Annotated in this window: 50 protein-coding genes and 2 pseudogenes (1 of these 52 running past the window's edge); 25 read left to right on the plus strand and 27 right to left on the minus strand. The window is 74.6% G+C overall.

Annotated elements, in window-relative coordinates:
- Positions 1-44 precede the first annotated feature (44 nt).
- A complete protein-coding gene (locus ACFWEG_RS06060; protein WP_387209699.1) occupies positions 45-449 on the minus strand; it encodes a hypothetical protein in 405 nt (134 codons plus the stop codon).
- 285 nt (positions 450-734) lie between these two features.
- Between ACFWEG_RS06060 and ACFWEG_RS06065 the strand changes: the two are divergent.
- A pseudogene (locus tag ACFWEG_RS06065) lies at positions 735-989 on the plus strand (type B 50S ribosomal protein L31); the annotation flags it as partial.
- 317 nt (positions 990-1,306) lie between these two features.
- Positions 1,307-1,666, plus strand: coding sequence for a PRC-barrel domain-containing protein (locus ACFWEG_RS06070; RefSeq protein WP_387209701.1), 360 nt, complete (start codon positions 1,307-1,309; stop codon positions 1,664-1,666).
- An 84-nt stretch (positions 1,667-1,750) separates the two neighbouring features.
- On the opposite strand, the gene ACFWEG_RS06075 is transcribed toward ACFWEG_RS06070, so the two are convergent.
- Complete coding sequence (locus ACFWEG_RS06075; protein ID WP_387209703.1) at positions 1,751-2,347, minus strand: NADPH-dependent FMN reductase; 597 nt, start codon at positions 2,345-2,347, stop codon at positions 1,751-1,753.
- 113 nt (positions 2,348-2,460) lie between these two features.
- On the opposite strand from ACFWEG_RS06075, the gene ACFWEG_RS06080 reads away from it, so the two are divergent.
- A complete protein-coding gene (locus tag ACFWEG_RS06080) occupies positions 2,461-3,297 on the plus strand; it encodes a helix-turn-helix domain-containing protein (RefSeq protein WP_387209705.1) in 837 nt (278 codons plus the stop codon).
- A gap of 18 nt (positions 3,298-3,315) precedes the next feature.
- Here the strand turns inward: ACFWEG_RS06080 and ACFWEG_RS06085 are convergent, their stop codons facing one another.
- The gene (locus ACFWEG_RS06085) at positions 3,316-5,214 is read right to left on the minus strand and encodes a glycoside hydrolase family 15 protein (RefSeq protein ID WP_387209707.1); all 1,899 of its coding nucleotides are present in this window, start codon (positions 5,212-5,214) and stop codon (positions 3,316-3,318) included.
- A 158-nt stretch (positions 5,215-5,372) separates the two neighbouring features.
- Positions 5,373-5,774 carry an ATP-binding protein gene (locus tag ACFWEG_RS06090; RefSeq protein ID WP_387209709.1) on the minus strand — a complete coding sequence of 134 codons (402 nt, stop codon included), beginning with the start codon at positions 5,772-5,774 and terminating at the stop codon, positions 5,373-5,375.
- Positions 5,775-6,065: 291 nt separating this feature from the next.
- On the opposite strand from ACFWEG_RS06090, the gene ACFWEG_RS06095 reads away from it, so the two are divergent.
- The gene (locus ACFWEG_RS06095; RefSeq protein WP_387209711.1) at positions 6,066-7,847 is read left to right on the plus strand and encodes an aminotransferase class I/II-fold pyridoxal phosphate-dependent enzyme; all 1,782 of its coding nucleotides are present in this window, start codon (positions 6,066-6,068) and stop codon (positions 7,845-7,847) included.
- 185 nt (positions 7,848-8,032) lie between these two features.
- Here the strand turns inward: ACFWEG_RS06095 and ACFWEG_RS06100 are convergent, their stop codons facing one another.
- Positions 8,033-10,072 (minus strand): sigma-70 family RNA polymerase sigma factor, encoded by a 2,040-nt coding sequence (locus ACFWEG_RS06100; protein ID WP_387209713.1) that lies wholly within the window; start codon positions 10,070-10,072, stop codon positions 8,033-8,035.
- A gap of 162 nt (positions 10,073-10,234) precedes the next feature.
- Between ACFWEG_RS06100 and ACFWEG_RS06105 the strand changes: the two genes are divergently transcribed.
- Positions 10,235-10,582: an STAS domain-containing protein gene (locus ACFWEG_RS06105; protein ID WP_387209715.1), complete on the plus strand. Its 348-nt coding sequence runs from the start codon at positions 10,235-10,237 to the stop codon at positions 10,580-10,582.
- A gap of 82 nt (positions 10,583-10,664) precedes the next feature.
- On the opposite strand, the gene ACFWEG_RS06110 is transcribed toward ACFWEG_RS06105, so the two are convergent.
- Positions 10,665-11,339 carry an AIM24 family protein gene (locus ACFWEG_RS06110; RefSeq protein WP_387209717.1) on the minus strand — a complete coding sequence of 225 codons (675 nt, stop codon included), beginning with the start codon at positions 11,337-11,339 and terminating at the stop codon, positions 10,665-10,667.
- Between the two features lie 148 nt (positions 11,340-11,487).
- Between ACFWEG_RS06110 and ACFWEG_RS06115 the strand changes: the two genes are divergently transcribed.
- Positions 11,488-11,838: a PRC-barrel domain-containing protein gene (locus tag ACFWEG_RS06115; RefSeq protein WP_387209719.1), complete on the plus strand. Its 351-nt coding sequence runs from the start codon at positions 11,488-11,490 to the stop codon at positions 11,836-11,838.
- Between the two features lie 175 nt (positions 11,839-12,013).
- Here the strand turns inward: ACFWEG_RS06115 and ACFWEG_RS06120 are convergent.
- From ACFWEG_RS06120 to ACFWEG_RS06135, 4 genes and pseudogenes are all read right to left on the minus strand, one after another.
- Positions 12,014-13,018, minus strand: a pseudogene (locus ACFWEG_RS06120) (SPFH domain-containing protein); the annotation flags it as partial.
- Between the two features lie 9 nt (positions 13,019-13,027).
- Entirely contained in the window at positions 13,028-13,459 is a 432-nt protein-coding gene (locus ACFWEG_RS06125; protein WP_387209721.1) for an NfeD family protein, read from the minus strand.
- A 573-nt stretch (positions 13,460-14,032) separates the two neighbouring features.
- Entirely contained in the window at positions 14,033-14,569 is a 537-nt protein-coding gene (locus tag ACFWEG_RS06130) for a Clp protease N-terminal domain-containing protein (protein ID WP_387209723.1), read from the minus strand.
- Positions 14,570-14,571: 2 nt separating this feature from the next.
- Positions 14,572-14,814: a hypothetical protein gene (locus ACFWEG_RS06135; RefSeq protein ID WP_387209725.1), complete on the minus strand. Its 243-nt coding sequence runs from the start codon at positions 14,812-14,814 to the stop codon at positions 14,572-14,574.
- A 93-nt stretch (positions 14,815-14,907) separates the two neighbouring features.
- On the opposite strand from ACFWEG_RS06135, the gene ACFWEG_RS06140 reads away from it, so the two are divergent.
- Together ACFWEG_RS06140 and gap are read left to right on the plus strand one after the other, a co-directional pair.
- Positions 14,908-15,864 (plus strand): GlxA family transcriptional regulator, encoded by a 957-nt coding sequence (locus ACFWEG_RS06140; protein WP_387209727.1) that lies wholly within the window; start codon positions 14,908-14,910, stop codon positions 15,862-15,864.
- 138 nt (positions 15,865-16,002) lie between these two features.
- Positions 16,003-17,001 (plus strand): type I glyceraldehyde-3-phosphate dehydrogenase, encoded by a 999-nt coding sequence (gene gap, locus ACFWEG_RS06145; protein WP_387209729.1) that lies wholly within the window; start codon positions 16,003-16,005, stop codon positions 16,999-17,001.
- A gap of 34 nt (positions 17,002-17,035) precedes the next feature.
- On the opposite strand, the gene ACFWEG_RS06150 is transcribed toward gap, so the two are convergent.
- The 3 genes from ACFWEG_RS06150 to ACFWEG_RS06160 form a co-directional block, all read right to left on the minus strand.
- Positions 17,036-17,965, minus strand: coding sequence for an aminoglycoside phosphotransferase family protein (locus ACFWEG_RS06150; protein WP_387209732.1), 930 nt, complete (start codon positions 17,963-17,965; stop codon positions 17,036-17,038).
- Between the two features lie 60 nt (positions 17,966-18,025).
- Positions 18,026-18,592, minus strand: coding sequence for a GNAT family N-acetyltransferase (locus ACFWEG_RS06155; RefSeq protein WP_387209734.1), 567 nt, complete (start codon positions 18,590-18,592; stop codon positions 18,026-18,028).
- Between the two features lie 126 nt (positions 18,593-18,718).
- The gene (locus ACFWEG_RS06160; RefSeq protein ID WP_387209736.1) at positions 18,719-19,417 is read right to left on the minus strand and encodes a DNA polymerase beta superfamily protein; all 699 of its coding nucleotides are present in this window, start codon (positions 19,415-19,417) and stop codon (positions 18,719-18,721) included.
- A 179-nt stretch (positions 19,418-19,596) separates the two neighbouring features.
- On the opposite strand from ACFWEG_RS06160, the gene ACFWEG_RS06165 reads away from it, so the two are divergent.
- On the plus strand, positions 19,597-19,932 hold the full coding sequence (locus ACFWEG_RS06165; RefSeq protein WP_387209738.1) for a YnfA family protein: 336 nt from the start codon (positions 19,597-19,599) through the stop codon (positions 19,930-19,932).
- Positions 19,933-19,936: 4 nt separating this feature from the next.
- Here the strand turns inward: ACFWEG_RS06165 and ACFWEG_RS06170 are convergent, their stop codons facing one another.
- The 7 genes from ACFWEG_RS06170 to ACFWEG_RS06200 all read right to left on the minus strand — a co-directional run bounded on the left by ACFWEG_RS06170 (position 19,937) and on the right by ACFWEG_RS06200 (position 29,109).
- Positions 19,937-21,847: a helix-turn-helix domain-containing protein gene (locus ACFWEG_RS06170; RefSeq protein ID WP_387209740.1), complete on the minus strand. Its 1,911-nt coding sequence runs from the start codon at positions 21,845-21,847 to the stop codon at positions 19,937-19,939.
- An 82-nt stretch (positions 21,848-21,929) separates the two neighbouring features.
- On the minus strand, positions 21,930-23,336 hold the full coding sequence (locus ACFWEG_RS06175) for an MFS transporter (protein ID WP_387209742.1): 1,407 nt from the start codon (positions 23,334-23,336) through the stop codon (positions 21,930-21,932).
- A gap of 172 nt (positions 23,337-23,508) precedes the next feature.
- A complete protein-coding gene (locus ACFWEG_RS06180; RefSeq protein WP_387209744.1) occupies positions 23,509-24,294 on the minus strand; it encodes a 3-hydroxybutyrate dehydrogenase in 786 nt (261 codons plus the stop codon).
- 218 nt (positions 24,295-24,512) lie between these two features.
- Positions 24,513-26,033 (minus strand): PHB depolymerase family esterase, encoded by a 1,521-nt coding sequence (locus ACFWEG_RS06185; RefSeq protein ID WP_387209746.1) that lies wholly within the window; start codon positions 26,031-26,033, stop codon positions 24,513-24,515.
- A 375-nt stretch (positions 26,034-26,408) separates the two neighbouring features.
- Positions 26,409-27,062: a CoA transferase subunit B gene (locus ACFWEG_RS06190; protein ID WP_387209748.1), complete on the minus strand. Its 654-nt coding sequence runs from the start codon at positions 27,060-27,062 to the stop codon at positions 26,409-26,411.
- A 1-nt stretch (position 27,063) separates the two neighbouring features.
- Positions 27,064-27,846 carry a CoA transferase subunit A gene (locus tag ACFWEG_RS06195; protein ID WP_387209750.1) on the minus strand — a complete coding sequence of 261 codons (783 nt, stop codon included), beginning with the start codon at positions 27,844-27,846 and terminating at the stop codon, positions 27,064-27,066.
- 291 nt (positions 27,847-28,137) lie between these two features.
- Positions 28,138-29,109 (minus strand): helix-turn-helix domain-containing protein, encoded by a 972-nt coding sequence (locus ACFWEG_RS06200; RefSeq protein ID WP_387209752.1) that lies wholly within the window; start codon positions 29,107-29,109, stop codon positions 28,138-28,140.
- A 142-nt stretch (positions 29,110-29,251) separates the two neighbouring features.
- Here ACFWEG_RS06200 and ACFWEG_RS06205 point away from each other — a divergent pair, with 142 nt between their 5' ends.
- From ACFWEG_RS06205 to ACFWEG_RS06245, 9 genes are all read left to right on the plus strand, one after another.
- The gene (locus ACFWEG_RS06205; RefSeq protein WP_387209754.1) at positions 29,252-30,283 is read left to right on the plus strand and encodes a saccharopine dehydrogenase family protein; all 1,032 of its coding nucleotides are present in this window, start codon (positions 29,252-29,254) and stop codon (positions 30,281-30,283) included.
- A gap of 124 nt (positions 30,284-30,407) precedes the next feature.
- Positions 30,408-30,980 carry a dihydrofolate reductase family protein gene (locus ACFWEG_RS06210; RefSeq protein WP_387209756.1) on the plus strand — a complete coding sequence of 191 codons (573 nt, stop codon included), beginning with the start codon at positions 30,408-30,410 and terminating at the stop codon, positions 30,978-30,980.
- Between the two features lie 184 nt (positions 30,981-31,164).
- A complete protein-coding gene (locus ACFWEG_RS06215; RefSeq protein ID WP_387209758.1) occupies positions 31,165-31,515 on the plus strand; it encodes a BatC protein in 351 nt (116 codons plus the stop codon).
- The gene (locus ACFWEG_RS06220; protein ID WP_387209760.1) at positions 31,512-32,747 is read left to right on the plus strand and encodes a cupin domain-containing protein; all 1,236 of its coding nucleotides are present in this window, start codon (positions 31,512-31,514) and stop codon (positions 32,745-32,747) included. Before ACFWEG_RS06215 ends, ACFWEG_RS06220 begins: the two co-directional genes overlap by 4 nt.
- A 64-nt stretch (positions 32,748-32,811) precedes the next feature.
- Positions 32,812-33,705, plus strand: coding sequence for a sucrase ferredoxin (locus ACFWEG_RS06225; RefSeq protein ID WP_387209762.1), 894 nt, complete (start codon positions 32,812-32,814; stop codon positions 33,703-33,705).
- A 253-nt stretch (positions 33,706-33,958) separates the two neighbouring features.
- Entirely contained in the window at positions 33,959-35,719 is a 1,761-nt protein-coding gene (locus tag ACFWEG_RS06230) for a diacylglycerol kinase family protein (protein WP_387209764.1), read from the plus strand.
- Between the two features lie 103 nt (positions 35,720-35,822).
- Positions 35,823-36,611: a phosphatase PAP2 family protein gene (locus ACFWEG_RS06235; RefSeq protein WP_387209766.1), complete on the plus strand. Its 789-nt coding sequence runs from the start codon at positions 35,823-35,825 to the stop codon at positions 36,609-36,611.
- A 117-nt stretch (positions 36,612-36,728) separates the two neighbouring features.
- Positions 36,729-37,733 carry an NAD(P)/FAD-dependent oxidoreductase gene (locus ACFWEG_RS06240; protein WP_387209768.1) on the plus strand — a complete coding sequence of 335 codons (1,005 nt, stop codon included), beginning with the start codon at positions 36,729-36,731 and terminating at the stop codon, positions 37,731-37,733.
- A 546-nt stretch (positions 37,734-38,279) separates the two neighbouring features.
- Positions 38,280-39,086 carry a pyridoxal-phosphate dependent enzyme gene (locus ACFWEG_RS06245; RefSeq protein WP_387209770.1) on the plus strand — a complete coding sequence of 269 codons (807 nt, stop codon included), beginning with the start codon at positions 38,280-38,282 and terminating at the stop codon, positions 39,084-39,086.
- Positions 39,087-39,177: 91 nt separating this feature from the next.
- Here ACFWEG_RS06245 and ACFWEG_RS06250 read toward each other — a convergent pair whose 3' ends face one another.
- Together ACFWEG_RS06250 and ACFWEG_RS06255 are read right to left on the minus strand one after the other, a co-directional pair.
- The gene (locus ACFWEG_RS06250; RefSeq protein ID WP_387209801.1) at positions 39,178-39,975 is read right to left on the minus strand and encodes an SGNH/GDSL hydrolase family protein; all 798 of its coding nucleotides are present in this window, start codon (positions 39,973-39,975) and stop codon (positions 39,178-39,180) included.
- Between the two features lie 107 nt (positions 39,976-40,082).
- Entirely contained in the window at positions 40,083-41,309 is a 1,227-nt protein-coding gene (locus tag ACFWEG_RS06255; protein WP_387209771.1) for an FAD-dependent monooxygenase, read from the minus strand.
- Positions 41,310-41,460: 151 nt separating this feature from the next.
- Here ACFWEG_RS06255 and ACFWEG_RS06260 point away from each other — a divergent pair, with 151 nt between their 5' ends.
- Both ACFWEG_RS06260 and ACFWEG_RS06265 read left to right on the plus strand, forming a co-directional pair.
- The gene (locus ACFWEG_RS06260) at positions 41,461-41,934 is read left to right on the plus strand and encodes a YdeI/OmpD-associated family protein (RefSeq protein WP_387209773.1); all 474 of its coding nucleotides are present in this window, start codon (positions 41,461-41,463) and stop codon (positions 41,932-41,934) included.
- Between the two features lie 297 nt (positions 41,935-42,231).
- On the plus strand, positions 42,232-43,428 hold the full coding sequence (locus ACFWEG_RS06265) for a cation:proton antiporter (RefSeq protein ID WP_387209775.1): 1,197 nt from the start codon (positions 42,232-42,234) through the stop codon (positions 43,426-43,428).
- 75 nt (positions 43,429-43,503) lie between these two features.
- Here the strand turns inward: ACFWEG_RS06265 and ACFWEG_RS06270 are convergent, their stop codons facing one another.
- Positions 43,504-45,231, minus strand: coding sequence for a discoidin domain-containing protein (locus tag ACFWEG_RS06270; protein ID WP_387209777.1), 1,728 nt, complete (start codon positions 45,229-45,231; stop codon positions 43,504-43,506).
- A 408-nt stretch (positions 45,232-45,639) separates the two neighbouring features.
- Here ACFWEG_RS06270 and ACFWEG_RS06275 point away from each other — a divergent pair, with 408 nt between their 5' ends.
- Complete coding sequence (locus tag ACFWEG_RS06275) at positions 45,640-46,671, plus strand: LacI family DNA-binding transcriptional regulator (RefSeq protein ID WP_387209779.1); 1,032 nt, start codon at positions 45,640-45,642, stop codon at positions 46,669-46,671.
- 22 nt (positions 46,672-46,693) lie between these two features.
- Here ACFWEG_RS06275 and ACFWEG_RS06280 read toward each other — a convergent pair whose 3' ends face one another.
- Positions 46,694-47,107: a cytidine deaminase gene (locus ACFWEG_RS06280; protein WP_387209781.1), complete on the minus strand. Its 414-nt coding sequence runs from the start codon at positions 47,105-47,107 to the stop codon at positions 46,694-46,696.
- 388 nt (positions 47,108-47,495) lie between these two features.
- A complete protein-coding gene (locus ACFWEG_RS06285; protein ID WP_387209783.1) occupies positions 47,496-49,022 on the minus strand; it encodes a fused MFS/spermidine synthase in 1,527 nt (508 codons plus the stop codon).
- A gap of 412 nt (positions 49,023-49,434) precedes the next feature.
- Between ACFWEG_RS06285 and ACFWEG_RS06290 the strand changes: the two genes are divergently transcribed.
- Positions 49,435-50,277 carry a nucleotidyltransferase gene (locus tag ACFWEG_RS06290; RefSeq protein WP_387209785.1) on the plus strand — a complete coding sequence of 281 codons (843 nt, stop codon included), beginning with the start codon at positions 49,435-49,437 and terminating at the stop codon, positions 50,275-50,277.
- Between the two features lie 2 nt (positions 50,278-50,279).
- Here ACFWEG_RS06290 and ACFWEG_RS06295 read toward each other — a convergent pair whose 3' ends face one another.
- Entirely contained in the window at positions 50,280-51,377 is a 1,098-nt protein-coding gene (locus tag ACFWEG_RS06295; protein WP_387209787.1) for an SMI1/KNR4 family protein, read from the minus strand.
- Between the two features lie 49 nt (positions 51,378-51,426).
- Positions 51,427-52,671 (minus strand): MFS transporter, encoded by a 1,245-nt coding sequence (locus ACFWEG_RS06300; protein ID WP_387209803.1) that lies wholly within the window; start codon positions 52,669-52,671, stop codon positions 51,427-51,429.
- Between the two features lie 290 nt (positions 52,672-52,961).
- Here ACFWEG_RS06300 and ACFWEG_RS06305 point away from each other — a divergent pair, with 290 nt between their 5' ends.
- From ACFWEG_RS06305 to ACFWEG_RS06315, 3 genes are all read left to right on the plus strand, one after another.
- Positions 52,962-53,312: a hypothetical protein gene (locus ACFWEG_RS06305; protein WP_387209789.1), complete on the plus strand. Its 351-nt coding sequence runs from the start codon at positions 52,962-52,964 to the stop codon at positions 53,310-53,312.
- 79 nt (positions 53,313-53,391) lie between these two features.
- Complete coding sequence (locus tag ACFWEG_RS06310; protein WP_387209791.1) at positions 53,392-54,780, plus strand: SWIM zinc finger family protein; 1,389 nt, start codon at positions 53,392-53,394, stop codon at positions 54,778-54,780.
- Positions 54,777-55,655, plus strand: partial view of a DUF6493 family protein gene (locus ACFWEG_RS06315; RefSeq protein WP_387209793.1) — the start only. Its footprint extends 1,869 nt past the window's final position; 879 of the gene's 2,748 nt are visible here — the first part of the coding sequence; the start codon lies at positions 54,777-54,779; the stop codon falls past the right edge of the window. Before ACFWEG_RS06310 ends, ACFWEG_RS06315 begins: the two co-directional genes overlap by 4 nt.

Raw genomic sequence — 55,655 nt, forward strand, 5'->3', positions numbered from 1 at the left:
CCCCGCGGGGAGGCGGGGCGGGGGCTCCGGGGTGGGTCGGGGTGTCAGCCGAGGAGGGTGACGGCGGGGTCGAGGGTGGTGCCGGTGGCGCTGTACGTCGCCGTCTGGCCGTTCGCGCAGTAGCCGACGTACCGGTTGCCGTACTCGGACGTGCCCGCGACGGCCTTGACCAGCGGGCGGACCTCGGTGCCCTCGGCGAAGCCGGTGGTGGCGAGGTCGATGGTGCGGCTCTGGTTCACCGGGTAGTTCTCGGTCGAGTACGACAGCTCGCCGGTGCGCGTGCTCGGCTGCCAGTTGAGGACGTAGCCGCTGTTGTTGACCACGGTGATCTTCTGGACGCACGGCTCGGCTGCGGGGGCCGGCGCGGCCGCCGCGGAAGTGACCGGCAGGACGGCGAGGGCCACGGCAGCCGCCGCGGGCAGGGCGGTCCGGCGCAGGGTCGGCTTCATCTTCTCTCCCGGGTGGTTCGGGACGGGCGGTTCCCGTCCGCACTGGGAGGGCGCGTACCCCTGTGGCGCGCGGGAAACAAGTGTCGCTGTCCGACCCACGTGTTTCGGCCAAGCGTGCGGAAGGGCGGCCTCCGAGGCGCCCCGGCGGCCGCGCCGGAGGTCCCGTACGCGCCCGGACCAGCCCGCCTGGCCCCCTGCGCGGGGGTGCGGCAGGGTGGAGAGGGTCCCGTGGCGTGCGCCCGGCCGGGCGCGGGCCGCCATCCAGGAAGCGTCCAGGAGTTCCGCATGGCTCAGGAGAAGCACCCCTCGTACCGCCCGGTGGTCTTCCGCGACCGGTCCGCCGGCTACGCGTTCCTCACGCGGTCGACCGCCTCCAGCGACCAGGACATCCAGTGGGACGACGGCAACACCTACCCGGTGATCGACGTCGAGATCTCGGCCGAGAGCCACCCCTTCTACACGGGGAAGGCCCGCGTCGTGGACACCGAGGGGCAGGTCGCGAAGTTCCAGCGCCGCTTCGGCACCGGCGAGGCGGGCGACGGCTCGGATCTGGTCAGCCCCGACGATGTGCTGCACACCGGCGCGGAGGGGGAGGTGTCCCCCGAGGACGTCGTACTGGCCGGGGGCCGCGACCTCACCCCGGAGAACCTCGAGTGGGCCCGCAAGCAGATCGCCGAACACGGGCGCGCGGCCCTCGAGCGCGAACTCCCGTGACCTGAGAGGCGCTTGGGTGCGACGGAACGCCGCCGGGATGGCCGAAGCGGGCCACCCCGGCGGAGCCCGATGTGTGGGTTGCTCCGAGAGGGGCACTCGCCGGACGCCAGCACGTCCGACGAGACAGAAGGAGCCGCACCACCATGAGCGACGCCAACATCTGGGGCTACCAGTCCACCGCCGGCTACACCGCGGGCACCGACCTCGTCGGCTACAAGGTCGAGGCCACCGACGGCAGCATCGGCAAGGTGGACAAGCAGTCGGAGGACGTCTCGTCCTCCTACATCGTCGTCGACACCGGCGTGTGGATCTTCGGCAAGCACGTCCTGCTCCCGGCCGGCACCGTCCAGCGGATCGACGCGGACGAGAAGAAGATCTACGTCGACCGCACCAAGGAGCAGATCAAGGACTCCCCGGAGTTCGACAAGGACAAGCACACGGGCGACGCCGGCTACCACGAGCAGGTGGGCACCTATTACCAGGGCAACCGGCGCAACGTGTGACCGTCGCGCCATGACGCCCCGCAGCGGCCCGGACCGGAGGCTCCCGCCTTCCCGTCCGGGCCGCTCGGCGTCCCCCCTCGGACCTCACCCCGCGGGGTACGGAGCCGCCTCCCGCGCCGTCCGCAGCGCCCCCGCCCACCACGACAGCTGGTCGAGCAGGGTCTTCGCGTACGTCGGCGCCTCCGCGTCGATCGGCTGCCCGTCCTCCCAGGAGAAGAAGTAGTTCGGGAAGGACAGACCGTCCCGGATCGTCACCGCGTGCAGCTCGGTGAGGACGTTCTCCAGGTGCAGCACCGCGTGCCGGCCCCCGGCGGCGCCACCGTAGCTGACGAACGCGACCGGCTTGGCCGCCCACTGGGTGAAGTGCCAGTCGATCGCCGCCTTCAGCGAGGCGGGGTAGCTGTGGTTGTACTCCGGGGTGACGACGACGAACGCGTCGGCCGCGTCCAGCGCCGCGGTGAGCGGTGCGAGCCCCGCGGGCCGCGGGTAGTCGTCGCCGGCCACGAGCGGCGGGACGGCGGGGAGCGCCAGCGGGATGTCGTGGTCGGCCAGGTCGACGACCTCGGCCTCGAACCCGCCGTGCGCCCGCACCTGTTCGGCGAACCACGACGCCACCACCGGGCCGAAGCGGCCCTCCCGCACGCTGCCGACGATGATCACGAGCTTGTGTGTGTCTGCCATGCCCACCACCCTCACCGGGCCCGGGCGCGGCAGCCGGACCGGGACGGGGGTGGCCCCCGCGGGGCCACCCTGCGCCCTGTCCGGGCGGGCGCGCGCCGCCCTGTCCTCGGCCCATGGGAACACCTCTGGGGGACTTCGTCCGGGCCCGGCGCGACCGCACCCAGTCGGCCGTGCTCGGCCTGCCCGAGCGGGGCCGCCGCAGGTCACCGGGGGTACGGCGGACGGATCTCGCCGTGCGGGCGGGCATCAGCGTCGAGTACCTCACCCGGATCGAGCAGGGCCGCGACCGCAACCCCTCGATCGCCGTCGTCAACGCACTGGCCGACGCCCTGAGCCTGTCCGCGTCCGAACGCGACCACCTGCGCTACCTCGCGAAGATCAGCGGCGGCGAGTGCACCGCGGACGTCCGCTCCACCCCCGCCGACCGCCGGGTCCGACCGTCCGTCCTCGCCACCCTGCACCTGCTCGAACCCGGCCTCGCGATCGTGACGAACCGGCTCGGCGACCTCTTCGCCTGGACCGACGCCTTTGGGACGGCGGCCGCCGGGACCGGGCTGCTCGACGCGGACGAGCCGAACCTCACCCGGTTCGTCTTCACCGATCCGCGCGCCCGCGCCCTGTTCCCCGACTGGGAGGCCGTCGCCGACGAGCGGGCGTTCGACCTCTGGCTCGCCCCGACCGTGGAGCACGCGGAGTGGCTCAGCGGTGAGCTCGCCGCGAGCGCGGGCCCGGAGTTCACCGCCCGCAGGAACCGGCACCTGGTGCCGCCCCGGGACGTCCTCACCCTGGCCCACCCCGGCGGACACACGCTCCGGCTGACCCGCCAGGAGATGGAACTCAGCGCGGAAGCGCAGCAGTTGCTGGTCCTGCACCCCGCCGACGACGCCACCGCGCAGGTCCTCGGCGAACTCCTCCGTCCGCGCCGCGGGGGACTTCGCTCCATCTCCTGAGCGCCGCGGCCGGCGGTCTCACGGCATCGCCCGGTCCAGGTTCACCGCCGCGCTGATGAGGGCGAGATGGGTGAACGCCTGCGGGAAGTTGCCCAGTTGCTCGCCGGTCATGGCGATCTGCTCGGCGTACAGGCCGAGATGGTTGGAATACGTGAACGTCTTCTCCAGCGCGATCCGCGCCTCCTCGACGCGGCCGGTGCGGGTCAGGGCCTCGACCCACCAGAACGAGCAGATGGAGAAGGTGCCCTCGGTGCCGGTGAGGCCGTCGGGGGCGACGCGGGGGTCGTAGCGGAAGACGAGGGAGTCGGCGACGAGGCCGCGCTCGATCGCGTCCATCGTCGAGACGAAGAGCGGGTCCGTCGGGGCGAGGAACTTGACCATCGGCATGACGAGGAGGGAGGCGTCGAGGACGGGCGGGGGAGGGGCGTCGGTCGCCGTCGTCTGGACGAAGCTCTGCAGCTCCGGGCTCCATGCGCGGGTGACGATCTGCTCGTGGATCTCGTCCCGCACCCGGCTCCACCGCACGACGTCCCCCGGCAGCCCCCGCTGCCGGCTCATCCGGATCATCCGCTCGACCGCGACCCAGCACATCAGCCGCGAGTACGTGTGGTGCTGGCGCCCGGCGCGGGTCTCCCAGATCGACTCGTCCGCCTGGTCCCAGTTCTCCAGCAGCCACTCCAGGATCCGGGTGAGGTCCTTCCACGCCTGGAGCGAGATGCCGGCGCCGTGCTTGTTGAACAGGTAGACGGAGTCGACGAGTTCACCGTAGACGTCCAACTGGCACTGTTCGGAGGCCTGGTTGCCGACCCGGACCGGCAACGAGCCCCGGTAGCCGTCGAGATGGTCGAGGTGCGTCTCCTCGTGCGCGGGGTCGCCGTCGATCGTGTAGAGCGCGCGCAAGGGGCCCTTGCCGTCGCCGTCCGCGTCCCCCAGGCAGCGGGTCAGCCAGCCGACGAACGCGTCCGCCTCCTGCGTGAACCCCAGCCGCAGCAGGGCGTAGAGCGAGAAGGCGGCGTCGCGGATCCACACGTAGCGGTAGTCCCAGTTCCGCTCCCCGCCCTCCACCTCCGGCAGGCCCAGCGTGGGCGCGGCGATCACCGCGCCGGTCGGTTCGTGCGTCAGCAGCTTCAGGGTCAGGGCGGACCGCTGCACCATCTCGCGCCAACGGCCGGTGTACGTCGAGCGCTTGAGCCAGCCGCGCCAGTACGCGACCGTCCCGTCGAACAGCGCGGCGACGTCCTCGGGGGCGAGGGGGGCGGTGTCCCGGCGGGGGTCGCCGGCGGGCGCGGAGTCGTCGGCGCCGACGGCCGCGGGCTCCCCGCCCTCCAGCACGAAGTGCTCCTCGTCCCCCTGCGCGAGGTGGAACTCCGCGACCGCGTCGCGCGGGTCGCCGTCGGTGTCGACGGTGAGCGGGACCGTCCCGCGCACCGTCACCGTCTGCGCGTCCGAGCGGAACTCCACCGCCTGCCCGTGCTCCACCGCGCGGTGCTCGGCCCGGCCGTAGTCCAGGCGCGGTGCGACGCGCGTCCGCAGCCGCATCTCGCCGCGGACGCACACCACGCGGCGGACGAGCCGCTGCCGGTGGTCGGGGTCGTGCGGGCGCAGCACGGGCATGAAGTCCTGCACCTCGACCATCCCGTGCTCGGTGAGCAGCCGGGTGACCAGGATGTTCGTGTCCGGGAAGTAGAACTGCCGACGGGCCGCGACCTCGCACAGCGGGTCGATCCGCCAGCTGCCGCCGCGCTCGGCGTCGAGCAGCGCGCCGAACACGCTCGGCGAGTCGAACCGCGGCGCGCAGAACCAGTCGATCCGGCCGTCCGTGCCGACCAGCGCGGCCGTCCGCAGATCGCCGATGAGGCCGTGTTCGGCGATCGGCAGGTACGCGTCGTCACCTGCGCCCCGGGGATAACGGTTCATCCCCGGAGCGTAACCGGACGGGTGCAGTTCGCTTACGGTCGGCGGGTCGGCGGGTCGGCGGGTCGGCGGGTCGGCGGGTCGGCGGGAGACCGGGATCACGCCGTCGGAGTACCGCCGCCGCTTCGGCGCCGGCGGTGCTCAGGCGACGCCGGGGGCCGTCACAGCGGACTGAGGTGCACCCGGATCCGCTTGCCGCCCCGCACCTCCGTCACCTGGAGGTCGTGGCACAGCGCCTGCACGATCTCCAGCCCGTGCTGGCCGATCCGCGCCGCGTCCGGCGCCTTCGGCACCGGCAGCCCGGGGCCGTTGTCGGCGACGGTCATCGCCAGCTCCCCCGGCCGCAGCTCCAGCATCAGCGAGACCGTACCGACCGCGTACTTCACCGCGTTCGTGACCAGCTCGGAGACCACCAGCCTGGCCCGCTCGACGAGGTCCTCGCTCACCTTCATCCCGCGGTTGCGGGCCCGGGCGAGGAACGTGGTGAGGAAGTCCCGCGCCGCGCCCACACTCGGGCTGCCCCCTTCGTACGCGGCCGCTCCCCTCATGACGTGCTGCTCCATTCTTCGCCCCGTCCGTCCGGATCCATCAAGCTGTGCGGTCCCCCAGCGGGTCACCCGTTCCGCGCGTCTCACACCATCGAGGACGTAGTTACGGATTCCGGTTCCGTACGGAGCCGCCGCCGGGGTGCGCCGCAGGGTGCCCCGGCGGGCCCGCCGCGGGGCGCGTCGGCACACACCCCGCCCCTCCCGCCTGAGTACGCGTACCCATCCCGCGTGTGCCGACCGCCCCTGCCGCCGTACCGCCCGCGTCCCCCATCCTGTGACCTCCTACGTGCGAGAGGAACACAACTGATGGAGCGTCAACTCCGGCTGCGCCAGGCCACTGTGGACGACCTGGCCTGGATCCACGAGCTGCGCCACCGGGTGTACGCCGAGGAGCTCGGCCAGCACGCGACGAACAGCGAGGGCGTGCTGCGGGACGCACTCGACGGCGACAACGTCTACCTCGTCGCCGCCCGCGGGGACGACCGGATCGGCTTCGTCAGCCTCACCCCGCCCTGGTCGGGCCGGTACGCGCTGGAGAAGTACCTCACCCGCGAGGAGCTGCCGCTGCTCGCCGAGGACGCGCTGTTCGAGGTCCGCATCCTCACCGTCGAACCCGCCTGGCGCACCTCGGCCGCGGCGTCGCTGCTGATGTACGCGGCGCTGCGGTGGACGGCCGCGCGCGGCGGCCGGCGGATCGTCGCGATGGGCCGCACCGACCTGCTGCCGATGTACCTCGCCACGGGTCTGCGCCCGGTCGGCCGGACCGTCCGCAGCGGCGCGCTGACCTTCGAGGTGCTCGCCGGCACCGTCGACGAGATCGCCCGCACCGGCCGCGCCCGCCACCGGACCACGCTGAACCGCCTACGGCCCCACGTCGACTGGCAGTTGGACGTCCCCTTCGCACCCCGCGCGGACGGCTGCGAGCACGGCGGCGCCTCCTTCTCCGCCATCGGCACCGACTTCACCACCCTCCACCGCCGCGACCGGATCGTCGCCGCCGACGTCCTCGACGCCTGGTTCCCGCCCGCCCCCGGCGTCCGCGCCGCGCTCACCGAGGACCCCGACTGGGCCGCCCGCACCTCCCCGCCCACCGGCGCGGAGGGCCTGGTCGCCGCCGTCGCCACGGCCCGCGGGCTCCCCGACGACACCCTCGCCGTCGGCGCCGGCTCCTCCGACCTGATCTTCCGCGCCTTCGGCCGGTGGCTCACCCCCGACAGCCGCGTCCTGCTCCTCGACCCGGGCTACGGCGAGTACGCGCACGTCACCGAGCGGGTGATCGGCTGCCGCGTCGACCGCCTCCGGCTCCGCCGCGAGGAGGGCTGGCGGATCGACCCCGAACGGCTCGCCGCGGCCGTCGCCGCGCACCCCTACGACCTCGTCGTCGTCATCAACCCCAACAACCCCACCGGCCCGCACACCCCCGCCGCCGTCCTGCGCGCGGTGATCGCCGGCGCGCCCGCCCGCACGCGCTGGTGGATCGACGAGGCGTACCTCGGCTACGTCGGCGTCGGCGAGTCGCTGGCCGGGCTCGCCGCGACCGACCCGCGGGTCGTCGTCTGCAGCTCGCTGTCCAAGACGTACGCGCTGTCCGGCGTGCGCGCCGCCTACCTCGTCGCCGCGCCGCCCGTCGCCGCCGAGCTGCGCCGCTGGACGCCGCCCTGGCCCGTCAGCCTCCCCGCCCAGCTCGCCGCGGTCGCCGCGCTGCGCGACCCCGCGTACTACGCGGACCGCCGGCGGCAGACCCACGCGCTGCGCCGCGCCCTCGCCGCCGACCTCGCCGCGCTGCCCGGCGCACCGCTCGCCGTCGAGGAGTCCGTCGCCAACTGGCTCACCGTCACCCTCCCGCCCACCGGCCCGAGCGCCGCGCGGCTCGTCGCGGAGTGCCGCCGGCACGACGTCTACCTGCGCGACCTCTCCCCGCTGTCCTCCGCCTACGAGGGCCGCACCGTCCGGATCGCGGTCCGCGACGCGGCCGGCAACGCGCGCATCGCCGCGGCGGTGCGGGCAGCGCTGGCGGCGCTCACGGCGGACGCCGAGCCCCCGGCCGTGACTCCCGGGGCAACCGCCGTGCCCGTCGCCACCTCATGACGACCGCCGCCTCGGTCGCGCCCGAGCCGCAATGAATACCAGCCCGGCTGGCGTCTGAGGCCGCGCGGGCGCAGCCCGTGCATCCGCGGCGGAGCCGCGAAATCCCGCTGCCGGCCGCCCGAGGCCCCCGCCGCGAAACCGTGTTGCCGGCCGCCCAAGGCCCCCGCTGCCGGCCGCCCAAGGCCTCACCGCACGTCGCGGAACGCGCGTCCCGCCGCCGTCACCCCCGCCGCACTGCGGTACAGCCCCGTGTTCGGCTCCGCCCCCGACGGCAGTCCGAACCACGCCCACCGCTGCACGTACGGCAACCCCGCCAGCATCGGCGCGGCGGCCCGCAGGAACGCCGCCTGCTGGTCCTGGGACGCGACCCGCACGCCCTGGGAGAAGTCGGTGAGGGCGAACTCGGTGAGCCAGACCGGCTTCCCGTACCTCCGGTGCACCGCCTCCAGGTACGACCTCAACTGCGCGACCGCCGCCTCGGCCCGGAAGTCACCGCCGTACCAGTGCAGCGCGACGAAGTCGACGCGGAGCCCGCGCGCCTCCGCACCCGCCATGAACCGGTCGAGCCACCCACCGGGCCGGTCCCCGCCGTAGGCCACCGCCGGACTGCCGAGGACCCGCCCCGCCGACTCCAACCGCGGCCACAGGTCGAGCGCCTGCTCGACCGACATCTCGGCCTGCCCCGCCAGATCCGGCTCGTTGAACCCGAGCAGATAGGGCCCGGCGGCCCGCGCCCGCTCCAGGTTCGCCGGCTCGACGGACTTCGCCCCCCAGATCATCGGGACGAACCGCGCCGACGCGGAGGCCGGGACACCCAGCCGCTCCGTCCCCCACGTGTAGTACCAGCCCGCCCCGGAGTCCGCGAGCGCCGGTCCGGCGGCGGCGAACGGCCACACCCCGACCCCCTTGCGCGGCGAGGTCGCGGCCGCCGTACCGACGGGTGCCTTCGCCGCGCCCGTGGCCGGCGGCTTCGCGGCGGCGGCCGGCCGCTCCTTCTTTTCCGAGGCCGACGGCGAAGCCGAAGCCGAGGGGGAGGCCGGCGCCGACGCCGAGGGCGCCGAGGACCGCGACGCCGACGGCATTCCGGACGGACCTCCGCGGGACGCCACGGCCGCCCCGCCCGCGGCCACCGACCGCCCCCCGTCGCCCGCCCCACCCGGCAGGTACCCGGCGACCAGCAGCACCGCCGTCGCCACCGCCCCCGCCGCGAGGACCGCCGCACCCCGCCGCCGTACGGTCGCGCGCCCGGCCGCCCGCGCGACCCGCCGCGCGGCGACCCGCGACCCCGCGGCCGAGGCGTGCGCCCCTCCGTCCCCCACCGCCCGCCCACCGAGGTCGTACGCGTCCCCCACCGTGCCACCCGCCACGTCCCCCACACCGGCCTCGGGCCCGACGCCGCCCCCGGCGGACACAGCCGCCGGCCACCCCTGCGGAACCCCCGCGTGGGGCGGCGGCACGAGCAGCGGCAGCCCGCCGAGCAGCCGCTCCACCGGGACGGCGGCGGCCCCGCCACCCGCCCCGCAGACCCCGCACTCCCGCAGGTGCCGCGCGAACCGCTTGCGCCAGAGCGGGCCGGGGACGCCGTTCCAGCCGGTCACGAGGGTGTCCAGACCGTCGCAGCGGCCCGGCGCCCCGGCCAGCGCGCGGACGACCGCCCGGCACACCTCCACCCGCTCCCGCAGCCGCTGCACCCTGACCGCCGCATGCCGCACCGGCAGCTCCAGCGCGCTCGCCAGCTCCTCGCGCGTCATCTCGCCGGTGGCCTCCAGCCACCACAGCGACAGCAGCGTCCGATCGCCGTCGTCGAGCCAGCGCGTCGCCTCGGCCACCTCACGGCGCTGGTCGGTCAGACCCAGCCGCAGGATGGTGACGGCGGCGAAGTCCGACGAGGGGTCGACGACGTCGGCGACCGCGTCCAGACTGTCCGTCCGTTGCAGCGCCGCCGCCCGCCGCGCCTCGCGGTCGCGGACCTGCCGGACGGCGATCGCGACCGCCCACGACCGGAACGCGTCGGGATCGCGCAGGCCCGGCAGCCCGCGCACGATCCGGACCAGGGTGTCCTGCACGACGTCGTCGACGTCGCTGTGCCCGTCGAGCGCCCGCCCGACCACGTTGTAGAGCAGGGGCATGCTCGCCGCGACCAGGGCGTCGAGAGCCCGCGGGTCCCCGTCCCTGGCGGCCTCCACCGTGGCGAGTGCGGGTCCGCTGCGCGGGCTTCGGTACATGGGGGCGTCCACCTCGATCTCGTCAGGTCTCTGACAGGAGACCGCGCGGCGCGGCGCCGTACAACAGAAATGCGCCGGCGTCCGCGATCCGGGACGGAGGTCCCCGGCGGCCGGGACCGAAGTCCGTGGCCCAGCACACACCGCAACGCGCAGGATGGACGCATGACGACGGCTCCCACCCCCCGGCACGACCGGCTCCCGGCCGGTGACACGCCCCACCCGCGTGGGACGTGGATCATCCGCGCGGTCGGTGAGATCGACGTGGACACGGCCGACTCCCTGCACGCCGCCCTGGCGACCGCCGCCCGCACCTACCCCGTCGTGGTGCTCGACGCGGCCGAGGTCACGTTCGCCGACTCCAGTTTCGTCAACGCCGTCGTCAGAGCCCACCGCAGAACGCGGCTGCGCATCGCCCGCCCGAGCCCCCAGGTCCGCCACCTGCTCGAACTCACCACCCAGGACCGGCACATGCCGGTGTACACCACCCTGGCGGAGGCCGTGGAGGGCTGACGCGGACGGCCCACGCCCCCCCCGCGACGACACAACGCCCGCCCCCTGACGAGGGCGGGCGTTCGGCGCGTCGGCGACGGGATCAGGCCGAGGCCTGGTGCGGCTTGGGCTCACCGGGGTTGACCACGGCCACCCCCTCGCCCTCCAGCTTCAGCTGGACCGCCTCCCCGCTGCCGCCCTTGAGCATCGACCCGATGCCCTGCGACCGGTGCAGCGACGTCCGCAGCTGCGGGCTCCACGCCACGACCGCGTCGGTGTCGACGTACACCGGCGCGTCCGGCGTCACCGGCAGCACCAGCGGGACGCCCGCGCTGGTCAGGGCGAGGCGACCGGTCCCGCCGAAGGTGCAGTTGAACAACCCGCCGCCGACCATCCCCGCCCCCTCGACGGTGGTGATGTCGTAGCGGAGCGAGGCGTCGAAGCAGAGGATGTTCTTGCCGTTGACGGTCAGTCCGTGCTGGTCGTCGACGTCGACGACGAAGCAGTGCGCCGCGTCGGAGGCGAACCACACCTCGCCCTCGCCCTTGGCGGTCATGAGGGACAGGCCCTCGCCGGTCATCGCGCGTTTGAGGAAGTTGCCCACGCCCTGGCCCTGGCGCTCGAACGACAGCGCTCCGCGCCAGGCCACCATCGTGCCCTGGCGGGCGTACGCCTCGCCCTTGACGGTGTACCGCACCGCCATCGGGTTCTCCTGCGACAGGCCGGGGGCCTGCGACGGCTGGACGAAGTTCTCGGGATCGAACAGGTTTCGGCTCATGCGGCGGCTGGTTCCCCCGCTCCCCGCCCACACTCCCGGAGCGACTCACTCCGCTCCCGGCGGCGTGACCTGCACCGGACCGGGGCAGGCGCACGGAGTCGGAACGTACACCGGCGCGACACGGCGCGCACAGGTCGAGAGGTGACCCATGATCGAGGCGGACAACATTCGTGACTGGCGCGGCAAGGACGTCGTCGACCAGGAGGGCAACAAGGTCGGCTCGCTGGAGTCCGTCTACGTGGACACCGGCACGGACACCCCGGCCTTCGCGGGCGTCCTGACCGGCTTCCTCACCAGCAAGCGCATCACGTTCGTGCCGCTGCAGCGGGCCCGCGTCTCACCGTCGTACGTGAAGGTCGCCTGGCCCAAGCAGACGGTGAAGGACGCGCCGTCGATCGAGACGGACGGCGAACTCCTCGCGGATACCGAGGCGGAGGTCTTCTCGCACTACAAGCTGCCGTTCACCGTGGGGGGACCGAGGCGTCTCGCGCGCCGCTGACGTCGTCCGAACCGGGCCTTTCCGGGCGGGAGTTGCCGTTCCGATGTGAACGGCCGCTCTCCGTGGGGTCGTTGGAGTCGTCCTCGGGGACGGTGTCCGGCGGCGTCGTCGTGGCCGGCGTGACGGGCGGCACCGGCGGTGCGCCGATCCCCGCCGCACCGCCTGCCGTCGCCCCGAGCCCGTCCGCCCGGGCCGCGTCCGCCAGCGCCTCCTCGGCCGCCCGCGCGGCCAACGCGGCATCCGTGGCGGCCTGTTCGGCCTGCTCGGCGGAGTTCGACGCCGCCTTCGGGACCGTCGCCGCGGACTGCGGCAGCACCTCGTTGAACGCGCGCGACACCCCCTGGAGCGCGGACGTCACCTCGCTCGGGATCACCCAGAAGGTGCTGCCCTGGCCCTGCGCGAGCTGCGGCAGCATCTGCATGTACTGGTAGGCGAGCAGCTTGGGGTCGGGGTCGTTGCGGTGGACGGCCTGGAAGACCTCGTCGATCGCCCGCGACTGTCCCTCCGCCTTCAGGATCTCCGCCGTCCGGTTGCCCTCCGCGCGCAGCACCGCGGCCTGCTTGTCACCCTCGGCGGTCAGGATCTGCGACTGCCGCTGGCCCTCCGCGCCGAGGATCGCGGCCCGCTTGTCGCGCTCGGCGCGCATCTGCTTCTCCATCGCGTCCTTGATGGACTGCGGCGGGTCGATCGCCTTGATCTCCACGCGGTTGACGCGCAGCCCCCATTTGCCCGTCGCGTCGTCGAGCACGCCGCGCAGCTGGCTGTTGATCGTGTCGCGCGAGGTCAGCGTCCGCTCCAGGTCCATCGACCCGACGACGTTCCGCAGCGTCGTGACCGTCAGCTGCTCGACGCCCTGCAGGAAGTCCGCGATCTCGTACGCCGCCGCGCGCGGGTCGGTGACCTGGTAGTAGAGGACGGTGTCGATCTGGACGACGAGGTTGTCCTCGGTGATCACCGGCTGCGGTTTGAACGACGCGACCTGCTCGCGGAGGTCGATCACCGGATAGACGCGGTCGATGTACGGGATGACGACGTTGAGGCCCGGTTTCAGCGTCCGCCGGTACCGTCCGAGCCGCTCCACGTTCCGGGCGCGCGCCTGCGGGACGATGCGCACCGCACGGATCACGGTGAACACCGCGATCAGCGCCACGAGCAGACCGGCTATGAGCACTGGCGACATGTCCACGTCTCACTCTCTCGGATAGACGATCGCGGTCGAACCGGTGATCTCCATGACGTCCACGGCAGCGCCCTCGGGGATCACGAGCGTCTCGTCGTACGGCCTGGCCGTCCACTCCTCGCCGCCGATCCGCACCCGGCCGCCGCGCGCCGACACCTCGGTGACCGCGTGCGCGACCGAACCCACCAGCGCGTCGATCCCGAACCGCTCCTGCTGCGGCGCCCGCAGGTTCCGCATCGCCACCGGCCGCACGAACAGCAGCCCCGCGGCCGAGACCAGCGTGAACACCACGAACTGCACCGGCACCGGCGCCCCCACCCCCGCCGCCCCCGCCGACACCAGCGCGGCACCCCCGAGCAGCCCCAGAGCGGCGGTCAGCGTGAATATCTCGGCCGCGGCCAGGACCGCCGCGACCGTCAGCCAGATCAACCACGGTTCCATGAAGGCCCCTCCCTGCCGGGGGCGCGTGGATGTCGGATTGCGTCGCAAAGATGAAGAGATCCACCTTTTGAATTACTTTACCTCCGGGCGGGCGGCGGGGGCCATGGTTGCGCGGGATCTCTTACCGCGCCCCGGCCGCCTCACAGCCACCGCGGCGAGGCTCCTGGCCACATCGCCTCCGCCTGTGGCGTCCGGGCGATGTTGACTCCGCCTGTGGCGTCCGGGCGATGTCGACCACGTCTGGGGCGCCCAAGCCTCATCGCCTCCGCCTGGTGGGTCCAGGCCACAATGCCTCAGCGTGGTGGGTCCAGGCTGCAAAGCCTCAGCGTGGTGCGTCCTGGCCACGAAGCCCTAGCGTGGTGGACGTCCGGCCAGATCGCCTCAGCCAGACCGGGGGCGGGAGCCAAAAAAATCCAGCCCGGCCGGCGTTTGAGGCCGGAGGGCGCAGCCCGACATGGGGGTGCAGGGGGCGGAGCCCCCGCTCGGGGACGCGGGGGGCTCCGCTCCCGCGGAGGGCTCCGCTCTCGCGGGGGGCTCCGCTCTCGCGGGGGACGCCCCCGCACCACACCCGCGCTACCGGGCGAGCCGGGCCAGAACCGCCCGCCGGAGCACCTCCTCACCCACGCCCAGCGCCACCAGCACCTCCGGCCCCCGCCCACCCCCGGACGACAGCAGCCCCAACAGGACGTGCCCCGTCCCGAACCGCTCGGCCCCGAGCGCCCGCGCCTCGGCGAGCGTCTGCTCCAGCGCCTTCTTGGCCTCCGGGGTGTACGCCGGCCGCGGGTACTGGAACGCACCCGGTCCGAACGTACCGTCGGCCTGCGCCTTGATCGCCTCGACGTCGATGCCGAGCGACGACAGCGCGTCCTTGGCCGGCTGCCCGCCGGTCGACGGCACGCCCGCCGCCTCGCAGATCCGCACCGTCTCGGCCCGCGCCCGCTCCGCGTCGACGCCCACCTCGCGCAGCGCCCGCGCGGCGGTGGACTCCTCGGTGACCACGAGACCGAGCAGGATGTGCTCCGTCCCGATGAAGTCGTGCCCGAGCGCGACCGCCTCGTCCTGGGAGGCCACCACCGCGGCCCTGCCGTGCTCCGTGAAGTACTCGAACATCTCTACCCCTCCTTGCCCTCGGCCCTGCGCCGACCCGCGTGCTTCTCGTGCACCGTCTGCCGGCTGACGTCCAACGACGTGGCGATGGTCTGCCACGACCACCCCCGGTCCCGCGCGCTGTCCACGTGCAGCCGCTCCAGTTCCTCCAGCAGCCGCCGCAACGCGACGACCGCGGCGAGACCCACCGCGGGGTCCCTGTCCGTGACCTGCCCGGCCAACGAGGCCGGCGTCTCCTCGGCTTCCATACGTGTCAGGATTCCCTGACAACGGACACGGTGTCAAGGTTCCCTGACAACACCACCGCGCCGCCCCACCCGCCCCCGCCGTACGCTCGACCCGTGCCGACCTCCCGCCCCCACCGCGTCGCCGTCCTCGTCCTCGACGGTGCGAAGCCGCTCGACGTCGGCATCCCGGCGCAGGTGTTCACGACGCGCGCGAGCATGCCGTACGAGGTGCGGGTGTGCGGCGCCGCGCGGGGAAGGGTGGCCGGGGGCGACGGACTGGCGTACGAGGTCGCGCACGGCCTGGAGGCGCTGGCCTGGGCGGACATCGTCTTCGTCCCGGGCTACCGGCAGCCGGACCGCGACGACCCGCCGCCCGCCGTCGTCGCCGCGCTCCTCAACGCACACGAGCGGGGCACCCGGCTCGCGGCGATCTCGACCGGCGCGTTCGCGCTCGCCGCGACGGGCCTGCTCGACGGCCGCCGCGCCACGACCCACTGGCACTACACGCGCGCCCTCGCGGCCCGCCACCCGCGGATCCTCGTCGACGAGAACGTCCTCTTCGTCGACGAGGGCGGCGTCCTCACCTCCGCCGGCGCGGCCTCCGGCATCGACCTGTGCCTGCACATCCTGCGCGGCGACCTCGGCGTGGCCGCGTCCAACCACGCGGCCCGCCGCCTCGTCGCCGCGCCCTACCGCAGCGGCGGCCAGGCCCAGTACGTCCCGCGCAGCGTGCCGGAGCCGCTGGGGGAGCGGTTCGCGGCGACCCGCGAGTGGGCGCTGTACCGGCTCGGCGAACCGCTCACCCTCGACGCGCTCGCCGCGCAGGCCGGCGTGTCCGCGCGCACGTTCTCCCGCCGGTTCGTCGAGGAGACGGGGTACACCCCCATGCAGTGGGTCATGCGGGCCCGCGTCGACCTCGCCCGCGAGCTCCTCGAACGCTCCGAACGCTCCGTCGAGCAGATCGCCGGCGACACCGGCCTCGGCACCGGCGCGAACCTCCGCCTGCACTTCCACCGCATCCTCGGCACCTCCCCGAGCGAGTACCGCCGCACCTTCACCGACGGCGGCTGAGCCGGCCGTACGCCCCCCGGGGCCCGACCGCACCGACACGGCCTGGCGACATCCTTGCGGACCATGGCGATCACGCCACTGTCCGCGCCCGCGGTCGCGCGCGAGGGTGGTGGGGACGGGAGAGAAGGGACCTCACTCATGACCCGCATCGCCATCAACGGTTTCGGCCGCATCGGCCGCAACGTGCTCCGCGCGCTCCTGGAGCGCGACAGCGCGCTCGAGATCGTCGCGGTCAACGACCTCACCGAGCCCGCCGCGCTCGCCCGGCTGCTCGCGTTCGACAGCACGTCGGGCCGGCTCGGCCGCCCGGTGTCCGCCGAGGGGGACACCCTCGTCGTCGACGGCCGCCGCATCCGCGTGCTCGCCGAGCGCGACCCGGCACAACTCCCCTGGCGGGAGCTGCAGATCGACATCGTCCTGGAGTCCACCGGGCGCTTCACCTCCGCCGAGGCCGCACGCGCGCACCTCGACGCGGGCGCGCGCAAGGTGCTCGTCAGCGCACCCTCGGACGGCGCGGACGTCACCCTCGCCTACGGCGTCAACACCGCCGCCTACGACCCGGCCGCCCACACCGTCGTCTCCAACGCCTCCTGCACCACCAACGCGCTCGCCCCGCTCGCCGCGGTCCTCGACGAACTCGCCGGTATCGAGCACGGGTTCATGACCACCGTGCACGCGTACACCCAGGAGCAGAACCTCCAGGACGGCCCCCACCGCGACCCGCGCCGCGCCCGCGCCGCCGGCGTCAACATCGTCCCGACCACCACCGGCGCGGCGAAGGCGATCGGCCTCGTCCTGCCGGGCCTCGACGGCAAGCTCTCCGGGGACTCCATCCGCGTCCCCGTCCCGGTCGGCTCGATCGTCGAGCTCAACACCACCGTCGCCCGCGACGTCACCCGCGACGACGTCCTCGCCGCCTACCGCACCGCCGCGGCCGGCCCCCTCGCCGGCGTCCTGGAGTACTCCGACGACCCCCTCGTCTCCTCCGACATCACCGGCAACCCCGCCTCCGCCGTCTTCGACTCCGCGCTCACCCGTGTCGACGGCCGCCACGTCAAGGTCGTCGCCTGGTACGACAACGAGTGGGGCTTCTCGCACCGCGTCATCGACACCCTGGAACTGCTGGCGCGCGGCTGAGGGCCTCCGGCGAGGGGGGGAGGGGCGGCGGCCCCTACCGCCGCTGGGTGAGCAACTCCGCCAGCTCGTCGGTGAACGCGGTGAGGCGGGTCAGGAGTTCGCCCTCCCGCGCCACCCGGAACCCGTGCCGGCGCGCCCAGAACGAGGCCTGTACGGCGTGCAGTTGGGACCAGGCGCGCACCCGCTCGCGGTCGAGTTCCGCGGCCTCGGCGAAGCCGTCGAGGGCGCGGAACGCCGCGGTGCGGAGGTCGTCCGCGTCGAGGAACGCGAGCGCGCGGGCCTTGAGGAGGGTGCCGCCGTCGTACGCCGGGTCGCCGACGTACCCCTTGGGGTCGACGGCCAGCCACGGCTCCCGGTCGGCGCGCAGGATGTTGCGCGCGTGGAAGTCCCCGTGGACGAGGGTGTCCGGCTGGGTCGTCCCCAGCTCGCGTACCGTGGCGGCGGCCGCGTCCACGACCCGCGGCGGCAAGGCGTGCGACAACTCAGCCTCTTCGTGCCGTAGTTGCTCCAGCCACCCTTCCGCCTGCGTGCTCAGCCGCGGCAGCCCCGCCGGCGCGGCGACCGTCAGCCTGCGGTGCAGCCGCCCCGCCACCCGCACCACCTCGTCGGTGTCCGCCGCCTCCGCGAGCGTCTCGGAGCGCGCCCGCTCCAGCAGCATCGCGAACCGCGCGTCGTCCCGCGCGTACAGCCGTACGGCCCCGCGCCCGCCCCACGCCTCGAACGCGTCCGGCTCGTGCACGTTCCCCTCGTGCGGGAACGACACCTTCACCACCGCCCGCCGCCCCCGCCACCGCACCGGCACCACCACCCCGACACCCCCGTGCGTCACCTCCCCGTCCCGCCCGCACCCCCACCGCGCCATCAACTCGCGCACAATAAGCGGCACTTCCGCGACCCACGCCGCCCCCGCCTCCCCCTCCCGCGCAACCGTCCCCCGCACGAACCCCTCCGGCACCTGGATCACCCCGGCACCCTACGCGGGCACCCCGCCCCGCCGACCCGGCTGTAGGCCGTACTCCCGGGTTCAGGGGGCGGTGGGCCTGGCGAGGACCAGTTCGCGTTCCACCAGGGCGGGATCGGCCTCCGTCGGAAGCGTCACGCCCGACGCCACGAAGCCCAGCCGGCGGTAGGCGCCCGCGGCGCGCGCGTTGGACTCGTGGACGTGGAGGCGGACGCGGGTGATGGCCGGGTCGGACCACGCCCAGGCCACCGCAGCGGAGACGAGCGCGTCGAGGACGCCGGTCCCGCGGTGCTCGGGCCGGAGGTAGACGCCGACGAGCTGCGCCTGGCGCCGCTCGACGCGGTGGCCGAAGAAGTCGTCGCGGCCGGCCTCCTCGACCAGGACGGTGACCGAGCCGACCCAGGAGCCGTCGCCGTCCTCGGCCACGAACTGGCGGGCGCCGGTGCCGTGGGACGCGCCCTCGGCCCGCTGCCGGTAGAAGTCGTCGGGCCGCGCGGCGGCCTCCTCGTACGTCTCCAGGAACGCGATCGGGGCCGCCGGGTCGCGCAGCGCGAGCAGCCGCAGCGCCTTGACCTCGCGCCACTCCTCGGCGCGGACGGGACGGACGGTGGGACGGGTGACGGGTGGCATGGCACCGCACCCTACGCGCCCGGCATCCCCGATACCACCGCGTTTCCGCACGTCAGCCCGGACATGGCGGTCCGCAGGCCCGGCGGCCTCGTGTGCCGGCCACGGGTGCGGGGGTGCCGCCCTGCGTCAGGCCTCGTACATCTCCGCCCGCACCCGGTGCAGCCATGCCGTGACCGGCCCCTCGTCCGGGTGGTCCGGGAGCACGCTGCGGGTCGAGGCGAAGGCGTCCTCGAACTCGCGCAGGAGCGGCAGCGCGGCCGCCGGGTCCGCGGCGGCCTCCTCGCCGAAGCGGTGGTAGGCGGCGGGGTCGTCGACGCGGACGTGCAGCGTGCCGGTGGCGTACAGCTGGAACCCCTGGTGGCAGAGGCGGCGCAGATGGCGGGCGTGCTTGGCCGTGCGCTTGCGGGTGTCGGCGCTGAAGGAGCCGTCACCGCGGGCGGCGAGCCGCCTGAACTGCTGTGTGGCGTAACCGAGATAGGCGTCGCGCACCCGCGGGGCGCACAGCAGTGACGAGCGCAGGCCGATCAGCTCCTCGCCGAGCGGCGTGCGGACCTCGTACAGCTCGTCGGGCAGCCAGACCAGCTCCATGACCGTCGGGTTCCCGCTCAGGGCGAGGCGCGCCCACTTCGCCGCCTCGTGCAGCGTGCGGTCCGGGGCCGTCGTCACGTACGTCGGCTTCGGCGCGTGCAGACCGTGGAACGCGCGGGTGGGCGCGGCGAAGAGACCGAGCCGGTCCACGTCGGAACCGGCATGCGCGAGCCCGTACGCCGTCGAGCCGACCACGCCCGACAGGAGGACGGCCCCCGCGGTGAACTCGCTGCTCATGTGGAGACCTCCCCTGATCCGGGCCCCGATGGGGCTCGCCGACGCCCATGATCCCGACCGTCCGCGACCCTGTCGCCGCATTTTCCTCCCGCCGGACCCCGCCCCGCGCCCCCGCGCCACGCGCCTCCCCCCGCCCCGCTGACCAGCGCCGAGGCGCCCCGCCGGTAGGCTCGGCCCCCATGACCGTCGCCCGCTCCGTCGCCCTCTTCGCCGTCGCCGCCCTCCTCGAGATCGGCGGCGCCTGGCTGGTCTGGCAGGGCATCCGCGAGCACAAGGGCTGGATCTGGATCGGCGCCGGCGTCGTCGCGCTCGGTCTCTACGGCGTCGTCGCCACCCTCCAGTCCGACGACGACTTCGGCCGCATCCTCGCCGCCTACGGCGGAGTCTTCGTCGCCGGCTCCCTCGCCTGGGGCATGGTCGCCGACGGCTACCGCCCCGACCGCTACGACGTCGTCGGCGCCCTGATCTGCCTCACCGGCATGGCCGTCATCATGTACGCCCCCCGCGGCCACTGACGGGTCACGCGGCGCCGGAGCCGTCCGCGCCGGGCGACACCTGCGCGATCCGCAGGGCGAGTTGCAGCTCCAGGGCCCGTTCCGGCTGCTGCCAGCCCGATCCGAGGAGCTGCCCGATGCGGTCGAGGCGCTGGACGACGGTGTTGACGTGGACGTGCAGCCGGTCCTTGGCCCGCGTCTGGTTCATGCCGGCCGCGAAGTACACCCGCAGCGTACCGGTGAGGTCGGTGCCGCGGCGCGCGTCGTAGGCGAGGAGCGGGCCGAGGGTGCGCTGCACGTACCCGTGCAGGTCGGTCTGCTCGCCGAGCAGGACGCCGACGAAGCCGAGGTCGGCGAGTGCGGCCCCCTGGCCGGTGTGGCCGAGCGCGAGCAGCGCGCGCAGGCAGCGTCGCGCCTCCTGGTGGGCGTCGGCGAAGGTCTCGGGGCCGACCGCCGGCCCGGCCGCGCCCACCGTCACCTGGGACGCGAGCGTGTGGCCGAGTTCGTCCGCGATCTCGGCGGCGCAGGGGCTGGGGGTCGCGGACGGGCAGACCAGGACGACCTGTTCGTGGTGCAGTCCGGCCAGCCCTCCGCGGGCGAGGGCGGTCCGCGCGGCGGTCGCGAGGAGCCGCTGCCGGGGCACGGCCCCCGCGTGGAGGACGAAGACGGTGTGCGGGCGGGACAGGTCGACCTTGAGCCGCCGCGCACGGGCCGCGAGGGTGCCGACGTCGACGGCGCGGGAGAGGAGGTCCCCGAGGAGTTCGCCGCGCACCCGGTCCTCGGTCTCCGCGACGGAGCGGCGCAGCAGCAGCAGGAGCGCGGTGACGACGCTGGCCCGTTCGAAGAGCCGCCGGTCGGCGTCGCCGAGGTCGCCGCGGCCGGTGAGGGCGATGCTGCCGAGCAGTTCGTGGCCGGCGAGCACCGCGCACACCCACGTGCCGTCCACCGGCACCGCCCGGCCGCCGACCCGCGAGGCGGCGACGGCCTGAGCGGGCGGCGGTTGGGACTCGGCTCCCGCGCAGGCCAGTTCGACGCCGTCCGCGTCGTGGATCAGGGTCCCGCCCTGGAGGATCGTGCCGATGGCGCTCGCCACGTCGGCGACGTCGCCGCCCCGCAGCACGAGGTCGGTGAGCCGGTCGTGGGCCTCCTCCGCGCGGCGCATCGCGTCGCTGTGCGCCTCGATGGTCCGCGAGGCCGCGTTGAGGTCGACCAGCGCGGTGCGGGTCTCCTCCATCAGCCGGGCGCTGTCGATGGCGATCGCGGCGTGGTCGGCCAGTGAGGAGAGCAGCGCCACCTCGTCCGGGCCGAAGGTGCGCGCCGACCGGTCCGCGGCGTAGAGCACGCCGATGACCTGGGTGCCGAGCCGGAGAGGGACCCCGAGGATGGCCCTCAGGCCCTCCTCGTCGACCGCGTGGTCGATCGTCGAGGTGTGCTTGAACCGCGGGTCGTCGCCGTAGTCGCCGGTGGTGTACGGGCGGGCCGTCGCGGCGACGAGGCCGCCGAGCCCCTCGCCCATCCCCAGCCGCACCTGCTGGAACGCCGCCGAGACGCAGCCGTCGGTGACGCGCATGTACGTGTCGCCCGCCTCCTCGTCGTTGAGCGAGAGGTAGGTGACGTCCGTCCCGAGCAGCAGTTTGGCCCGGTGCACGATCGCCCGGAGCAGCGCGTCGAGGTCGCGGAGTGCGGCGAGGTCGCCGGCGGTGTCGAACAGGGCGGCCAGTTCCGCCTCCCGCCGGCGGTGCTGGCTGAGGGTGCGCCGGATGCGGAGCGCCACCTGGGCGGCCTCCGCCAGTTCGGCCGCCTCCGCCGCCGGGAGGTCCGGGTCGGCGGGCCGGGTGAAGTGCTCCGCGGGGGCCCCCTCGGCGAGCAGGTCGAGCAGCCTGCGCAGCCCCGTCGTCCGCGACGGGCCGCCGGGGCGGGGGGCGGTGGTGGTCATGGGTGCTCTCCCGGGTGCGGCGCGTCCGCCCGCCGCCCCCGCGCCGATACCGGCGGCGGCGGGGGCGACGGGCGGGCGGAGGTCAGTTGTCGGCCGGCACCCGGTCGCGCCCGACGCCCTCGCGGTCGCCGGCCGCCTTCTCGGAGGCCGGGTCCCGCTGTTCGTCCTGGGCCAGGTTACGGCCGAGGGTCTCCTTGGCCACCAGGACGGTGAGGGTCGTGACGAGCACACCGGCGGCGAGGTAGACCGAGATCGGCAGCGACGAGTCGTAGTCCTTCAGGAGTTCGACGGCGATGATCGGCGCGAGCGCCCCGCCGATGATCGACGCGAGCTGCGAGCCCATCGACGCCCCGGAGTAGCGGACCCTGGTGTCGAACATCTCCGAGATGAACGCCGCCTGCGGGCCGTACATGGCGCCGTGCAGCAGCAGACCGACCGTCACGGCCAGCGCGATCACCGGGAACGACTTCGTGTCCAGCATCGCGAAGAAGGCGAACGCCCAGCCGATCATGCCGACGGACCCGATGAGCGTGACGGGCCGGCGGCCTATGCGGTCGGAGAGCGCGCCCCACAGCGGGATGGTGACGAAGTGGACCGCCGAGCCGATCAGCACGGCGTTGAGGCCGTTGCTCTTGGACAGGCCGAGGTGGGTGGTCACGTACACCAGCAGGAACGCGGTGAGGATGTAGTACGAGATGTTCTCGCCGAGCCGGGTGCCGATCGCGGTGAGGACGCCGCGCCCGTTGGTGCGCAGGACCTCGGTCACCGGCGCCTCCTGCTTGACCCCCGCGGCCTCCCGCGCGGCTGCCTTGGCCTGCGCCTCCAGGAAGACCGGGGACTCCGAGACCGACACGCGGATCCACAGGCCGACGACCACCAGCAGGCCCGACAGCAGGAACGGGATGCGCCAGCCCCAGGCGAGGAACGCCTCGTCGGACTGGAACGCGGCGAGCAGCGCGAGCACACCGGTCGCGAGCAGGTTGCCGCCGGGCGCGCCGGCCTGCGGCCAGGACGCCCAGAAGCCGCGGTTCTTCTCGTCCCCGTGCTCGGAGACGATCAGCACGGCGCCGCCCCACTCGCCGCCGAGCGCGAAGCCCTGGATCACCCGGAGCAGGGTGAGGAGGATCGGCGCACCGACGCCGATCGTGGCGTGGGTCGGCAGCAGGCCCATGGCGAAGGTGGCGCCGCCCATCATCAGCAGGCTGATGACCAGCAGCTTCTTCCGGCCGACCTTGTCGCCGAAGTGCCCGAAGACGACCCCGCCGAGCGGCCGGGCCAGGAAGCCGATGGCGTAGGTGAGGAACGCCAGCAGGGTGCCCACCAGCGGCTCGCTGCTGGGGAAGAACAGCTCGTTGAAGACGAGTGCGGCGGCGGAGCCGTAGAGGAAGAAGTCGTACCACTCGATGGTGGTGCCGATGAGGCTCGCGCTGATGACGCGCGCGATCCCGGTACGGGGCGGCTGGTCTGCCGTGATCGGGCTGGTTGCCATGACGGGTCCACTTCTGGGCGGGGACGGTGCGGGGACGGGGGGTGCGACGTGGGGGAGTTCTACGGGAGGGGCCGTGGGACGGGTGCAGGTCGTGACGGCCCGGGGTCGCGTCGGTGCGCGGGCCGGAACGCCCGGGCCCGCGGCCGCGGGGCGGAGGGTGGTCGGACGGCGGTCAGGCCGCCGTCCAGCCGCCGTCCACGGGCACGGAGGCACCGGAGATGTAGCCGGTGTGAGGGCCGCAGAGCCAGAGCGCCACCCCCGCGACCTCCTCCGGCGCGATCATGCGCTTGATGGCGGAGCGTCCGAGCATCACCTCGGTGACGACCTCGTCCGGCTCGATGCCGTGGGCCGCCGCCTGGGCGGCGATCTGCCGCTCCACCAGCGGGGTGCGCACGTACCCGGGGTTGACGCAGTTGCTCGTGACCCCGTGCGGTGCGCCTTCGAGGGCGGCGACCTTGCTCAGCCCCTCCAGGGCGTGCTTGGCCGTCACGTAACCGGCCTTGAACGCGCTGGCGCGCAGCCCGTGCACGCTGGAGACGTTGACGATCCGGCCCCAGCCGCGGGCCGTCATGTGCGGCAGGGACTGCCGGATGAGCAGGAACGGCGCCTGCACCATGACGCGCTGGATGAGGTCGAACCGCTCCGGCGGGAACTCCGCCAGCGGGGCGACGTGCTGCAGTCCGGCGTTGTTGACCAGGATGTCGACGTCGGTGGGGAGTTCGGCGACGAGGTCGGCCCTGGCCAGGTCCACGACGTGGGCCCGGCCGCCGATCTCCTCGGCGACGCCCTTCGCCGACTCCGCGTCGACGTCCACCACGTGGACGTACGCGCCGGCGGCGGCGAACGCCTGGGCGCAGGCCCGTCCGATGCCGCTGCCGGCGCCGGTCACCAGGGCGGTGCGGCCCGTCAGGTCGACGCCGGAGGCCGCGTCGGGCGGGGGAGTGAATCCGCTTGTCATGGCCGGAAGCATGCGGGACGGCAGGACGGCGCTGACATGGGTGGGACCGCCACAGTCGCGACCGCGGTCATGGTGGACGCCACTACTGCCGCGGGCTCCCGCCCGTGCGGGGCGGGGAGTGCGTGCGGGGCCCCGGAGCCGCACGCGCCGCGCCCGCGACCCTCGGGAAGGGTGCGGGCGCGAAGGGTGAGCCGCAGACCTCGTCGGCTGACGGTGTGTCAGGGGCAGCCGCCGTCGGCGAGGACGTAGTAGCCCGCAGGCGACTCCTTCAGGGTGTGGGTGACGAACGTGTTGTACAGCCCGAGGTTCTGGTTCGAGCCCTTGGCGTAGGTGTAGCCGCCCGTCGTGGTCGCCCTCCCGGCCTGCACATGGGCGTAGTTGCTCGCCGTCCAGCACGTCGCGGCGGTGCCGCCCGTCGTGGTGGCGGTGACGCCCGCCGAGCGCGCGCCCTCGGCCCCCGCGGAGTCGCGGGCCGCGACGGTGTAGGTGTACGCCGTGCCCGCGGTGCGTCCGGTGTCGGTGAACGGGGGAGCGGCGGGGGTGGCGACGCGCACCCCGTCCCGGTACACGGCGTAGGACGCCGCGCCGTCCACCGCGTCCCACCCCAGGGTCACCGCGGAGTCGGTCACGCCGGACGCCCGGAGGCCGGCCGGGGCGGGGAGCCCGCCGGGGTCGGGTGCGGACGACCCGTCGAGGCCGAAGAAGCCGGTGATCCAGTAGCTGGAGCAGATCGACGCGATGAAGTTCGCCGTCCCCGTCGCCCCGCACTGCTGGGGGCCGCTGCCCGGTGCCACGGGTGTGCCGTGCCCGATGGACGGCACCCGGTTCACCTCGACGGCGACGCTCCCGTCGGCGGCGAGGTACTGCTCCCTGCGGGTGTTCCCGGGGGTGAGCGTCGAGGTGCGGTCGGGGCTCTGGCCCAGGCCGTGGACGGCCGTCCACTGGTCGCGCAGTTCGGTGGCGTTGCGGGGGACGACGGTGGGGTCGTCGTCGCCGTGCCACACGGCGACCCTCGGCGACGGCCCGGTGTGGCCGGGGTGGGCGTCCCGTACGGACTGCGCCCAGGCGGCCGGTGTGCGGTCGACGCCGGGGTTCATGCAGGTGAAGGCCGCCCCGACGTCGCCCGCGCAGGCGTAGGGGATGCCGGCGACGACGGCGCCGGCCCGGAAGACCTCCGGGTAGGTCGCCAGCATCACCGAGGTCATGGCGCCGCCGGCCGAGAGCCCGGTGACGAACGCGCGCTGCGGGTCGGCCCCGTAGGCGGAGGACGCGTGGGACACCATCTGGCGGATCGAGGCGGCCTCGCCCTGCCCGCGCCGGTTGTCCGACGGCTGGAAGAAGTTGAAGCACTTGTTGCCGTTGTTGGCGGTGGTGGTCTCGGGGAACACCAGCAGGAACCCGTGCCGGTCGGCGAACTTCGCCAGCCCGGAGTTGTCGGCGTAGATCTGCGCGCTCTGCGTGCAGCCGTGCAGGGCGAGCACCACGGGCGGCGACGCGGGCAGCCCGGCGGGCCGGTACACGTACATGTTCAGCGCGCCGGGGTTGGCCCCGAAGGAGGTGACCCGCTGCAGGGTGACGGCGGCCTCCGCGGGCGGCGCGGGCGGCAGCAGCGCGGCTCCCGCCGCCAGGACCGCGACGGCCGCGATCCGGCCGAGCGCGCGGCGGATACGGCCCGGGCGCGGGCCCCGGGGGCGGTCGGCCGGCTCCGGCCTCGGACAGGTTCGTTCATGCGACAGCACGGCGGCTCCCTCAACGGGTGGCGCGCGGTCGACGCCGACCGCGCGACCCCGGATCCGCGACGGAGCGCCGCGACCGTGACGACCGCGTCGGCCTGCGCCGGGGCGCCGGGGTGCCGCAACCGTAGGAGGCGGTTCCGCCTCGCGGTCATGGTGCTGTCCCCCACAGCGCGCGCGGCGGGCTGTGGGCGCCGACCCGTTGTGCGGGCGCCGCGACGCTGCTACCGCCGCCCGCCCGCGGGCGGTCTTCCGGGGCTCCCCTCCTCGGGACGGCTCCCCGACGAGGTTCTCCTCTGCCCACGGCCACGCCCACATCCACGGCTTCGGCTCCGCGCCGGGGCGGGCACCGGCGCCCCCGCTCTCGTCGCCCGTCGGGTCTCAGGCCGCCGCCACCAGATCCGCGGCGACCGCCAACTCGGCACCGGTCGCGGCGCGGACGTCGTCGACCCGCACCCCCGGCGCGGTCTCGCGCAGGACGAGGCCGGCGGGCGTCACGTCGATCACCGCGAGGTCCGTGACCACGCGGTCGACGACCCCCCGCCCGGTCAGCGGCAGCGTGCACTCCGGGACCAGCTTGGGGCTGCCGTCGCGGGCGGTGTGCTCCATCAGCACGATCACCCGCCGCGCGCCGTGCACCAGGTCCATGGCCCCGCCCATGCCCTTGACCATCTTGCCCGGGATCATCCAGTTGGCCAGGTCGCCCCCGACCGACACCTGCATCGCCCCGAGGACGGCGACGTCGATGTGCCCCCCGCGGATCATCCCGAAGGACAGCGCGGAGTCGAAGTACGCCGCACCGGGCACGACGGTCACCGTCTCCTTGCCCGCGTTGATCAGGTCCGCGTCGACCTCGTCCTCGTACGGGTACGGGCCGACGCCCAGCACCCCGTTCTCCGAGTGCAGCACGACCTCGACGCCCGGCGGCAGGAAGTTGGGGATCAGGGTGGGCAGGCCGATGCCGAGGTTGACGTAGGAGCCGTCCGGCAGCTCCCGGGCGGCCCGGGCCGCCATCTGCTCGCGGGTCAACGCCATCTCAGACCGCCTCCCTCTCGCGCGACCGCACGGTGCGCCGCTCGATCCACTTCTCCGCCGCCGGGCCGTCCGCGGCGGCCACCACCACCCGCTGCACGAACACGCCCGGCAGGTGGACCCGGTCGGGGGCGATCTCCCCCGGCTCGACCAGCCGTTCCACCTCGGCCACCGTGACCCGCCCGGCCATCGCCGCCAGCGGGTTGAAGTTGCGGGCCGAGGCGTCGAAGACCAGGTTGCCGTGCCGGTCGCCGAGCGCGGCCCGGACGAGGGCGAAGTCCGTGCTGATGCCCGCCTCCAGGACGTGGTCCCGCCCGGCGAAGGACCGGACCTCCTTGGGGGGCGAGGCGACGGCCACGCCCCCGTGGGCGTCGTGGCGCCACGGCAGCCCGCCGTCCGCGATCTGCGTGCCCACCCCGGCGGGGGTGTAGAAGCCGGGGATCCCCGCCCCGCCGGCCCGCAGCCGCTCCGCGAGCGTTCCCTGCGGGACCAGCTCGACCTCCAGCTCACCGTTCAGGTACTGCCGCGCGAACTCCTTGTTCTCGCCCACGTACGAGCTGGTCATGCGGGCGATCCGGCCCTCGCGGAGCAGCAGGCCGAGACCCCGGTCGTCCACGCCGCAGTTGTTGGACACCAGGCGCAGCCCCCCGACGCCCCGCCTGCGCAGCGCCTCGATCAGCACGCCCGGGATCCCGCACAGTCCGAAGCCGCCGACCGCGATCGACGCCCCTTCCCCGATGTCCCCGACCGCCTCGACGGCGTCGTCGACCACCTTGTCCAGCCCCACGCGCTTTCCTTCCACCGATGTCGCCTCAGCGCCGCGGTGGTGACCCCCACCACCGCGGCGGGCACTCCCGTGCGGCCCGGAGCCGTGCGAGCGCCTGGCAGCGAGCCTAGGAACCGCGCCGAGCGCGACACGATGGTGGACGGCCACACAACAACGGGGCGGAACATGTGGGCAGGTCGGCGCCGGCGCGCCGACCGCCCCGGCGATTCACGGGTCGCCGTCCTCGGCTAGGGGGCCCGCTCCCGACGACCGATACCCTCGGCATCAGCACGGTGTGACGGGCCGGAAACGTCATCCCCGGCCGGCGTCGACCGGGCCGACCGCCGCCCCCGCCCGGAACGTCCGCCGGTAGGCGTCCGGCGGGACGCCCACCGTGCGGTTGAAGTGGCGGCGCAACGTCGTCGCCGTGCCCATGCCCGTCGCGGCGGCGACCGCGTCGACGGTGTCGTCGGTGGTCTCCAGCAACTCCTGCGCGTGGCGGATGCGTTGGACGAGGAGCCACTGCAGCGGGGTCGTGCCCGTCACCGCGCGGAACTGGCGGCCGAGGTGGCGGGAGCTCATCCGCGCCTCCCGCGCCAGGTCCTCGACGGTGAGCGGCTGGTCGAGCCGCCGCAGCACCCACGGGAGCAGCTCGGCGAGCGGGTGCCGGGCCGGCTCCGGCAGGGGAGTGGTGACGAACTGCGCCTGGCCGCCGTCCCGGTGGGGCGGCACGACGAGCCGCCGGGCGAGCGTGTTGGCGACGGAGGAACCGTGGTCGAGCCGCACCAGGTGCAGGCACAGGTCCATCGCCGCCGCCTTCCCGGCCGAGGTCAGCACCCGGTCGTCGTCGACGTAGAGCACGTCCGGGTCGACCGTCACCGCCGGGAACCGCGCGGCCAGGTCGGCGGTGTGGCCCCAGTGCGTGGTCGCCCGCCGGCCGTCGAGCAGGCCTGCCGCCGCGAGCACGAACGCCCCCGTGCACAGCGACGCGATCCGCGCCCCCGCCCCGTACGCCGCGCGCAACGCGTCGAGCAGCGCGGGCGGCGGGGGCACGTCGACGTCGGCCCAGCCGGGCACGATCACCGTGTCCGCGTGGGGGAGTTGCTCGAAACCGTGGTCCGGGTCGAGACGGAACCGGTCGACCCGTACGGGCCCGGGGCCGCACAGCGACAACTCGTACCAGGGATCGACCTTCCCGGTCATGCCCGGGCCGAACACCTCGCACGCCAGGCCCAGTTCGAAGTGCAGCATGCCGTCGGTGACGGCCAGTGCGACAGAGGTCATGTCCGGAAGTGTATGGGGCACGGCGTTCCGGACACTCACCGCGAGGGGCCGGGCCCCGGCAGGATCTTCCCCAGCAGCACACCACGGCGCACACACACCGCGCGGACCTGCGGGAACCGCGCACACACCAGGGGAGAGAACCATGGCAGCGACGCAGAGGGTGACGGTGTTCGGCGCGTACGGCCACACCGGACGGTTCGTGGTCGCCGAGCTCCTGGCACGCGGATTCGTCCCCGTCCTCTCCGGCCGCGACGCCGAGAAGCTGAAGGCGCAGGCGTACGGCACCGACCTCGCCGTCCGGCCCGCGTCCGTCGACGACCCCGCCGCCCTCGACCGCGCGCTCGACGGCTCGGCTGCGGTCGTCAACTGCGCGGGACCGTTCGCGACCACCGCCGCCCCCGTCGTCGAGGCCGCGCTGCGGGCCGGCATCCCGTACCTGGACGTCGCCGCCGAGATCGAGGCCAACGCCGACACCTTCGCCCACTTCGCCGACCGGGCCCGCGAGGCCGGCGCCGTGGTCGTCCCCGCCATGGCCTTCTTCGGCGGCCTCGGCGACCTGCTCGCCACCGCCGCGCTGGGGGAGTGGACCGCCGCCGACGAGGCCCACGTCGCCTACGGCCTCAGCAGCTGGCACCCCACCGCCGGCACCCGCGTCGCCGGCGCGGTCTCCCGCGAGCGCCGCGACGGCGGCCGGGTCCGCTTCACAGCCGGCCGCCTGGAGTACGTCCGCGGCGAACTGCCCACCCAGGACTGGGACTTCCCCGCACCCCTGGGCCGCCGCCCCGTCCTCGGCGAGTTCACCATGGCCGACGTCGTCACCCTCCCGAGCCACCTCGACATCCCCGAGGTCCGCACCTACATGTCCGCCGAGGCCGCCCGCGACCTCGCCGCCGCCGACACCCCCGCGCCCGTCGCCGCGGACGCCGCCGGCCGCTCCGACCAGACCTTCGTCGTCGACGTCCGCGTCCGCGCCGGCGCCGCCGAACGCCGCGCCGTCGCCCGCGGCCAGGACATCTACGCCGTCACCGCGCCGCTCGTCGTCGAGGCCCTCACCCGCGTCCTCGACGGCCGCACCCGCGCCGTCGGCGTCGTCTCCGCCGGCGAGGTCTTCGACGCCGCCGACTTCCTCCGGGCGCTCGCCCCGCACGTGACTGTCGAACTCCCCGCCCCGTGACCGATGAGTTCTCCCGGGCGCGGCGGTCTGTAAGGGCAGTTGGGGCGCCGCCGAAGGACCGGTACGGTCCGATCGTGACGGCGCCACCGCCGAAGCACCGACCACGGGAAACGAGGAACCGCACATGCGTACTCTCATCAGCTCCGCCTTCGTCTCGCTCGACGGCGTCGTCGAGGCACCCGGCGGCGAGGAGGGCTACCGCAACTCCGGCTGGACCTTCAAGGACGTCGACTTCGTCCCGGAGGCCTACGAGATCAAGGCGCGCGAGCAGGAGGAGGCCGAGGCGGTGCTCCTCGGCCGGGTGAGCTACGAGGCGTTCAGCCCGGTGTGGCCGGGGATGGCGGACTTCGCGCGCTACAAGGAGCTCCCGAAGTACGTCGTCTCCACCACGCTCACCGACGGCGACCTGGTGACCGACTGGGGCGACATCACCATCCTGCGCTCGCTCGACGAGGTCGCCGCGCTGAAGGAGACCGACGGCGGGCCGATCATCATGCACGGCAGCGCGGCGCTGAACCACGCGCTGTCCGACGCGGGCCTGATCGACCGCTACCACCTGGTCGTCTTCCCGCTGCTCCTCGGCGCGGGAAAGCGCCTGTTCAGCACGTCGGACAAGGACACCCAGAAGCTGAAGCTCGTCGAGCACGAGGTGTTCTCCAACGGTCTGCAGAAGCAGATCCTGGACGTCGTCCGCTGATTATCGGCATCTGCGCGGATTCCGCCATCGGACGGCATCCGCGCAGGTGAGGCGAGCGCGACGCGCCTCCACGGATTCCTCCCGGCCGAATCGAGAGTTCCGGTCCGCGGCGATACGGTGAAATCGGGCGGGGTTTTCCCACCACGCCCACGATTCCCCAGCCGTCCGATTCCCAGGAGGAGCGATGACCAACCCCGAGCAGGACCCGAACGAGCACGAGGGCCCCGCGGACGGCGGCGCGGCGGGCACGCCCGGCGTGCACGACGGCGGAGCGGACGGCGGTGCCGACGGCGGCGCCGAGGGTCCCGCGGACGGTGGCGCGGCGGGCACTCCGGGCGCCCACGACGGCGGTGCGGACGGCGGCGCGGAGGGCCCGGCGGACGGTGGCGCGTCCGGTACGCCCGGCGTCCATGACGGTGGAGCCGACGGCGGCGCGGACGGTGGAGCCGACGGCGGCGCGGAGGGCCCGGCGGACGGTGGCGCGTCCGGTACGCCCGGCGTGCACGACGGCGGTGCGGACGGCGGCGCCTCTTGAGCGGGGCCACCCGCACCGACCTCCGGGATCCCGGCGCCCCGACCGGCGCCGGGGTCCCGGAGGCCGCCCCGGCCTGCCTGCCGCGCCTCACCGACCTGCCCCCCGACGCGTTCGCCCGCGACGTCTGGTCGCGCACCGCACTGCTCACCCCGTCCCGAGGGGACGACTTCGCCGACCTCTTCTCCGCCGCCGCCGTCGACGAGCTGGTCTCGCGCCGGGGCCTGCGCACCCCCTTCCTGCGCGTCGCCAAGAACGGCGCCACGCTGCCGGAGTCGTCGTTCACCGCCCCCGCCGGCGTCGGCGCGACCGTCGCCGACCAGCTCGACGACACCGCGCTCTGGCGGCACTTCGCCGACGGCGCCACCCTCGTCCTCCAGGCGCTGCACCGCACCTGGGAACCGGTCGCGGACCTCTGCGCCGGGCTGAGCACGGAGCTCGGCCACCCGGTGCAGGCCAACGCCTACGTCACCCCGCCGCAGAACCGCGGCTTCGACGACCACTACGACGTCCACGACGTCTTCGTCCTGCAGGTCACCGGCACCAAACGGTGGATCGTCCACGAACCCGTCCTCGTCGACCCCCTGCGCGACCAGCCGTGGACCGACCGGCGCGACGCGGTCACCGAGGCGGCCGGCCGCGCACCGTTCCTCGACACCGTGCTCACCCCCGGCGACGTCCTCTACCTCCCGCGCGGCTGGCTCCACGCGGCGGAGGCGCAGGGCGAGGTCTCCGTTCACCTCACCCTCGGCGTCCACGCCTGGACGCGCCACGAGCTGGCCGAGCAGCTGGCCCGCACCGCGCTCGCCTCGCTGCGGGAGGACCCGCGGATGCGGGGGTCGCTGCCGCTGGGCGTCTCCGACGGCGCGCTCGCCGCGGACGTCGCGCTCGTCCGCGAGCACCTCGCCGTCGCGCTCGCCAAGGCGGACCCCGCGCCCCGCTTCCACCGTGCGCGCCGGGCGCAGGGGCGGCCCGCGGCCCTCGGCCCCCTCACCCAGCTCGCCGCCCTCCGCGGGCTCGCCCCCTCCTCCTCCGTCCGCCTCCGCGCCGGCCTCGAACCCCGACTCGACGGCCCGCGCCTCCACACCCGCGTCGGCTGGCTCGACCTCGCCCCCTCCGAGCTGCGCGCGGTCGCCCGCCTGCTCGACGGCGGCCCCCACACCGCCGCCGACCTCGGCCTCACCCTGACCGAACGCCTCCTGCGATCGGGCGTCGCCGTCCCCGCGCTCCCGTGAGGCCGATGTCGGGGTACCGGGCTGCGGGCAGGCCGTTCCGCAGGGCGAGCGGGGTCGCCCTGCGATGAACCGCTTCCTGTGCGCCGACGCAGCCCGCACCCGCGGCGACTCCCTCACCGGCACCGCCCCCTACGGCACCGCCTGGGTCCTCGTCGAGTACAACCGCGCCTGGCCCCCGAACGGCTTCGACGGCCTGGACCTCCACCCCGCGACGAAGGCCCGCGTGTACGCCGCCGCCCAGGCCGTCCGCGCCCGCATCCTCCTCGTACGGCGGTACGGCCGCCGCCGGCCGGACGCCCCCGCCCGCTGGGCCGTCCTGCGCCATGACCCCACCGGCGCACACCACCAGCGCTGGGGGACATGGGCCCGCGACGAGGACCTGACCCGCATCGCCGACGCCCTCGAAGTCCCGCCGCCCGCAGCCGAGTTCGGTGACACCGACCGTCCCCCCGTCCTCCTCGTCTGCACCCACGGCCTCCACGACACCTGCTGCGCCGTCCGCGGCCGCCCCGTCGCCCGCGCCCTCGCCGACCGCTGGCCGGACCTCGTCTGGGAGTGCTCCCACGTCGGCGGCGACCGCTTCGCCGCGAACGTCGTCGTCGTCCCCGACGGCGTGTACTACGGCAACCTCGACCCCGACTCCGCGATCCCCACCCTCACCACCCACCTCTCCGACCGCATCGCCCCCACCCACCTGCGCGGCTACACCGACCTCTTCCCGCCCCAGCAGACCGCCGTCGCCGCCCTCCTGACCCACCTCGGCCCCGCCCCCCGCCACGCCTGGACCGTCACCCACTCCACCCGCCACCCCGACCACTGGATCGTCCGCGCCACGTACCGCACGACCTACACCGTCGAAATCCGCGCCCACCGCACCCCGATGCGGCAACTGACGTGCCACGGCCCCTCATCCACCTCGGCCTTCGTCTACGAGGCGACCTCGATCGAACCGGGCTGAGCCCGTACGGGCGGTACCCGACTCCGTCCGGGCCGTATCCGACTCCGTCCGAGCCGGCAGAAAATCCCAGCCCGGCCGGCGTCTGAGGCCACCGGCCGGAGGCCGGTACCCGCGGCGGAGCCGCGAACCCCCGCGTTGCCGGCCGCCCAAGGCCCATGTCTCGCCCACCACGGGGCACACGCCCGAGGGACCGGGCGGGAGCGCACCCCCGGGCCGCAGACAGCGAACCGCGCAGAAACGGGGGACCCCCCAGATGGCAACCGCACTTCCGGACGGCTCCACAGCCACGGAGGCCACCGTCGCCCTCCCGAGCAGCGGCCCGGCCGCCGCGCCCGCGAAGGCCGCCCCCCGGAGGCTCCCGGCCGCCCTCACCCTCGCCGCGTTCGCCGCAGCCCGCATCGCCACCTCCGCGGTCCGCCTCGCCGCCCTGATGGTCGGCTTCGGCCTCCTCATCACCGGCCCCGCCGACACCTCGTGGCCGCTCACCGAGGAGGACGACCTCAACCAGTCCTTCGAGCGCATGCGCACCGCGACCGGCAACACGGTGTCGGCCGCGCTGTCCACCGCGGCCGACACGCAGACCGTCATCGCGATCACCGCGCTGGTGTGCCTCGGTCTCCTGGTGATCCCCCGCGTCGCCCGCCGCCGCGACGCCGCGTTCCTCGCCGCCTCCGTCGCCGTCCAGTCCGCCGTGTTCCTCGTCATCACGATGGCCGTCGAGCGCCAGCGGCCGGACGTGGAACGGCTGGACGACTCCCCGCCCACGTCCAGCTTCACCTCCGGGCACACCGGCGCGGCCACCGCGCTCTACGTCGGTCTCGCGTTCCTCGTCCTCTCCCGGGTCCGCGCACCCTGGCGCCGGATCGTCGCGGGGCTCCTGCTGGTCATCCCGGTGCTCGTGGCGGTGTCCCGGCTGTACCGGGGCATGCACCACCCCACCGACGTGGTGTTCGGCGCCGCGAACGGCATCCTGGCACTCCTCCTCGTCGGCCGCGCGGTCCTGACCGACACCGGCAACCCGGCGCGCGGCCGCACCCCCGTCGAACCCCTCACCACGGGCCTGCCGACCGGCCCCACCACCGTCGTCCACAACCCCACCGTCACCGACACCGCCACCCTCGACAGCCTCCGCCGCGTCCTCACCGAACACGGCCGCCACGACGTGGAGTTCGTCCCCACCACCGCCGACGACACCGGCGGCGGCCAGGCGTCGGCCGCCGCCCGCGCGGGCGCCACCCTGGTCGTCGTCTGCGGCGGCGACGGCACCGTACGCGCCGTGGCCGACGCACTCGCCGGCACGGGCGTACCGCTCGCCGTCGTCCCCTGCGGCACCGGGAACCTGCTCGCCCGCAACCTCGGCCTCCCGCTCACCCCCGCGAAGGCGCTGCGGGCCGCCCTCGACGGCGCCCCGCGCCCGCTCGACCTCGGCTGGGTCGAGGGCGAACACCTGCCCGGCACCCACTTCACCGCGATGGCCGGCGCCGGCCTCGACGCGGCGATGCTCGACCGCACCGACGACCGCGCCAAGTCGGCCCTCGGCTGGCCCGCCTACGTCCTCGCCGGCCTGCGCGAACTGCGCTCGCCCAGCATGCGGGTGACGATCCGCCTCGACGACGCCCCCGCCCTGCGCCGCACCGCCCGCATGGTTCTCGTCGCCAACATCGGCACCGTCCAGGGCGGCATGTCCGTCGTCCCCGCAGCCGCACCCGACGACGGGCTCCTCGACGTCGCCGTCTACGACCCCCGCGGCGCGGACGGCTGGCTGCGCGTCGTCGGCGCGCTGCTGCGCGGGCCGCGACGGGCGCCCGAACCGGCCTCCGCACAGCACCTCGACGACACCGAGCGCGTCGCCGGCGGCCGCCCGGTGGAGTACTTCACCTGCCGCCGCGCCGAGTTGACCTTCGCCGTGCCCCAGCCCTGCGAGCTCGACGGCGACACCGCGCCCCCCGGACGACGCCTCCTCGCCGAGATCCGCCCCGCCGCACTGACCGTCCTGCTCCCGAGGAACGCCTGATGCGCCCCACCGCCCCGCCCGCCCCCGACCCCCGTCCCGCCGAACGCCCGCGGTGCGCCACCGATATCGCCCCCGCACCCGCCCTCCTGCCCGGGAGCGCCCGATGAACAGCCTGACCACCCGCCTCCGCGGCCTCCGCCGGTCCGACCGCCGCTTCGGCATGCGCCTGATGGGCTCCGCCCTCGTCGCGGCGGCCGCCGCCGTCCCCTTCGGGCTCGTGCTCGTCCTGGTCAAGGGCCAGTGGAGCCCCCTGCGACGCCTCGACGCCGAGGCCGCGGACGACCTGCACCGCACCGCGCTCGCCCACCCCGGCTGGACCGAGACGCTCCGCTTCCTCTCCGACCGGGTCTGGGACCCCACCACCCTGCGGATCACCGTCGCGCTCCTGGTGATCTGGCTGCTGTGGCGCCGCGCCTGGCGGCTCGCCGCGTGGTCCGCGGTGACGGCGATCGCGGGCGGGCTGATCGGCCTGCTCGTCAAGACGGTCGTGGAACGCGCCCGGCCGTCCCTGGAGGACCCCGTCGCCGTCGCCCCCGGCTTCTCGTTCCCCTCCGGGCACACCATGACCGCCACCACCTCCTTCGCGATCCTCCTCCTGGTCCTCCTGCCGCTGGTCCCGCGCCGTCTGCGCCCCGTCTTCTGGGCGGTGGCCGTGGTCTCCGTCGTCGGCGTCGGCTTCACCCGGGTCGCGCTCGGCGTCCACTGGTTCAGCGACGTCCTCGGCGGCTGGCTCCTCGGCGCTGCGGTCGTCGCCGCGACGGCCTGGGCCTTCGAGGCCTGGCGCACGGACACGGGCCGCGGGCACGCGCCCGTGACCGAGGGCCTGGAGCCGGAGCTCACCACCCCGTCCCCGGAGTCCCCCTCGCACGACCTGGACCACCGCCCGGCCTGAGGTTTGCGCGTCGCGCCGCGAACGCCACCACCTTCTTGCGCCCGAAGCATGAAACCATGCGCACGATGCATGGGAGGCCTACCGTCGGGGGTCCAGGCACCACGAAAGGACGCCCCGATGACCACCGAGACCCCCGACGCCCTCCCCACCGGCACCGTCGACGCCGCCGTCATCGGCGGCGGCGCGGCCGGCCTCAACGGCGCGCTCATGCTCGCCCGCTCCCGCCGCTCCGTCGTCGTCATCGACTCCGGCACACCGCGCAACGCCCCCGCCGACGCCGTCCACGGCCTCCTCGGCCTGGACGGCACCCCGCCCGCCGAACTCCTTGCCCGCGGCCGCGCCGAGGTCCGCGGCTACGGCGGCCTCGTCGTCCCCGGCCAGGTCACCGCCGCCGCCCCCGCCCCGCCCGCCCCCGACGGCGACCTCCGCTTCACCGTCACCCTCGCCGACGGCCGCACCCTCACCGCCCGCCGCCTCCTCGTCGCCACCGGCCTGCGCGACGCCCTCCCCGACGTCCCCGGCCTCGCCCCGCACTGGGGCCACGGCGTCGTCCACTGCCCGTACTGCCACGGCTGGGAGGTCCGCGACGAGCCCGTCGGCGTCCTCGCCGTCGGCCCCGCCTCCGTCCACCACGCCCTCCTCTTCCGTCAACTCACCGACGACCTCGTCTACTTCACCCGCGACACCTCGTTGGACGACGACACCCGCGCCCGCTTCACCGCCCGCGGGATCCGCGTCGTCGACACCCCCGTCGCCGCCGTCGAGTCCGACCCCACCGGCATCACCGGCGTCCGCCTCACTGACGGCACCGTCGTCCCCCGCCGCGTCCTCGCCGTCGCCACCACCCTCCACGCCCGCACCGAGGGCCTCTCCGCCCTCGCCCTCCCCACGGCGCAGCTGCCCGCCGACATGGGCACCCACCTCGCCTCCGGCCCCGCCGGCCTCACCGGCGTCCCCGGCGTCTGGACCGCCGGCAACGCCACCGACCCCATGGCCCAGGTCGGCGCCTCCGCGGCGGCGGGCGCGCTCGCCGGCGCACACATCAACGCCCACCTCGCGACCGCGGACACGGAGGCGGCACTCGCCCGCGCGACCCACACCCCCAGCCCGGCCGGCGCTTGAGGCGACCGGGCGGAGCCCTCGACCACGACCACCGAATACTGCCGCTGCGCGGCACCCGGCAGTGGGGCTTCGCCGCTGCGCGGCAGGTGCCGTGTTGCTGCGGCTGTGTGACGGCGGGAGGGCGGGGGGGTGCCCCCGCAGCGACGGAGGAGCGAGGAGGTGCGCCCGCCCCCACCACCCAGCCCACCACGGGGCCTTACGCCTTCGGCGCATCCCCCGCACTCGGGCACGCCTTGCACGCCGGCGCCCGCGAGGGCGCTGTCATGACCACCGTCCCGCACCCGCGAGGCCCGCCCCTGGGAGGCCCGCCCCCGCGAGGCCCGCACACCGGTTGACGTCCAGCTCTCGACCCATATCCACAGCGTGAGCACCGGCCGCGGTGGCTTACGAAGTCTCGCTGACGCTGACGGGCCCGTACGGCGACCATGAACCCATGACCACCGTGACCCGCGTCCCCGCGCCCGTCGATGTCCGCGCCGCCGCCGACGCCATCCGCCCGTACGCCCGCCGCACCCCCTGCTGGACGTCGAGATCGACGGCCGGCGCGTGTTCCTCAAGCTCGAACACCTGCAGCGCAGCGGCTCGTTCAAACTGCGCGGCGCGCTCAACGCGATGCTGGCGGGCTCCCCGGACGACCACGTGGTGACGGCGTCCGGGGGCAACCACGGTCTCGCGGTGGCGACCGCGGCGCAGCTGCTCGGGCGGCGGGCGACGGTGTACGTGCCCGAGGCCGCGCCCGCGGGGAAGACCCGGCGGATCGAGGCGGCCGGTGCGCGCCTCGTCCGGCGCGGCACGACCTTCGCGGAGGCGGCGGAGGCCGCCTGGGTGGAGGCGGCCCTGCCGGGCCACCGCTTCCTGCACCCGTACGACGACCCGGCCGTCGTCGCGGGCCAGGGCACGGTGACGGCGGAGATCGTCGCCGACGCCCCCGAGGTCGACGCGATCGCCGCGGCCGCGGGCGGCGGCGGGCTCGTCGCGGGCGCCGTCCTCGCGGCCGGCGGCCGTCACGTCACCGCCGTCGAACCCGAGCACTGCCGCTGCCTGCACGACGCCCTCGCCGCGGGACGCCCCGTCGACTCGCCCGTCGACTCCGTCGCCGCGTCCGCGACCGGCGCGACCCGCGTCGGCGAGATCCCCTTCGCCGTCCTGACCGGCAGCCCGGCCGTCTCCACCGTCCTCGTCCCGGACGCCCGCATCCTCCGGGCCCGCGACCGACTCTGGGACGAGCTCCGCCTGGCCGTCGAACCCGCCGCCGCCCTCCCCTTCGCCGCCTGGCTCGACGGCCGCGTCCCCGGCGACCACCCCTGCCTCGTCCTGTGCGGCGCCAACACGGACTGGACCCCTACCCCCTGAACCCGCCCGCCCGCGTGCGGCTCGCCCGGGCGCGAGCCGCACCCGGGCAGGCCCGCACGGCCACCGCGCCGCGCCGCCTTCACCCGCGCCTTCACTCCACGGGACCGGCCGCCCCGACCGCGCCCACCGGCAGCAGCTCCACGCGCTTCGCCACCCGGCCGTCGCCCGAGGACCGGCCCCGCAGCCGCCGCAGCAGCCACGGTCCGAGGAACGCCGCCGCCCATCGCAGCTCTGCGGCCGCGGCCTGCCCCCGCCGCGGCGGGGGAGCGGCGGGCAGCGGGAGCGCCCACGCGTCGTCGCTGCCCGGCAGTTCGAGCGCGTGCGCGAGCGCCGCGGCGATCCGCTCGTGGCCCAGCGGGCCGGCGTGCAGCCGGTCGGCGGTCCACAGCCGCGGATCGGTGACGACGGCGGGCAGCGCCGTGTCGGCGACGGTCACACCGTGCCGCGCGGCCGCCTCCCGGACGCCCGCGTTGAGGTCGAGCACCCGCGAGGCCAGCGGCCGCGCGAGCGGCGCGATCCGCCCGAGGTCGGGGAACGTCACCGTCGCCACCCGCGCCCCCGCCGCGGTCAGCGCGGCGAACATCGTCTCCAGCTCGCCGACGACCGCGCCCGCGTCGAACCGCGGCCGCAGCAGGTCGTTCACCCCCGCCACCACCGTCGCGAGGTCCGGCCGCAGCGCCAGCGCCGGCTCCAACTGCTCCGCCCGCACCTGCCCCGCGACCCGCCCCCGTACGGCCAGGTTCGCGTACAGCAGCCCCGGTTCGACCTCCGCGAGCCGCTCGGCCAGCCGGTCCGCGAACCCCCGCAGCCCGACGGTCTCGTCCCCGTCGCCCATCCCCTCGGTCTGGCTGTCGCCCAAAGCGACGTACCGCAGATACGTGCGCGTCATCGATCCGGCCCCCGTCTCCTCGTCCGCCGTCGCCGGCGCTCCGGAGGGCAGCCTACTCAACGATCTGACTATTCAGGATGTTGACCAGAACCGGAGCGCCAGGGCGATCAGAAGCGATCCGGCAGACCAGGACGACCCTCCGCCTCGGGGTACGCCGGCAGCTCGATCGCCTCCGCGGGCGGGGTGAACCACCGCGACACCATCCCGCCCAGCGGTCCCCCGCTCACCGCCCCCGCCACCCGCAGCGCCCCGTTCATCGCCGCCAACCCGACCCGCCCCCGCGGGTTCGCGATGCCCGGAGCCCCTGGCGGCAGCTTCTGCGCCTGCTCGACGTACGGCCGCATCACCCGCTCGTACCGGGCGAACGCCGTACGGTGCGGGTGCCCGGCCAGCTCGCCGGCGAGAACGTACGCCCCGGCCAGCGCCAGACTCGTGCCCATCCCGCTGATCGGCGACGCGCAGTACGCCGCGTCCCCCACCAGCGCCACCCGCCCGCGGCTCCACGACGGCAGCCGCGCCTGACCGACCGCGTCGAAGTACAACGGCGCGCGTCCCAGCGCGGCGAGCACCCGCGACGCCTCCCACCCGACGTCCGCGAACGTTCGGCGCAGAATCGTCACCTGCGCCTCCCGGTCCAGCTCGTCGAGCCCGCGGACGTCCGACAGGAACCCCAGCGTCGCCCGCACCGTGCCGACGTTGTCCGGCCGCAGCGTCACACTGCGCCCCCGGCCCGCGCTGTGCCAGCGCCACAGGTCCGTGTCGCCGGCCACCCGCGGAATCGTCAAGTACGCCACGTAGAAGTCGAGTTCGTGCACCGGATCGACGTCGGGGAAGACCAGTCCGCGGGTCCGCGAGCGCAGCCCCTCGGCGAGCACCACCACGTCGTGCACCTGCCGCGCCCCGCTCGCGAAGGTGACCGTGACCGCGTCCCCGTGGTCGTCGAGCGCGATGATCCGGTCGCCGAAGACGTACCGGGTCCGCGGCCGGGTGCGCTCCACCAGGATCCGCGACAGTTGCCCGCGCAGGATCTCCAGCTCCGCCGTCGCCCCGTCGGAGTCCGACGTCCCCGCGGCGAACCGTGCGAGCCGCGCGCCGTCCGCGCGGACGAACTCCGTCCCCCGCTCCCCGGTCGACGCCTTGCGGATCTCCTCCTCGATCCCCATCCGCCGCGCGACCTCCCGCCCCGCCCCGCGCACGTCGATGTTCTGCCCCTCCTCCCGCAACTCCCCGAACCGCTCCACCACGGTCGTCCGCCACCCGTACGCATCGAGCCAGTACGCGAGCGCGGGCCCCGCGATACTCGCCCCGGAGATCAGCACACTCGGAGCACCCATACCGGATCTTCCGCCCCGAGACCGCCCCCGGATGCACGCCCGCCACCACACCCGGAGACCGGGTTGGCGGCCGTACGCCTTCGGCTCGCGGCGGATCAGGCGGCCGACTGCATCGGCATGCGGCGCGGACCATCCGGACTAAGCTCGCCTCATGGGCTTCTCCTGGCCATTCCTCGCGGAACCCCACCCGATCGAGTCGCTCATCGAGCCGATGGAATGGGGCAGGGCGCACTACACGGTCGTCCGGATGCCCCAGTCCCTGGTCGACGCGGCTCGCGAGGCCGGCACCCGGCGCGTCGCGGGGAGGCTCGAAGACGTCGAGGTGAACTGCGCGCTGACGAGTGCACCGGTGCTGTCCGACACCTTCGTATGGGCCGGCGCCGGGCTGTTGCGGCGGCTCCGGCTGGAGGCGGGGGACCCGGTGACCGGCCACCTGGCACCCGTGGACCCCGACCACGTCCCCGTACCGTCCGACCTGGCGGAAGCCCTGTCCCGGAGGTCTCTGCTCGACATCTGGGAGTCACTGCCGCCGGCCACGCGCCGCCGGCGGCTCGCCGCCGTCGAGACCGCGTCGGCCCCGGCGACCCGCCTCCGCCGCATCACGGCGCTCCTCGACGCGCTCTGAGAAGGGCGACCTCTCACGCGGCCCCGCCCCAGCAGCGGAGGCCCCGAGCCCCCGGCACACAGCGCGGCAGCCCGCCACACGGCGCTGAGGCCGTTCATCTGCACCCCGGAGCACGGCGCTGAGGCCGTTCACCTGCGCCCCAGCACACCGCGCCGCGACCGCGACCCCGCGTCGCACACCGCGACCGCGCCGAAGACGGCCCGCACCGGCGCGCCCCCGTGCGCCAGGCCCCCACCACCCCGACGCTCGAACCATGCACACCGCCTTCGCCCACCCGAGCCACCCGAGCGCCTGCCGATGACCACCGCCGGCACCCTCGTCCTCATCACCGCCACCGCCGTCGCCGCCCCCCTCCTCGCCAAGCTCACCGCACCCCGCCTGCGCGTCCCCCTCGTCATCTTCGAGATCACCCTCGGCATCCTCATCGGCCCCGACCTCCTCGGCTGGGCGAAGGTCGACGACCTCGTCGACGGCCTCTCCGAGCTCGGCCTCTGCATGCTGATCTTCCTCGCGGGCTACGAGATCGAACTCGACGCGATCCGCGGCGACACCCTGCGCCGCGCCGTCCGCGCCTGGACCGCCTCCCTGGTCCTCGGCCTCGCCGTCGCCCTCGCCCTCAGCGGCCTCGACCTCGCCAAGAGCGTGGTGATCGGCACCGCCCTGACCAGCACCGCCCTCGGCACCGTGCTGCCGATCCTGCGCGACAGCGGCGACCTCCGCGGCCGCTTCGGCACGGTGATGCTCGCCTTCGGCGCGGTCGGCGAGTTCGGCCCGATCATCGCGATGGCCGTCCTGCTCAGCGGCCGCGACCCCGGCGTCGCGACCGTCGTCCTCGCCGTCTTCGCCTGCCTGACCGCCGCCGCCCTGTACTGGGCGACCCGCCCCCGACCGCCCTGGTTCGCCGACATCGTCCGCAGCACCCTCCACACCAGCGGCCAGTTCGCCGTCCGCTTCGTGATGCTGCTGCTCGTGTCCATGCTCGCCCTGTCCGCCGCCTTCGGCCTCGACGTGCTGCTCGGCGCGTTCGCCGCCGGCCTGCTCACCCGGCTCGTCTTCCACGGCGCGGCCCCCGAGAGCAGCGAGGAGATCATGGGCAAGGTCGAGGCGCTCGGCTTCGGCTTCCTCGTGCCGCTGTTCTTCGTCACCACCGGCATCGAGTTCGACCTCGCCTCCCTCCTCGACGGCGGCCGCACCCTCCTGCTGCTCCCCGTCTTCCTGCTCCTCTTCCTCCTCGTCCGCGGCCTGCCCGTGTACGCGCTCGCCCCGCGCGACCTCGACCCGTCCGGGCGCCGCGCCCTGTCCCTGTACTCCGCGACCTGCCTGCCGCTCGTCGTCGCGATCACCACCATCGGCGTCGACGAGAAGGTCATCGGCGAGGGCGAGGCGGCGGCCCTGGTCGGCGCCGCCATGATCTCCGTCCTCGTCTTCCCCCTCCTCGCCCTGCGCGCCCGCGCGGGCCGCACCGACACCGCCACCACCGCCGAAGCCTGGTGACGCCGCACGCCGAAGGGCCGCGACCCCCGGGGATCGCGGCCCCTCGTGCTGGGGCTCACCAGTGACGGACTGCCGTCACTGCCACACCCGCACGTAGTCCACCAGCATCTTCGCCGGGAACGGCGTCGAGGCGTCCGGCGCCCCCGGCCAGTCCCCGCCGACCGCGAGGTTCAGGATCAGGTAGAACGGGTGGTCGAACACCCACGGCCCGCGCGTCCGCTCGATCTCCGCCTTGTCCAGCGTGACGACCGTCCGCCCGTCGAGGGTGTACGTGATCCCCTTGCTGTCCCACTCCGCCGCCCACACGTGGAAGTCGGCCGACAGGTCCGCGCCGCCGGGCAGCGTGTACGACCCGCCGATCCCGCCCGCCCCGTTGTACGCGGGCGCGTGGACGGTCGAGTACCCGGTCTTCACGTCCTTGCCGAGCACCTCCAGGATGTCGATCTCCCCGTTGTACGGCCACGGCCGCCCGTCCAGGAAGTCGGCGCCCATCATCCAGAACGCCGGCCAGAGACCGTTCCCCTTGGGCACCTTGACCCGCGCCTCGACCTTCCCGTACGTGAACTCGAACTTGTTCCCGGTGTTGATCCGAGCCGAGGTGTACTGGCACGTCCCGCTGCCGCTCAGCGGGTCGCGCGGGCAACTCGACCCGGGCGTCACCTGCTTGCGCGCCTCCAGGACGAGGTTGCCCTGCCCGTCGGTGGCCACGTTGTCGTTGTCCGTGTAGTACTCCAGCTCGTTGTTCGGCCCCGTCCCCGGGTCCGCGCTCCACTTCGCCGGGTCCGGCTTCGTCCCCGCCGGGGTGTTGAACTCGTCCTGCCACACGATCCGCCCCGGCTTCGCGGGGTCCGCCGGCAGCGGCGGGGGAGTCGTCGGCGCGCCGCCCGTGCCGTACACCTGGAACTCCCAGAGCGAGTAGCCGTACGGCGTCGCCCGCTCGGTCCCGTACATCCGCACGTAGCGCCCGGTCCCGGACACGTTCAGCGTCTGCTTGAAGCCGGTGCCGGCCGAAGTGGAGTAGATCGGGGTCCAGTTGACGTTGTCCGGCGAGGTCTGGATCTGGAACGACTTCGCGTACGCCGGATCCCACTGCAGGACGACCCGGCTGATCTGCGCCGTCGCGCCCAGGTCGACGGAGATCCAGCCCGGGTCGGTCCATCCGGTGGTCGAGCTGGTCGCCCAGCGCGAGGCCGGGTCGCGGTCGAAGGCGCGGGCCGGGATGCACTCCCAGCAGTTCCCGTCCGCCTGCGAGCTGGAGGCCGCGCCCGTCTTCCCGTACGACAGCAGCTTCTCGCCGCCCGGGTCGGGGTTGCCGGTGTCGCCGACCCCGAACACCTGGAACTCGTGCAGCGAGTACCCCCACTGGGTGGCGCGCGCCGTGCCGTACATCCGCACGTACCGGCCGGTGCCGGAGACGCTCAGCCGCTGCTTGCCGCCGGTCCCGGCCGCGGTCTCGTGGACGGTCGTCCAGTTCGAGCCGTCGGCGGAGACCTGGATCCGGAAGCCCTTGGCGTACGCGGCCTCCCAGTCCAGGGCGACCTCGCTGATCCGCGAGGACGCGCCCAGGTCGACGCGGATCCACTGCGGGTCGGAGAACTCGCTCGACCAGCGGGTGCCCGGGTCGCCGTCCACGGCGTTGGCCCCGGCGAACGGACCCTCCACCGACGAGACGGTCACCGGTCTGCCCTGCGAGAGCAACGGATCTGCGGCATAGGCGCGCTGCGGCCCCGGCAGGGCGGCGAACGACAACAGGGTGACCGCGAGGGCGACGAGCAGACCCAGGCGGCGACGCAGTGGACTCACGGCGGCGGCTCCTCAAAACGGTTCGGACACGCGGAGTTGAACATCAGGGAGCGTTCCCTGAGAGGGGAGACTGGGGCCGTGAGGAGAGGGTGTCAAGGTTCCGGTTCAGTTCCGGGAAACATGGCCAATGCACTGATGCACATTCAGAAACTCTACTGAGCAGGCCAGTTAGAGACTTCGCGCGCAAGCAACCGCACGTGAGCAGTCCACCCCTCGACTCTCCCGCCGCACCTGGCGACCCGCTCGCCTTGACGACGTCACCGCTCACCACCCACCCTGGTCGGGGAACGTTCCCCGAACTTCCGCCCTCCGCCGGTCCGCACCCCGAGGCGGTAAGGTCACGGGAGCACGCGGCAGGGGAACGGCCGGGGGCGGCATCCGCCCCCGCGGCGGACGGGGGGCGGGACCATGGCAGCGGAGACGTCGGAGCCGGGCAGGCGTACGGGCGCGCGCCGCCCCACCCTGGAGGTGGTCGCCGCACGCGCCGGCGTCTCCAAGTCGAGCGTCTCGCGCGTCGTCAACGGAGAGCACACCGTCGCCCCCGAGATCCGCGACGTCGTCCTGCGCGCCGTCCGCGAGCTGGGCTACGTCCCCAACGCCGCCGCCCGCAACCTCGTCACCCGCCGCACCGACGCCGTCGCCATGGTCGTCTCCGACCCGCCCCAGGGGCTGCTCTCCGACGACCCGCTGTTCTCCACCGTCGTCCGCGCCGCCAGCCGCGCCCTCGAGGCGGCGGGCAAACAGGTCGTCCTGATGCTCGCCGAGTCCGACCGCAGCCGCGCCCGCGTCGAGAGCTACGTCGCCGCCGGGCACGTCGACGGTGTCCTGCTCGTCTCGCTGCACGGCACGGACCCGCTGCCCGCCGTCCTCGCCCGCAGCTCACTCCCCGTGGTGTCCTTCGGCCGCACCGCCGCCGCGTCCGTCCCCTACGCCGACCTCGACAACACCGGCGGCGCCGGCCTCGCCGTCCGCCACCTCCTGGAGCGCGGCCGCCGCCGCATCGCCACGCTCACCGGCCCGCTCGACCTCATCGACGCCCGCGAACGCCTCGCCGGCTACCGCGAGGCGCTCCGCGGCACCGGCCGCCGCCCACTCGTCGCCCTCGGCGACTTCACCCGCGTCTCCGGCGCGGAGGCCATGCGCGAACTCCTCACCGACGAGCCCGCCCTCGACGCCGTCTTCGCCGCCAACGACCTCATGGCCGTCGGAGCCCTGCGCACCCTCCGCGAGGCCGGCCGCCGCGTCCCCGACGACGTCGCCGTCGTCGGCTTCGACGACATCGAGGCCGCCGCCTACAGCGCCCCGCCCCTCACCACCATCCGCAGCCCCATGGCCGACCAGGCCCTCGCCACCGTCCACCTCCTCCTCACCCTCCTCGACGGCCGACCCGTCACCCCGGTCGTCATGCCGAACGAACTGGTGATCCGCGAGTCGACGTGAGCCGGGCGAACGGTGCCCGCGGTCAGGGGGTGTCGATCTGGTGGTCGGCCCACACGTAGGTCTCCGGCAGCAGCTCCGTGACGGGAACGGCCCGCACCCGCTCGCCCGCCCCCACGACGACCCGGACCTCCGGGAAGTAGTCCAACAGCACCTGCCGGCACCGCCCGCACGGCGGTACGACCCCCCGCTCCCGATCCCCGACCGCCACGATCGTGCTCAGCTCGTAGATTCCCTGCGCGGCCGCCGTCCCGATCAGCACCAGCTCCGCACACGGCCCACCCGTGAAGTGGTAAGCGTTCACCGCGGTCACGATCCGCCCGTCCGGGGCGCGCCCGGCCGCGGCCATCGTGTGATCGTCCCCCCGACACCGCGTGCGCGCGACCTCGGCGGCCGCGCGCACCAGCTCGTGGTCGACGGGGGTGGTTCGGCTCGACATGTTCTCCACTTCCATCCTGCTCGGCACCAGACGCGCCGGATCCTCGACCGGCCGAAGCCCATGCTGCCCGAGACCCATATGGGCACGCGTGCTCTATCCCAGCCCGAGCCGAACCAGCCCCGTCCGAGCCGGACAGAATCCCGTCCGAGCTGAGCTCAGTCCCGTCCGAGCCGCACAGAATTCCAGCCCGGCCGGCGTTTGAGGCCACCGGGCGGAGCCCGGTGTCCGCGGCGGAGCCGCGAACGGGGGGTTTGCGGGGCGGAGCCCCTGGCCGCCCGGAGGGACTTGGGGAAGGGGCGGGTGGGGGGAATTCCGCGCCGAAGGCGCACCCCGCATCACCCCCGACGGGGATGACACGCACCGGCCCGTACGACCGGCTCCCACACCCTCACACCCTGGACCCCGACCGGTACGGCGTGAGGAGTTGGTCGATCGGCGCGTGGTCGTCGGTGAGGACCTGCGCCCCGTCGACCCACCGCGTGACGTCCCCACCCGTCGCGATCCGCCACCCGGTCTGCCGCGCGTCGAGCGCCTCCTGGACCGCCTCCGCATCCACCATCCGCCGCGAGGCGACGACGACGAGGTTCCCGCCCTCGGGCTCCGCACCCGGCACGAGCCCGACGTCCTCGGGGTCACCGAGCACGGCAACATGCGGGAACACCCGTTGCAGCGTGGCGGCTTCGGCCCGTGCGAACCCCAACGGCCCGTGGTCGATGAGGTTCGCGACGTACAACCCGTCCTCGTCCAGCACCCGCCGCACCTCCTCCAGCGCCTCCACCGTGGTGAGATGCCACGGCACGCTCACCCCACCGAACGCGTCCCCGACGACCAGGTCCCGGCTACCGTCGTCCAACCGCTCGACACCGAGCCGCCCGTCCTCGACGCGGACGTCGATCCCCGCCCCCGTCCGCAACCCGAGCCGCTCCCGGTCGATCGCGACGACCCCGCCGTCGATCTCGGAGACGAGACTGCGGGTCCCGGGCCGCGCGCTCGCCAGGTAGCGCGGGAACGTGAGCCCGCCCCCGCCCAGGTGGTACGCCTCCAGCGGCTCCTCCGGCGGGAACGCCGTGTCGACGACCGCCGCGATCCCCCGCACGTACGCGAACTCCAGGTGCGTCGGATCGTCGACGTCGACGTAACTGTGCCGCAGCCCGTCGAGCACGAGGGTGCGCCCGCCCTCCCGCACCGGGTCCGCGACCACCCGCGCACAGTGGTACTTCGTCTCCGCGTCGCACCCCCCGGGGGCGACCGTCGTCGCGAGCCCCCCGGCGACGACCGCGAGCGCGAGCGCCGCGGTGGACGCCCGCGGCCCCCGCGTCCGCCACTCGAACAGCGCCCCGCCCAGCACCAGCAGCGCACCGAGCCCGATCAGGATCCCGCTCACCGGCAGCCGCGAGATCAGCACGAACCCGGTCAGCACCGTGCCGACGATCGCCCCGACCGTTCCCACGCCCGACAGCCGCCCCACCACCGTCCCCGTCTCGGCGAGGCTGGTCAGCCGCAGCTTCGTCACCATCGGCGTCACCGCCGACAGCAGCGCCCCCGGCACGAGGATCGCCCCCGCCGCCACGATCAGCAGCAAAGGCGCCACCCACTCCGCCGTGCTGCGCAGCAGCAGCGGCGTGAACGCGACCACCACCCCCGACACCGCCAGCGACGGCCCGATCAGCTTCCGCGGATCGACCTGGTCCGCCACCTTCCCACCCAGCCACGACCCCACCGCGATCGCCGCCAGCGCGATCCCGATCACCATCGTGCTGGTCTCCAACGTCAGCCCCAGATACGGCGCGAGCAACCGCAACGCGACGATCTCGACGACCAGCACCGCCGCCGAAGACCCGAACACGAGCACGCCGGCGGCCCTGCCCCCGAGCCCGCCCGGCCTCTCCTCCACCGCTCCGTCCACGCCGGCCATCCTCCCACGGCCCCCACCCGCCCACCCCGAACGACGGCGCCGAACAGGCGGGTTGACCCCACCCCGCCCCGCAGACCGGACATCGCGGCCCTCACCGAAAGCCCACCGACCGGCCCACCCGACCCCGCAGCCCCGAGATCCGCCTCGGCTCTGCCCCGCAGCCCCGAGATCCGCCTCGGCTCTGCCCTACAGCCGCGGGGTGCGCCTCGGCCCTGCTGTGCGGCGGCGGGGTGCGCCTCGGCCCTGCCTTGCGGCGGCGGGGTGCGGCTCTTGGCCCTGCCGTGCGGCTGCGAGACGCGTCTCCCCCCGCTCCCGCAGCCGCGAGATGCGCCCCCACCATGTCATCGCCACCCCGCCACCCCGCCCGGGAAACCCGCTCGCCCCCGCGCCCCCCGTCCCGCAAAGTGGCCCCATGACCCACCGCGGCCTCGCCCCCGACGGAACCATCGCCCGCGAGGGCGCGCTCGACCGTGTCCCACCACTCTTCGCACCCGTCATCGAGGCCGCCCGCACCCTCATCGCCACGACGTTCGGCCCGCCGGGAGGCCCGCTCCCGGACCGCCCCGGCCGCCCTCCCCGCCTCCACAGCGCCTACCTTTACGGCAGCATCCCCCGCGGCACGGCGCTCCTTGGCGTCTCCGACCTCGACCTGCAGCTCGCCCTGCACCACGAGCCGACCGAGACCGACCGTGCCGACGCCCGTGCCCTCGAGAAGGCCCTCGACGACGCCTTCCCCCAGATCGACGGCGTCGGCATCCTCCTCACCAGCCGTGCGACCCTCCTCAGCGACCTGGAGCGCCACGACCTCGGCTTCTTCGTCGCCTGCCTCTGTACTCCGCTCCTCGGTCCCGACCTCGCGCGCGACCTCCCCCGCTACCGCCCCACCACCGAACTCGCCCGCGAGACCAACGGCGACCTCGCCCTCCTGCTGCCCCGCTGGCGCGCCCGCGCCGCCGACGCCGCCACCGACACCGCCCGCCGCACCCTCTGCCGCGCCGTCGCCCGCCGCCTCGTCCGCACCGGCTTCACCCTCGTCATGCCCCGCTGGAACGGCTGGACCAGCGACCTCACCGACTCCGCGACGATCTTCGGCGACCACTACCCCGCCCGCGCACCCCAGATGCGCACGGCGGCCACCCTCGCCCGCACCCCGTCCCCCGACCCGGCCGCGCTCGACCCCCTCCTGGAGGACCTCGCCCCCTGGCTGGCCGCGGAGTACGCCACCGTCCACGGCACGAAGACCCCCCGCCCCTGACCTCAGTCCTCGATCACCACCCCGTACTTGCCCAGACGAGGCGGTGGCTTCGGTACCGGGTCGTCGACGTGGCGCCACATGCCGAAGTCGGACGTGTCATCGGGCCGCAGGCATCCGTCCAGCGGCTCCCCCGTCTCCAGCGCCTCCGCGACGTGGTGCATCAGGGAGGTGAGCGAGTCCCACATGGGGTGGCCGTTGACGACCGACTCCCCTTCCCTGCTCTGCCCGTGGACGTACCGCCCGGCCGAGCCTTCGGAGTCGACCCACAGCACGCTCCCGCCGCCATCCGAGGCGAACGGCACGTACGTGGGAAGGAAGTACGGGTGGTCGCCTCGGCCCCAAACCGTCGTCATGGTGTCCCACCACGAGGTGATCGCAGACGTCGACAGCAACGTCCAGTGCCGTGGCAGGACGTAAAGGTCGGTCCCGTCATGCCCGCGCAACAACTCCGCCAGCTCGTACGGCATTGTCCGCCCGATGTGCGCTTCCACCCGCGCGATGTCCTCCGTCGTGGCCGGGGGACCCAGCTCCCGGCTCACCCCCTGATCCCGCGCCCACCCCTCGATCCGCCCCCACGACTCCGCGATACCCCGCACCCCCTTCGCATCCCTCCGCCCCCAGTCCTCGTTCCCCAGCTCCGGCAACCCGAAGTGCGCACAGATCGCCCCCGCGATCCGCTCGTCACGCCCCTCGGGCGCACCTTCCGCAGCCGCTGACAGAAACGCCGCTCGCCCGGTCGACGGGCCCTCCCCGAGGTGCGCGAACTCGAACGCCATCTCCACCCGCCCGTCCCGGTACTGCGCGAACGAGCTTTCCTGCTGCTCCCCGCCGGACGACCGCGTCACGAAGACGACCACCTCCCCGCCCGCCGCGCACAACGCCGCATGATCGACCGCATCGTCCTCACCCCACCCCGCCATGGGATGCATCACGACCCCCCACTCGTCCCCCTTCCCGTACGCCATCGGCACCCGCCGCTGCGCGAGCAACCCCCGCACCACTGCATCCATCGACACCCCCCGGAAGAAGACCACCCCGGTCTCCTCCGCCTCGTCCTGCCCCACCACCCAGCCCAACGGCCCCCGCATCCAGTGATCCATGTCCGCAACGTAGCCCCCACCACTGACAATCACGCCGCGCGCCGAGCGCTCACCGCACCGGTGACTCCCGCTCCGCCCCGCTCGCCCGCGACGGACCCTCCACCGTTCCCCGCGGAGCCGACCGCATGACCGACGTCAGGAACGCCGCCCCCACCACAAGGGCCAGCACGGCGATCAGCGCGTTCCGCAGCCCCACGTGATCGGCCAACAGCCCCAGCGCCGGCGGGCCGACGAGGAAGGCGACGTATCCCGCCGTGGCGACCGCGGAGACGCGCGCGGCGGCGTGGTGGGGGTCGTCGCCGGCCGCGGAGATGGTGACGGGGAAGCCGAGCGCCGCGCCGAGGCCCCAGAGGACGACGCCGGCCGTGGCGACGGCGGGGGAGTCGGGGAAGATGACCAGCGCGAGCCCCGCCGCCGCGGCGAGCGCGCTGACGCGGACGACCGCGGCCCGCCCGTAGCGGGCGAGGAGGGGGCCGCCCGCGAACCGCCCGACCGTCATCGACGCGGCGAACGCGGTGTAGACCAGCGACCCGGCGGTCGCGCTGGTGCCGTGCCCGTCGACCATGACCAGCGGCAGCCAGTCGTTGGCCGCACCCTCGGCGAGGGCCATCGCGAGCACGATGAGCCCGATGAGGACGAGCCGCCGGTCGAGCCACACCGGAAGCCGACCGCCGGTGGTCCTCGGCCGCGCGTCCGTCGCGGCCGCCGCCTTCCCGGTCCCCGCGGGCACCCCGGACACCGCCCACGCGGCCGCCGCCCCGACGACCACCGTCACGGCCCCCAGGTGCCACCCGACGGGCACGTCCGCCGCGGTCAGCGCCATGCCGAGCAGCGCCCCGCCCACCGTGCCGAGGCTGAAGCACCCGTGCAGCACGGGCAGCACCGGCCGCCCGACGGCCTTCTCCAGCGCCGCGCCCTCGATGTTGAAGGCGACCTCCGCGAGACCGAGCCCGCCCCCGAACAGCGCCAGCCCGCAGAACACCCCCGGCGCGACCGACAGCGCCGCCCCCGCCGCGACGACCGCGATCCCGCACGTCAGCAGCACCGCGCCGGCCCGGATCACCGCCTGCCCGCCGAACCGCCGCACCAGCCCGCCCGACGCCAGCACCCCGGTCATCGACCCCACCGACAGCCCGAACAGCACCAGCCCCATCGCCCCCGTCGACACGTCCAGCGCGTCCCGGATCGCCGGCGTCCGCGCGATCCACGACGACATCCCCACCCCGACGACCACGTTGAACAGGAACAACGCGGCCCGCCAGCGACGCGTTCCCGAATCCGTCGACGACACCATCGGCAGCAACCTCACCCCAGGAAAGTACGAACGTACGCCTCCAGAGTGTACGATCGTACGCACGTCGGCAAGCTCGCCGACCCCGCAACCACCCGGCCGGCGCCCACCTGACTACGGCGCCGGCCGGGTCCCGTCCCCCGGAACGGAGCCGCCCGGGCCCCGGTCCGCTACGACGGATCGCCGCCGAACCGGGCGCGTCCCCCGTCCGCCGGGGACGGTCATGCAACCCGCCTCCCGGGGCACACCCATCCCGAGCGAAAGCGCTCGGAGGATGACGGAGGGGACCCGGCATGAACGTTCTTTGGGGTGTGGGTGCGGCGCTCTTCGGCCTCTTCTTCGTGCTCCGCGCACGACACCTGGAGCGCCGCAATGCCGCGAGCAGCGCGCGCCTCTTCGGTGAGGACCGCAGCGCCCGGATGTCGACCGTCCACACCTGGGTCTTCCGCCTGGGCGGGGCGTTGTTCTTCGTGGTCGGAACCCTGACGGCCCTCGGCGTCATCGAGCCCTCGGGGCAGAACGAGGGGGAGTCCCGGGGTTGGGAGTTGCCGACACCGTTCGTCGTGGCGTTCATGGTCGTCTGGGTCGCCGTCGGCGTCTTCATCGCCCGCAAGCTCTGGATCGCACGCCGCAACCGCCGTTAGGCGGCGGAGCCGGGGAGCCCGGCGCCGTCCGGCTGGCGGCCGACCGCGATTGTCAGTGCCCCCCTCTACCGTCCCACCCATGAGCGCACACACCTTCGCGTACGCCCGGCCCTCCGCCCTGACAAGCACCGGTGCCGGCACCGCCCGGACGCTGGGCCTGGAGACCGCCGGCGGGCTGACCCCCACGGGGCCCGAGGCCCACCCGCAGTTCTTCGCGGGCTTCCTGAGCGCCCCTCAGGCCGCCGCCCGCGCCCTGCTCGCCGTCGCGGACGTCGCCGCCGCCCGCTACTACCGCCGCGACCGCCCCGCCTCCCTCGACCCCGTGGTGACGGGCAACGGCGACCGGCTGCGCTTCGAGAGCTTCTCCGGCTGCTGCGGCGTCTACGCCCGCCTGGACGTCCTGCCCGACGGCCTGCGCGGCGCGGACACCGGCCACGGCACCACGAACGTCGACGTCAACAACCCGCTCCGCGACGCGCTCTCCCGCCTCGGCGGCGACGACCCGCTCCACCTGCGGGTGGGCCCCGAGGCGATGGCGGTGACGACGCTCGACGGGCCCGTCGTCGAGAAGAAGGTCCCCCTTCCCGACCGCTGGCTGCGCGGGTTCGCCGAGTCCCAGGCCGCCACCGCCGGCTTTGACCTCCGCGCGGAGCTGTCCGCCGCCGAGGCCACCCGCTTCCTCCGCTCCCTCCCGCGCACCGGCACGACCAACGGCCCCCTGTGGGTGGTCCAGTCCGGCCGCACCCTGCGCCCCGCCACCCGCCCCGTCCCCGGCGCCGTCTGCCTGCCCGGACCCGAACGGCTCGTCGCCCTCCAGCGCGTACTGCGCAACGCCACCCACCTGCGCGTCTACGGCCCCGTGCCCGACGGCGCCGCGCCCACCGCCTCCGCCTGGGAGATCGGCCTGCCCGGCATGCGGCTCACCCTCACCCTCTCCCCGGAACCCGCCCGCGGCTTCTCCGGCGAGGGCGGCGTCCTGGAAGCCCTCGCCACCGACGACGCCGCCGCGGACGCCGAGCTGATCTCCGTCCTCCTCGCCTGGGAACCCCGCATCGACCCCGCCGACCTCGCCGAGCAGTCCGGCCTGACGGTGGACCGCGTCCGCGCCGCCCTCACCCGCCTCGGCACCGCCGGCCGCGTCGGCTACGACACCGCCGAAGCCGCCTACTTCCACCGCGAACTCCCCTACGACGCCCGCCGCGCCGAGCGCCACAACCCCCGCCTGGTCGCCGCCCGCACCCTGCTCGCCGAGGGTGCGGTCGTCCTGGAACGCCCCGGTCACGCCGTGGTGTCCAGCGGCGAACGCCGCTACCAGGTCCGCGAGTCCGGCGGCGCCCTGAGCTGCACCTGCCAGTGGTGGGCCGACTACCGCGGCCGCCGCGGCCCCTGCAAACACGCCCTTGCCACCCGCATGGCCCTGCGCGCCGCCAACCCCACCGAGACCGCCACCACCGGAGCCGCACGATGAGCGCCCTCACCGACGTCCTCAAGGCCATCCGCGCCGCCCAGCCCGCCGACGCCCTCAAGGCCGTCCGCGCCGCCCGCCCCGCCGACGCCCTGAAGGCGGTGCGACCCCACCGCCCCGACACCGTCCTCGCCGCGGTCCGCGCCGGCCGCACCGACCTCGTACCCGCTCTCCTCGAACCGCTCGACGCCACCCAACGCAAGGCGATCCTGCCCGAGTTGAAGGACCTGCGTCGCGAACTGCGCACCGGCGGCTGGGAGAACTGGAAGCAGCGCGACCTCATGAGCCCCGCCCTGGTCGTCGCCGGCGCCGGCTGCACCACCGGCGCCGCCGCGGCCGCCACCTGGATCTCCGCCGCCGACCTCCGCCGCTGGCGGCCGCGCGTCCCGACCGAGATCCTGCTCACCGTCCTCGCCGACCGCGATCAGGGCTGGCTCGGCAAGCTCGCCGACCGGCTCGCGGCCCGCCCCGCCACCGCCGCCGACGACTACCCGCTGATCAGCGCACTCGCCCGGCGCGCCGACCACCCGATGCCCACCACCGACGGCTGCGTGGAGGGCTGGGTCACCGCCGTGTCGGCCGGCCGGAACGACCGCCCCCTCGCGGACGTCCTGCGCGAGCACGCCCACACCCCCGCTTTCGTCCCCCGCCTCTTCGAGACCGCCGAACCCGTCGCCGCCTTCGCCTGGCGCTCCGACCCCGACAACCGCTTCAGTTGGCCCACCGCGCTCGCCACCCTCACCGCCGAAGGCCTCCTCGACCGCGCCACCCTCCTCGACGCCTGCACCACCCGCCTGGTCCGCGGCGGCACCGCGAACCAACTCAAGCCCTACCAGAACATCCTCGCCGCCCTCGCCCCCACCGAGCAGGAGGAACGG

Origin of the sequence: Streptomyces sp. NPDC060194 (genome assembly GCF_042728285.1) — a bacterium.
Lineage (GTDB): Bacteria > Actinomycetota > Actinomycetes > Streptomycetales > Streptomycetaceae > Streptomyces.

What these genes read in the sequence shown, in the direction of transcription:
- ACFWEG_RS06060 (WP_387209699.1), bottom strand. Translation starts at nt 449, where the DNA reads ATGAAGCCGACCCTGCGCCGGACCGCCCTGCCCGCGGCGGCTGCCGTG.
- ACFWEG_RS06070 (WP_387209701.1), top strand. Translation starts at nt 1,307, where the DNA reads ATGAGCGACGCCAACATCTGGGGCTACCAGTCCACCGCCGGCTACACC.
- ACFWEG_RS06075 (WP_387209703.1), bottom strand. Translation starts at nt 2,347, where the DNA reads ATGGCAGACACACACAAGCTCGTGATCATCGTCGGCAGCGTGCGGGAG.
- ACFWEG_RS06080 (WP_387209705.1), top strand. Translation starts at nt 2,461, where the DNA reads ATGGGAACACCTCTGGGGGACTTCGTCCGGGCCCGGCGCGACCGCACC.
- ACFWEG_RS06085 (WP_387209707.1), bottom strand. Translation starts at nt 5,214, where the DNA reads ATGAACCGTTATCCCCGGGGCGCAGGTGACGACGCGTACCTGCCGATC.
- ACFWEG_RS06090 (WP_387209709.1), bottom strand. Translation starts at nt 5,774, where the DNA reads ATGGAGCAGCACGTCATGAGGGGAGCGGCCGCGTACGAAGGGGGCAGC.
- ACFWEG_RS06095 (WP_387209711.1), top strand. Translation starts at nt 6,066, where the DNA reads ATGGAGCGTCAACTCCGGCTGCGCCAGGCCACTGTGGACGACCTGGCC.
- ACFWEG_RS06100 (WP_387209713.1), bottom strand. Translation starts at nt 10,072, where the DNA reads ATGTACCGAAGCCCGCGCAGCGGACCCGCACTCGCCACGGTGGAGGCC.
- ACFWEG_RS06105 (WP_387209715.1), top strand. Translation starts at nt 10,235, where the DNA reads ATGACGACGGCTCCCACCCCCCGGCACGACCGGCTCCCGGCCGGTGAC.
- ACFWEG_RS06110 (WP_387209717.1), bottom strand. Translation starts at nt 11,339, where the DNA reads ATGAGCCGAAACCTGTTCGATCCCGAGAACTTCGTCCAGCCGTCGCAG.
- ACFWEG_RS06115 (WP_387209719.1), top strand. Translation starts at nt 11,488, where the DNA reads ATGATCGAGGCGGACAACATTCGTGACTGGCGCGGCAAGGACGTCGTC.
- ACFWEG_RS06125 (WP_387209721.1), bottom strand. Translation starts at nt 13,459, where the DNA reads ATGGAACCGTGGTTGATCTGGCTGACGGTCGCGGCGGTCCTGGCCGCG.
- ACFWEG_RS06130 (WP_387209723.1), bottom strand. Translation starts at nt 14,569, where the DNA reads ATGTTCGAGTACTTCACGGAGCACGGCAGGGCCGCGGTGGTGGCCTCC.
- ACFWEG_RS06135 (WP_387209725.1), bottom strand. Translation starts at nt 14,814, where the DNA reads ATGGAAGCCGAGGAGACGCCGGCCTCGTTGGCCGGGCAGGTCACGGAC.
- gap (WP_387209729.1), top strand. Translation starts at nt 16,003, where the DNA reads ATGACCCGCATCGCCATCAACGGTTTCGGCCGCATCGGCCGCAACGTG.
- ACFWEG_RS06155 (WP_387209734.1), bottom strand. Translation starts at nt 18,592, where the DNA reads ATGCCACCCGTCACCCGTCCCACCGTCCGTCCCGTCCGCGCCGAGGAG.
- ACFWEG_RS06160 (WP_387209736.1), bottom strand. Translation starts at nt 19,417, where the DNA reads ATGAGCAGCGAGTTCACCGCGGGGGCCGTCCTCCTGTCGGGCGTGGTC.
- ACFWEG_RS06165 (WP_387209738.1), top strand. Translation starts at nt 19,597, where the DNA reads ATGACCGTCGCCCGCTCCGTCGCCCTCTTCGCCGTCGCCGCCCTCCTC.
- ACFWEG_RS06170 (WP_387209740.1), bottom strand. Translation starts at nt 21,847, where the DNA reads ATGACCACCACCGCCCCCCGCCCCGGCGGCCCGTCGCGGACGACGGGG.
- ACFWEG_RS06175 (WP_387209742.1), bottom strand. Translation starts at nt 23,336, where the DNA reads ATGGCAACCAGCCCGATCACGGCAGACCAGCCGCCCCGTACCGGGATC.
- ACFWEG_RS06180 (WP_387209744.1), bottom strand. Translation starts at nt 24,294, where the DNA reads ATGACAAGCGGATTCACTCCCCCGCCCGACGCGGCCTCCGGCGTCGAC.
- ACFWEG_RS06190 (WP_387209748.1), bottom strand. Translation starts at nt 27,062, where the DNA reads ATGGCGTTGACCCGCGAGCAGATGGCGGCCCGGGCCGCCCGGGAGCTG.
- ACFWEG_RS06200 (WP_387209752.1), bottom strand. Translation starts at nt 29,109, where the DNA reads ATGACCTCTGTCGCACTGGCCGTCACCGACGGCATGCTGCACTTCGAA.
- ACFWEG_RS06205 (WP_387209754.1), top strand. Translation starts at nt 29,252, where the DNA reads ATGGCAGCGACGCAGAGGGTGACGGTGTTCGGCGCGTACGGCCACACC.
- ACFWEG_RS06210 (WP_387209756.1), top strand. Translation starts at nt 30,408, where the DNA reads ATGCGTACTCTCATCAGCTCCGCCTTCGTCTCGCTCGACGGCGTCGTC.
- ACFWEG_RS06215 (WP_387209758.1), top strand. Translation starts at nt 31,165, where the DNA reads ATGACCAACCCCGAGCAGGACCCGAACGAGCACGAGGGCCCCGCGGAC.
- ACFWEG_RS06225 (WP_387209762.1), top strand. Translation starts at nt 32,812, where the DNA reads ATGAACCGCTTCCTGTGCGCCGACGCAGCCCGCACCCGCGGCGACTCC.
- ACFWEG_RS06230 (WP_387209764.1), top strand. Translation starts at nt 33,959, where the DNA reads ATGGCAACCGCACTTCCGGACGGCTCCACAGCCACGGAGGCCACCGTC.
- ACFWEG_RS06235 (WP_387209766.1), top strand. Translation starts at nt 35,823, where the DNA reads ATGAACAGCCTGACCACCCGCCTCCGCGGCCTCCGCCGGTCCGACCGC.
- ACFWEG_RS06240 (WP_387209768.1), top strand. Translation starts at nt 36,729, where the DNA reads ATGACCACCGAGACCCCCGACGCCCTCCCCACCGGCACCGTCGACGCC.
- ACFWEG_RS06250 (WP_387209801.1), bottom strand. Translation starts at nt 39,975, where the DNA reads ATGACGCGCACGTATCTGCGGTACGTCGCTTTGGGCGACAGCCAGACC.
- ACFWEG_RS06255 (WP_387209771.1), bottom strand. Translation starts at nt 41,309, where the DNA reads ATGGGTGCTCCGAGTGTGCTGATCTCCGGGGCGAGTATCGCGGGGCCC.
- ACFWEG_RS06260 (WP_387209773.1), top strand. Translation starts at nt 41,461, where the DNA reads ATGGGCTTCTCCTGGCCATTCCTCGCGGAACCCCACCCGATCGAGTCG.
- ACFWEG_RS06265 (WP_387209775.1), top strand. Translation starts at nt 42,232, where the DNA reads ATGACCACCGCCGGCACCCTCGTCCTCATCACCGCCACCGCCGTCGCC.
- ACFWEG_RS06275 (WP_387209779.1), top strand. Translation starts at nt 45,640, where the DNA reads ATGGCAGCGGAGACGTCGGAGCCGGGCAGGCGTACGGGCGCGCGCCGC.
- ACFWEG_RS06280 (WP_387209781.1), bottom strand. Translation starts at nt 47,107, where the DNA reads ATGTCGAGCCGAACCACCCCCGTCGACCACGAGCTGGTGCGCGCGGCC.
- ACFWEG_RS06285 (WP_387209783.1), bottom strand. Translation starts at nt 49,022, where the DNA reads ATGGCCGGCGTGGACGGAGCGGTGGAGGAGAGGCCGGGCGGGCTCGGG.
- ACFWEG_RS06290 (WP_387209785.1), top strand. Translation starts at nt 49,435, where the DNA reads ATGACCCACCGCGGCCTCGCCCCCGACGGAACCATCGCCCGCGAGGGC.
- ACFWEG_RS06295 (WP_387209787.1), bottom strand. Translation starts at nt 51,377, where the DNA reads ATGGATCACTGGATGCGGGGGCCGTTGGGCTGGGTGGTGGGGCAGGAC.
- ACFWEG_RS06300 (WP_387209803.1), bottom strand. Translation starts at nt 52,671, where the DNA reads ATGGTGTCGTCGACGGATTCGGGAACGCGTCGCTGGCGGGCCGCGTTG.
- ACFWEG_RS06305 (WP_387209789.1), top strand. Translation starts at nt 52,962, where the DNA reads ATGAACGTTCTTTGGGGTGTGGGTGCGGCGCTCTTCGGCCTCTTCTTC.
- ACFWEG_RS06310 (WP_387209791.1), top strand. Translation starts at nt 53,392, where the DNA reads ATGAGCGCACACACCTTCGCGTACGCCCGGCCCTCCGCCCTGACAAGC.